Below are 54,526 nucleotides of genomic sequence, written 5' to 3'. Positions count from 1 at the left end.
GGCTCGCTGGTTTGAATGGACTGACCCGGGCGCGGATCCAGCGACTGGATCAGGCAAACCGCCTCTTTCAGAACGTCTTCTTTCAAGCGAGTGACGCGCATCAGGCTACGGAAATCGTGGTTGGCCAGGAGATCAAGATGCTCGCTGATAATCAACCTGGCTTCTTCCAGCCACGGCGTCTCTTTGGCAAATTGTGAAAGCTGGATCAGCAGGCAGTCACGGAGATCCCTGGCGGCGACGCCGACCGGATCGAAACGCTGTACGCGCTTGAGTACCGCTTCAACTTCCTCAAGACCAATTTCATCATCTTCGATACTGTCGACAATGTCCTGAATGGAAATAGTGAGGTAGCCGGTCTCGTCAACGGCATCGACGATGGAGGTGGCTATCGCGCGGTCGGTATCGGTGAATGGCGTGAGCTCGACCTGCCACATCAGATAATCCTGCAGGCTTTGGGTGGTCTCACCCTGATAGATCGGCAGTTCATCGTCCTGGTAGTCGACGCCATTACCCGACGGCGTGCCGGCGGTGTAGATTTCATCCCAGCTGGCGTCCAGCGGGAGCTCGTCCGGCATCTCTTTTTGTTCGAGCGCGTCGACGGTATCCAGAGACTCGCGGTCCTCGGCTTCTGTGGTTTCAACCTCTTCGTGAAGATCGGTTTGCTCAAGCAACGGGTTACTCTCCAGCGCCTGCTGGAGTTCTTGCTGGAGTTCTAACGTGGACAGCTGCAACAAGCGGATGGCCTGCTGCAGTTGGGGCGTCATGGCAAGCTGTTGGCTTAGCCTTAATTGCAAACCTTGCTTCATGTTCAGGGTCAATATCTCCGGCTAAAACGTCTATAACCTCTACCCTATCAGAGTCTGAAGTCTTCCCCAAGGTACACGCGTTTAACCTGCTCGTCTTCAAGGATTTGCTGCGGGGTGCCGTGGGCGATGAGATGGCCCTGGCTCACGATATAAGCTCGTTCACAGACCGCCAGCGTCTCCCTGACGTTATGGTCAGTAATGAGTACGCCCAGCCCGCTGTCGCGCAGGTGTTCGATGATGCGTTTAATATCGATAACCGAGATAGGGTCAACCCCGGCGAACGGTTCATCCAGCAGGATGAATTTCGGGTTCGCCGCCAGCGCGCGGGCGATTTCGACGCGGCGGCGTTCACCGCCGGAGAGCGCCTGGCCCAGGCTATCGCGCAGGTGTTCAATGTGGAACTCTTCCATCAGCTCTTTAGCGCGATCTTCACGCTGCTCGCTGCTGAGATCGTCGCGGATCTGTAGCACCGCCATCAGATTATCGTAGACGCTCAGGCGGCGGAAAATAGAGGCTTCCTGCGGCAGGTAACCGATGCCGCGCCGCGCGCGGGCATGTAGCGGCAGCAGGCTGATATCTTCATCGTCAATGATGATGTTGCCGGCGTCGCGCGGCACGATGCCTACCACCATATAAAAGGTGGTGGTCTTACCGGCGCCGTTCGGGCCCAGCAGGCCGACGATTTCACCGGAGTTGACGGTCAGGCTGACGTCTTCCACCACGCGGCGGCCTTTGTAGGCTTTGGCGAGATTTTTTGCAGTTAATGTTGCCATAACGGATTACTTACCTTTCTTCTGCTGATCGCCGCTTTTGTCCTGCAACTGCGAAGGTACCAGCACCGTAGTCACGCGACCGCCTTTGTTGCTGAAGGCCTGCATTTTCTGCTCTTTCACCAGATAAGTGATTTTGTCGCCCTGAATATTGCTATCCAGCTGTTCCAGATGCGCGTTGCCGGTCAGCACCACGAAATCGTTCTGCAGTTCATAATGCATTTTCGACGCGCGGCCTTTCACCGGCTTGCCGTTGTCCTGCATCTGATAGAAGGTGGCCGGATTGCCGAAACCGTCGATCACCTCTTTGCCTTTTTCACCGCCAGGGCGGGTAACCACGACTTTGTCGGCATTGATTTTAATGGTCCCTTGGGTGACGACCACGTTGCCGGTGAAGGTCACGACGTTGCCCTGCATATCCAACGACTGCTGATCGGACTCGATGTGAATCGGCTGATCGGTATCGCCGGTTTTTGCCAGAGCCGGCAGGCTGGCGGCCAGAAGCGCGCTTGCGAGCGCAATGTTAAGGCTGAGTTTGTTTGTTCTGAATTTCATAAGAGGTTCTAACCTTTTCAATCAGCTCGGCATTTTTGCTGCGTAGGTTCCCGCGCATTTTCAGGCCGCTGGAATTAAATGTTGTTCCGTACAACGTCACCATATCGTCAGAGGTTACATCCTGGGTCACCAGGTTTACCTGCGCGTTATCGGTGGTAATTTTGCGCAGTTGAGAGTCGGGGCTCAACGCGTCGACCTCAACATGGCCGTAAAGATACAGCATACGGTCGTTGGTTAACTTGGCTTTATCCGCTCTGATTGACCAGGTCGGAACCTTATTGGTATCAAAGGTGGTCATCACCGGATTGGTGAACCACGATACTTCTTGTTCGGAAAAGTATTCGACATGCTCGGCTATCAGACGATAGCTCAGCGCGCCTTCCGGGCTGTACACCACGGTATCGGTATGCTCGCTTTTATACGTCGGATCGTTAGGATTGACCGCGACGGTCGCGGTGTCGTCCGTACTCGCCAGGTTCAGGCCGATCAGGATCAACGCGACCAGCGATAGTAAGATGATAACCCAACGTCTGGTTTTACTCATATTGATTGCCCTTTGGCCTCATCAAGCTTGCCCTGCGCCAATAGTAACAAATCGCAGACTTCGCGTACCGCGCCGCGTCCGCCGTTAATTCGCGTGACGTAATTCGCCCGCGGGAGCAACAGCGGATGCGCATCGGCGACGGCGACGCTTAAACCGACTTCCGCCATTACCGGCCAGTCGATCAGATCGTCGCCAATATAAGCGACTTCATCCGGGCGAACCGCCAGTTTGCTTAATAATTCACGAAACGCCAACAGCTTATCGGACTGACCTTGATACAGATGCGTAATGCCCAACGTCTGGCAGCGGTCTTCTACCAGTTTAGCTTTTCGCCCGGTAATAATCGCGACTTCAATACCGGAAGTCAGCGCGCAGCGGATCCCGTAGCCATCGCGGACGTTAAACGCTTTCAGCTCTTCGCCGTTGTTGCCCATATAGATAAGACCATCGGAAAGCACGCCGTCGACGTCGAGGATCAGTAAACGGATCTTCGCCGCCCGGTCGATAAATTCCTGGCTTACCGGCCCGTAGCAGGTGTCGACCTGGGCATCAGCATTATTCATTATTTTATCCTTACTTACACTACGCCAGCGCGCAGCAGATCGTGCATATGTACCACACCTAGCAGCCGGTCGCCATCGGCAACCAGCACGCAGGTGATATGGCGGGACTGCATCAGGTTGAGCGCATCTACCGCCAGCATGCCTGGACGAATGCGGATCCCGCCTGGGGTCATGACTTCAGCGATGCTGGCGTTGCGCATATCGACGCCGGTATCGAAGACGCGGCGCAGGTCGCCATCGGTGAAGATGCCGATGATATTCATCTCGTCATCGCAGATGGCCGTCATGCCCAGATTTTTGCGGGTGATTTCCAGCAGCGCGTCGCGCAGGGTAGCCTGCAGGCCGACGTGGGGGATCTCGTCGCCAGTATGCATAATATCATTGACCCGCAGCAGCAGCTTACGACCGAGTGCGCCGCCGGGGTGCGACAGGGCGAAATCTTCGGCGGTAAAGCCGCGCGCTTCGAGCAGCGCCACGGCGAGGGCGTCACCCATCACCAGCGCGGCGGTGGTGCTGGAGGTCGGCGCCAGCCCTAGCGGACAGGCCTCTTTCGGCACTTTCACACACAGATGAATATCGGCGGCGCGCGCCATGCTGCTATCCGGACGGCTGGTGACGCAGATAAGCGGCACCTGCTGGCGTTTAAGCACCGGAATCAACGCCAGGATTTCATTAGATTCACCGGAATTAGATAACGCGATGACCACATCCTGCGGCGTCACCATCCCCAAATCGCCGTGAGCGGCTTCACCGGGATGGACAAAAAAAGCCGAGGTGCCGGTACTGGCGAAGGTCGCCGCCATTTTGCGCCCGATATGCCCGGATTTGCCCATACCCATCACTACGACCTTACCGCCGCAGCGGAAAATCGTCTCACAGGCGCGGGTGAAATCTTCATTAATATACTGATCGAGCTGGGCCAGACCTTCACGTTCAATTTCCAGAACCTGACGTCCTGCCTGTTGAAAGTCAAAATCCGTTGGCAAATCTATTTGCGACATGATGTTACCCCAATTCATTCAACGAAGTACGGCGCTGAACAGAACAGCACCGCCAACCAAACCAGAAAGCCGCCGACCAGCAAGGCGCCCGCTACGCGCCCCGGCTGCCGTTTACGCCGCCAGCACAGCAGCGCGAAGATCGCGCTGACCAGCAGCATCACGCTGTAGTCGCGCGTAAAAGCTTCAGCAGGGAAGGCGCCAGGGGCGATTAACGCCGGCAGCCCGAGCACCAGCACGAGATTAAGGATATTGGCGCCAATGATATTCCCGATGGCGATATCGTCTTCCCCTTTTCGTGCGCCGGCGATAGCGGTGGCCAGTTCCGGCAGGCTGGTGCCGATAGCAATGACCGTTAAGCCCACCGTCAGTTCGCTAATGGCGAAATAGTTCGCCAACACCGTGGCGTTATCTACCACCATACGGGTGGCCATCGGCATGACGATCATCGCCACCCCAAGCCACAGCAGGGCGACGGGTAGCGAACCACCGCGCGGCAGCTCCGCCAGCTGTTCCCGGGTCAGGCTATCGCTACCCTGACGTTCCGCCAGGCGCGCTATTTTTAGGGTAAACACCAGCCACAGTATGGCCAGCGCCAGTAAAAACAGCCCGTCCAGACGCGAGAGCTGGCCATCGTAGAGCACAAATCCCGCCAGTAAACTGACCAGCAACATTAGCGGCAATTCGCGGCGCAGGATATCAGAATGCACGGTAAATGGATGGAGCAGGGCGGCAAGACCGAGAATTAATAGAATATTCGTAATATTGGATCCCAACGCCGTACCGATCGCCAGATCGGTTTGCCCGTGAAGGGAGGCGGCGGTGGAAACGATGATCTCCGGCAGGCTGGTACCGATGCTCACGACCGTCATGCCGATGATGAGCGGCGGGATCCCCATCATGCGACACAGTATTGAAGCGGCGTATACCAGACGATCGGCGCTGTAAACTACCAGCAGTAAACCAATTATTAACAGAGCCGTTGCTAAGAGCATCTAAAGTCCTTTCTTCAGGTATAATCGTCGCCTCGCTGGCCGTCCGTACGCAGCGTAACGAATTCTTAATTTTGACTTTATGTGTGGCAAAAGTAAAACAAATGCCAGCTTTCGCTAACCCGGGCAGGTAAGATTCTGTAAAAATGTTGGGTTTGTGGTGAAAGAAAGCGCCATGCTTAGCCCGAAGGTTTAGTAAGGATGATTTTATGAGCCAAACTCTGGCGAATTTAGTCGAGGTTCGCGGTATTCGTTTCTCTCGGGGCGACCGCGTCATCTTCGATGATATCTCGCTATCGGTGCCTCGCGGCAAGATTACCGCCATTATGGGGCCATCGGGGATCGGCAAGACGACCCTGCTGCGTTTGATCGGCGGCCAGATCCCGCCGGACAGCGGCGAGATCCTGTTTGACGGCGAAAACGTGCCGCAAATGACGCGCTCGCGGCTGTATACCGTGCGTAAACGCATGAGCATGCTGTTTCAGTCCGGCGCGCTATTCACCGATATGAACGTGTTTGATAACGTAGCTTACCCGTTGCGCGAACATACTCAGTTGCCGGATGCGCTACTGCACACCACCGTCATGATGAAGCTGGAGGCGGTTGGGCTACGCGGCGCGGCGAAACTGATGCCTTCGGAACTCTCCGGCGGGATGGCGCGGCGCGCGGCGTTGGCGCGGGCGATTGCCCTTGAGCCGGATCTGATCATGTTTGATGAACCTTTCGTCGGACAGGATCCCATCACCATGGGCGTATTGGTTAAACTTATCTCAGAGCTGAATAGTACCCTGGGAGTGACCTGCATTGTGGTATCGCACGACGTACCGGAAGTGCTGAGCATTGCGGATTACGCCTACATCGTGGCGGATAAGAAAATCGTTGCCCACGGCAGCGCGCAATCGCTGCGTGAAAATAGCGATCCGCGCGTGCGCCAGTTCATTGATGGCATCGCTGACGGCCCGGTGCCGTTCCGCTATCCTGCGGGCGATTACCACCATGATTTATTAGGCAAAGGGAGCTAAACGACTCATGCTATTCAATGCGTTGGCAGCGCTCGGACACCGCGGCATCAAAACCACCGCGACCTTCGGGCGCGCCGGATTAATGCTGTTTAATGCCGTGGTGGGCAAGCCGGAATTTCGCAAACATGCTCCGCTGCTGGTGCGCCAGCTGTATAACGTCGGCGTGTTATCGATGCTGATTATTATCGTCTCGGGGCTGTTCATCGGTATGGTACTGGGGCTGCAGGGCTATCTGGTATTAACGACCTATAGCGCTGAAACTAGCCTGGGTATGCTGGTGGCGCTGTCGCTGCTGCGCGAGCTGGGGCCGGTGGTAGCCGCACTGCTTTTCGCCGGGCGAGCCGGTTCGGCGTTAACCGCCGAGATTGGCCTGATGCGGGCGACCGAGCAGCTCTCCAGCATGGAAATGATGGCGGTGGATCCGCTGCGCCGGGTGATTTCGCCGCGCTTCTGGGCCGGGGTTATCTCGCTTCCGCTGTTGACGATCATATTCGTCGCCGTAGGCGTCTGGGGCGGTTCGCTGGTTGGCGTCAGCTGGAAAGGCATCGACGCGGGGTTCTTCTGGACCGCGATGCAAAATGCCGTCGACTGGCGAATGGATCTGGTTAACTGCCTGATTAAAAGTCTGGTTTTTGCCGTTACGGTAACCTGGATTGCGTTATTCAATGGTTATGACGCTATCCCCACTTCCGCTGGAATTAGCCGGGCAACGACGCGCACCGTGGTGCATTCGTCGCTGGCGGTTCTGGGGCTGGATTTTGTGCTGACTGCGCTGATGTTTGGGAATTAAGTTCATGCAAACGAAAAAAAATGAGATCTGGGTAGGTGTGTTCTTACTGGCGGCGCTGCTGGCGGCGCTGTTTGTCTGTCTGAAGGCGGCGAACGTCACCTCGTTGCGTACCGAACCGACTTATCGTCTTTATGCGACCTTCGATAACATCGGTGGCCTGAAAGCGCGTTCACCGGTGCGCATCGGCGGTGTGGTGGTCGGTCGCGTCGCGGATATCACCCTCGATCCAAAAACCTATCTGCCGCGCGTTGCCATCGATATCGACGAAAGCTACAACCACATTCCGGATACCAGCTCGCTGGCGATTCGTACTTCTGGTTTGCTCGGGGAGCAGTACCTGGCGCTGAACGTCGGTTTTGAAGACCCGGAACTGGGCACCGCGATTCTTAAAGACGGCGGTACGATTCAGGACACCAAGTCCGCCATGGTGTTGGAAGATCTGATAGGCCAGTTCCTCTATAACAGCAAGGGCAGCGATAATCAGAATTCTGACAATGATAAGGCGGCGGCTGAGGGTCATACTGACGCTACGCCGCAGGCCGGCATGACGCATTAATTTCAGGAGAGACAAGATATGTTTAAACGCTTACTCATGGTCGCCATGCTGGTGATTGCTCCACTAACAGCCGCGCATGCCGCGGATCAAACTAACCCGTATAAGTTGATGGACGAAGCGGCGCAGAAGACCTTCGATCGTCTGAAGAACGAACAGCCGAAGATCAAAGCCAACCCGAACTATCTGCGTGATATCGTCGATCAGGAACTGCTGCCTTACGTGCAGGTGAAATATGCCGGCGCGCTGGTGCTGGGCCGTTACTACAAAGAGGCGACGCCTGCACAGCGTGAAGCCTATTTCGCCGCCTTCCGCGAGTATCTGAAACAGGCTTACGGTCAGGCGCTGGCGATGTATCACGGCCAGACTTACCAAATTGCGCCTGAGCAGCCGCTGGGCAGTGCAACCATCGTGCCGATTCGCGTGACCATCCTCGACCCGAATGGCCGTCCTCCGGTACGTCTGGACTTCCAATGGCGTAAAAATACCCAGACCGGCAACTGGCAGGCTTATGACATGATCGCCGAAGGCGTCAGCATGATCACCACCAAACAAAACGAGTGGAGCGACCTGCTGCGTACGAAAGGCGTTGATGGTCTGACCGCGCAGCTGAAAGCTATTTCTGCCCAGCCTATCACTCTGGATCAGAAGAAATAATGAGCGAACAACTGAGCTGGAACCGCGACGGTGAACGCCTGGCGTTACGCGGCGAACTGGATCAGGAATTTATACTGCCGCTGTGGAATGCACGCGCGCAGGCGACCGACGGCGTATCCACTATCGACCTCAGCGACGTTTCACGGGTCGATAGCGCCGGGGTAGCGTTGCTGGTTCATTTTGTCGCGCTGGTACGTCGGCAGGGCAAAACGGCGCAAGTGGTAGGGAAAAGCGAAAATCTGCAAACGCTGGTTAGTCTTTACAACCTTCCGGCGGACATGATCCCGTAAATTTTTCAGTAGGTTAATGCTGAAGCTATTCTGAAAGCCCCATCAATCTGTTCGATGGGGCTTTTTGCTTGTTTAAGACAGCGCCACTTTCCTCTAAGATGTTGGGCTGTTTTCACACTCAGAAAAATGTGATCCCATGGAAAATCATGAAATTCAGACCGTGCTGATGAACGCACTCTCCCTTCAGGAAGTCCACGTCTCTGGCGATGGCAGCCACTTTCAGGTTATCGCTGTGGGTGAGATGTTTGACGGCATGAGCCGGGTAAAAAAACAGCAGGCTATCTACGCGCCGCTGATGGAATATATTGCCGACAATCGCATTCATGCGCTGTCGATCAAAGCGTTTACCCCGCAAGAATGGGCACGCGATCGCAAACTTAATGGCTTTTAAGCTGTAGGGATGTTCCCTACAGCGTTGATGAATTTTTAACCGAGAACAGAATCAATGGATAAATTCCGTGTTCAGGGGCCGACTCGCCTGCAGGGCGAGGTCACCATTTCCGGCGCTAAAAACGCTGCCCTGCCAATCCTCTTTGCCGCGCTGTTAGCCGAAGAGCCGATTGAAATCCAGAACGTACCGAAGCTGAAAGATATCGATACCACCATGAAGCTGCTGAGCCAGCTGGGCGCGAAGGTCGAGCGCAATGGTTCCGTATGGATCGATGCTGGCCCGGTAAATGTTTTCTGTGCTCCGTACGATTTAGTGAAAACCATGCGCGCTTCCATCTGGGCGCTGGGGCCGCTGGTGGCGCGTTTCGGCCAGGGCCAGGTTTCTCTGCCGGGCGGCTGCGCTATCGGCGCGCGTCCGGTCGACCTGCACATTACCGGCCTGGAACAGCTGGGCGCGGAAATCAAACTGGAAGAAGGCTATGTGAAGGCGTCGGTTAACGGGCGTCTGAAAGGCGCGCATATCGTGATGGATAAGGTCAGCGTAGGCGCGACCGTGACTATCATGAGCGCGGCGACGCTGGCTGAAGGCACGACCGTGATTGAAAACGCCGCGCGCGAGCCGGAAATCGTCGATACCGCCAACTTCCTTAACGCGCTGGGCGCGAAGATTACGGGTCAGGGTTCCGACCGTATCACCATTGAGGGCGTTGCGCGTCTGGGCGGCGGCGTTTATCGCGTGCTGCCGGACCGTATCGAAACCGGTACCTTCCTGGTCGCTGCGGCGATCTCCGGCGGTAAAATTATGTGCCGTCATGCGCAGCCTGATACCCTGGATGCGGTACTGGCTAAGCTGCGTGAAGCTGGCGCGGACATTGAAGTCGGTGAAGACTGGATTAGCCTCGATATGCACGGTAACCGTCCGAAAGCGGTCAACGTGCGTACCGCGCCGCACCCGGGTTTCCCAACCGACATGCAGGCGCAGTTCACCTTGCTGAACCTGGTGGCTGAAGGAACGGGTGTTATCACCGAAACCATCTTCGAGAACCGCTTCATGCACATTCCGGAACTGATCCGTATGGGCGCGCACGCGGAAATCGAAAGTAATACCGCGATTTGCCATGGTGTCGCGAAGCTGTCCGGCGCACAGGTCATGGCGACCGACCTGCGTGCATCTGCAAGCCTGGTGCTGGCGGGTTGTATTGCGGAAGGGACGACCATCGTCGACCGTATCTATCATATCGATCGCGGCTATGAGCGCATCGAAGATAAACTGCAGGCTCTGGGCGCGAATATCGAACGCGTCAAAGGCGAGTAATTCTGCTGCGGTAGCAGCCCTCTGACGTCCGTCCGGGGGCTGTTATCGATCTCTCCCTCACGTTAGGTCTTATGTCTCTTCTGACGCATCATCTGCGTTCTGTCGATGAACTGATGGGTAATGGGGTCGTGGTAACGCGATGGCCAGATAACCCACGGATCGGTTCCCAGCGCGTTCGCAATAATCAATTCGCCTTTAGGCCACGGACGGGTTAGCGCGTTGGCAAGCGTAGAAGAGCTTAATCCGTGACGTCGCGACTCAGCTGCGAGGGACGTCCCCTTTTTGCGAAGGCCGGCAATAATATCCGCTGAATGCCAGTCGATGAACTTATCCATAAATTCTCCCGGTGATAACTGTCTGCGCGTCAATACGGACGGCCGAAATACTATACCCTGGTTCTTATATGGTTTTAACAAGTTCCCGTATTGTTCTTGTACATTCAGAATATATTAAGGTTTCTGGCGTTATTTGAAGAATATTGGATTTTATTGGAACTCTCCCGCGCGGTGAGCACGGGAGAGAGGAGGGGATTAGTGGTCGCGCTGAACGGCGATATGCGCAAGGCCGATGAGGGCATCGCGCCATGGCGTATCCGGCAGAACCTGCAGTGCGGCGATAGCTTTATCGGCTTCCTCTTCCGCACGTTTCTGCGTCCACTCCAGCGAACCGCAGGCCGCCATGGTTTCAAGTACCGCGTCAAGCAGATGACGCCCGTTACCCTGCTCGATAGCGCCGCGAATCATTGCCGCCTGATCCGGGGTACCGTGATGCATAGCGTGTAGCAGAGGCAGCGTAGGTTTGCCTTCGTTCAGGTCATCACCGACGTTTTTGCCAAGGCGCTCGCCATCGGAACTGTAATCCAGCAGATCGTCAATCAGCTGGAACGCGGTGCCGAGGTAACGGCCATAATCCTGCAGCGCCTGTTCTTCTTCCGCGCTGCAACCAGCCAGGATACCGGAACACTGCGAAGCGGCTTCAAACAGACGGGCGGTCTTACTGTAGATGACCCTCATATAATTCTCTTCCGTGATATCCGGGTCGTTGACGTTCATCAACTGCAGGACTTCGCCTTCGGCAATGACGTTTACGGCTTCCGACATCACCTCCAGCACCTTCAGCGAACCGAGACGAGTCATCATCTGGAAGGCGCGGGTGTAGATAAAGTCGCCCACCAGTACGCTGGCGGCGTTACCAAACGCGGCGTTGGCCGTCGCTTTGCCGCGGCGCATATCGGACTCGTCGACGACGTCGTCATGCAGTAGGGTCGCGGTATGAATAAATTCGATCAGTGCGGCGATGTTGACGTGCGCATTCCCCTGATAGCCGACCGCGCGAGCTGCAAGCACGGCGATCATCGGACGAATACGTTTTCCGCCTCCGCTGACGATGTAGTAGCCTAACTGATTGATAAGCTGAACATCTGAGTTGAGCTGCTCAAGGATTGCCGCATTGACACCCGCCATATCCTGCGCGGTTAACTCATTGATTTTTTCTAAATTCATCGCAAAAGCCGGGCCAAATGTCCTGTTACCGCGAATCCAGGTGGGATCACAGAAGGATTAAGATAGAATTAAAAGAAGATATGATTGTACTGAAAAATCAGCGCAGATAAACGTTAGCGTGAAAGTTGTGTTTTTTTTCTGCGTTGATCGATGATCGCTCTTGTCAAAGGGTCGCGTTTTGCGTAATATTCGCGCCCTATTGTGAATATTTATAGCGCACTCTGAATCACACGAAGAGGTGCGCGGAAGCGGAGTTTTATATGTACGCGGTTTTCCAAAGTGGTGGTAAACAACACCGAGTAAGCGAAGGTCAGACCGTTCGCCTGGAAAAGCTGGACATCGCAACTGGCGAAGCTGTTGAGTTCGCTGAAGTTCTGATGATCGCAAACGGTGAAGAAATCAAGATCGGCGTTCCTTTCGTTGAGGGCGGCGTAATCAAAGCTGAAGTTGTTGCTCACGGTCGTGGCGAGAAAGTTAAAATCGTTAAGTTTCGTCGTCGTAAACACTATCGTAAGCAAGCAGGCCACCGTCAGTGGTTCACTGATGTGAAAATCACTGGCATCAGCGCCTAAGACTTGAGGGAGTAGATTTAAATGGCACATAAAAAGGCTGGCGGCTCGACTCGTAACGGTCGCGATTCAGAAGCTAAACGTCTGGGCGTAAAACGTTTCGGCGGTGAAGCAGTTCTGGCAGGTAGCATCATCGTTCGTCAACGTGGTACTAAATTCCACGCTGGCACCAACGTTGGTTGCGGCCGTGACCACACTCTGTTCGCTTTGACTGACGGTAAAGTCAAGTTCGAAGTTAAAGGCCCGAAAAACCGTAAATTCATCAGCATCGTTGCTGAATAAGTTTTTCGCGTCCTGGTGACGGATGAAAGCCCCGCAACACGTTGCGGGGCTTTTTACATTAGAATCCCGGAAAAAATTTCTGCAGGGAAAACGGGCATCATGAAGCAGCAGGCCGGCATTGGCATTCTTTTGGCGCTAACCACCGCGATGTGTTGGGGAGCACTGCCAATTGCAATGAAGCAGGTTCTTGAAGTGATGGAGCCGCCAACGGTGGTCTTTTATCGCTTTTTGATGGCCAGTATTGGTCTTGGCGCGATCCTCGCCATCAAAGGCAAACTGCCGCCGCTGCGAATTTTTCGCAAGCCGCGCTGGTTGGTTTTATTAGCGATTGCTACCGGCGGTCTGTTCGGTAACTTCATTCTGTTCAGCTCTTCCCTGCAATATCTCAGTCCAACGGCCTCCCAGGTCATCGGCCAGCTATCGCCGGTCGGCATGATGGTGGCAAGCGTTGTGATTCTGAAAGAGCGCATGCGCGGTACCCAGGTTGTAGGGGCGCTGATGTTGCTCAGCGGGCTGGTGATGTTTTTCAACACCAGCCTGATTGAAATCTTTACCCGTCTCACGGACTACACGTGGGGGGTAATTTTTGGTGTCGCAGCGGCAACGGTGTGGGTAAGCTACGGGGTCGCGCAAAAGGTGTTATTGCGGCGCCTGGCATCACAGCAGATACTATTTTTGCTGTACACTTTATGTACTATCGCATTACTGCCACTCGCTAAACCGGGGGTAATATCCCAACTGAGCGACTGGCAACTGGCTTGCCTGATTTTTTGCGGGCTGAATACCCTGGTCGGCTACGGGGCGCTGGCGGAAGCCATGGCGCGCTGGCAGGCGGCGCAGGTCAGCGCGTTAATTACCTTAACGCCACTGTTTACGCTACTGTTTTCTGATTTATTATCAATGGCCTGGCCCGATGTTTTCGCCAGACCGATGTTAAACCTGATTGGTTATCTCGGTGCGTTTGTCGTGGTTGCGGGCGCGATGTATTCCGCCATTGGCCATCGTCTTTGGGGACGCTGGCGCAAGCGAGAAGCGGTTGTACCGCTGCCCCGCTCAGGCGAATGATTTACGGAGAGTAAAATGAAGTTTGTAGATGAAGCAACGATCCTGGTCGTAGCAGGTGACGGCGGCAATGGTTGCGTTAGCTTCCGCCGCGAAAAATATATTCCGCGAGGCGGCCCGGACGGCGGCGATGGCGGTGACGGCGGCGACGTTTGGCTGGAAGCTGACGAGAACCTCAACACCCTGATCGACTATCGATTCGAAAAATCTTTCCGCGCAGAACGCGGACAGAACGGTCAGAGCCGCGACTGCACCGGTAAACGCGGTAAAGATGTCACGGTGAAAGTGCCTGTAGGGACCCGCGTCATCGACCAGGGAACCGGCGAGACCATGGGCGATATGACCAAGCACGGTCAGCGTTTAATGGTCGCGAAAGGCGGCTGGCACGGTCTTGGCAACACGCGCTTCAAATCATCCGTTAACCGTACCCCGCGTCAGAAAACTATGGGTACGCCGGGCGATAAGCGCGATCTGCAGCTCGAACTGATGCTGCTGGCCGACGTGGGGATGCTGGGGATGCCGAATGCCGGTAAATCCACCTTCATTCGCGCGGTCTCCGCGGCGAAGCCGAAAGTGGCCGACTATCCATTTACCACTCTGGTGCCGAGCCTGGGCGTGGTGCGTATGGATAACGAGAAGAGCTTTGTGGTCGCCGATATTCCGGGGCTGATTGAAGGCGCGGCGGAAGGCGCTGGCCTTGGTATTCGCTTCCTTAAGCACCTCGAGCGCTGCCGCGTGCTGCTGCACCTCATCGACATCGAGCCTATCGACGGTTCCGATCCGGTTGAGAATGCGCGCATTATCATCGGCGAACTGGAGAAATACAGCGAGAAGCTGGCCTCTAAACCGCGCTGGTTGGTCTTCAACAAGATTGACCTGATGGACAAAGCGGAGGCTGAAGCCAAAGCGAAGGCCATCGCCGAAGCGCTGGGTTGGGAAGATAAGTTCTACCTGATCTCTGCGGCCAGCCAGCAGGGCGTTAAAGAGCTGTGCTGGGACGTGATGACCTTTATCATCGAAAACCCAATCGTGCAGGCGGAAGAAGAGCAGAAGCCGGAGAAAGTCGAGTTCATGTGGGACGACTATCACCGTCAGCAGCTTGAAGAAGCCGAACTGGAAGAAGATGACGAAGACTGGGATGACGACTGGGACGAAGACGACGAAGAAGGCGTCGAATTCATCTACAAACGTTAATCCTGAGTAAAAAGGGCCGCATCATCCAATGCGGCCCTTTTGTTTTAGTTGTTCTGGTACAAATCTTTATACAGTCGACTTTCGAAGCGCACCAATGGTATGCGGCGGTTGCGCTGGTCGCCCGGCGGCACCGCATAGCCGGAGAGGTACTGTACGAAGGCCATCTTTTGGCCGCTGGCGGTGGTAATGAAACCTGCCAGGTTATATACCCCCTGCAGCGAACCGGTCTTCGCCGAAACCTTACCGTCAACGCCCGCCTGATGAAGACCGGCACGATACTGCAGCGAACCATCGTGCCCGGCAAGCGGCAACATCGAGATAAAGTTGAGTTCATTGTCGTGCTGAGCAATGTACTGCAATACCTGCATCATCGTTGCCGGCGCGATCAGGTTGTGCCGGGACAGGCCTGAGCCATCGGCGATAATCGTGTTACCGAGGTCAATACCCGCCTGCTGGCGCAGGATTTGCCGTACCGCGTCGGAGCCGGCGCGCCAGGTTCCCGGTACGCCCATTCGCGCGTGGCCGATAGTACGGAACACCGTATCAGCAATCATGTTGTCGGATTTCTTCAACATGATGCGCAGAAGATCGTGCAACGGCGCCGATTGAGTCGTCGCCAGCACGGTACCCGGATCGTTGGCCAGCGTCTGGCGCAGAAGAGTACCGCTGTAGGTGATCCCCGCATCGGCGAGCTCGGCTTTCAGGATCGCGCCTGCATAGCCTGCGCCATCCTGAATGGCAAACGCCAGCGGCAGCGGCTCGCTGCGCTGCGGCAGGCAGCCGGTGAGGGTATAGCGGTTGAGATCGCCCGGCACAACGTCCAGCTCGCAGTACTGCGCTTCTGCGGAGCCGCGCGCCAGCGTCCGCACCTGGCTGAACATGGTGACCGGATAGTAAGACGCCACGCGGATGAAGGCCAAATCGCCCGCTTTCTGTGCGCTAAAGAGCGAGACGGAGAAACAGTTGCGATCAACGATCGCCGCCGCTGGCGGGGCGCTGAAGCACTGCGTCATATCGTTCCACGGCCAGCCGGGAGCCTTATCGTGGCTGGCGAAAACCGAGGTATCGATAAGCACATTGCCTTCAATACGCTGCACGCCGGCTTTTTTCAGCGACGCCACCATGTTGCGGATATCCTGACGCTTTAGCGTCGGATCGCCGCCGAAGCGGGCAATCAGGTCGCCTTTCAGCACACCGCCGTCAAGGGAGCCTTTGGTTTCCAGCGTCGTGGTGAAGCGGAAATCCGGCCCCAACTGCAGCAACGCGGCCAGCGCGGTGATCACCTTCTGGGTACTGGCAGGCAGCGCCATCTGCTGGCTGTGAAAGTCTATCTCCGGCGTCGGGGAGCCAACCTTCTGCGCCATAAAGGCAAGGTTCGCGCCGGCAGGAAGCTGGCTGATGTACTCGTCAATATTCGCGGCCTGAGCGCTAAGCGCTATACCGGCAGTCAATCCGATGATAAATCTGGGAAATCGCATAATCTCGCGCTAACAACCTGAAACCAAGCCGTCATACTACGGTGCATCACCCTGTAAAGTAAACGATGACCCATAGTGAACTTCAGGGTAAAATGCGTATCAAATTGAAAATTGCTGCTGACCTGGGGAGTGTTTCCCGGGTCGGTTTTCTTTTTGCTTCGGCCATGGCTAAGACGTGACCGATGGCGGAACGACTCCGTCCGTTCCATGAAGGAATGATAAAGAGGTATAACAAATGCAAGCTATTCCGATGACCTTACGTGGCGCAGAAAAACTGCGCGAAGAACTGGATTTCCTGAAGTCCGTACGTCGTCCAGAAATTATTGCTGCTATCGCTGAAGCGCGTGAGCACGGCGATCTGAAAGAGAACGCGGAATACCACGCGGCCCGCGAACAGCAGGGCTTCTGCGAAGGTCGTATCAAGGATATCGAAGCAAAACTGTCGAACGCGCAGGTTATCGATATCACTAAGATGCCGAATAATGGCCGCGTGATTTTTGGCGCCACGGTCAGCGTGCTGAACCTGGATAACGACGAAGAGCAGACTTACCGCATCGTGGGCGATGATGAAGCTGATTTTAAACAGAATCTCATCTCTGTGAATTCACCGATCGCCCGCGGCCTGATCGGCAAAGAGCAGGATGACGTCGTCACTATCCGTACCCCGGGTGGTGAAGTGGAATACGAAATTATCAAGGTTGAATACCTGTAAGGCGTATTTCCCGCTACGATGTTTATAGATTGTAAAGAAAGGAAAAAGGCCGCATAGCGGCCTTTTATCAACGTCAGGAGCATGGCATTTTGCTCGCCTGGCCACAGAAATCCCTCGTTTTACACAATGTTGTGTCGGGATTCAGGATATTCTTAGCGTGGCAGCGAGATTTTACGCTCTGGCGTTGGGCGGTACAGAACCAGCGTTTTACCGATGACCTGTACGTTACAGGCGCCGGTTTCACGCACGATGGCTTCCACGATCAAGGCTTTAGTTTCGCGATCTTCTGAGGCGATCTTCACCTTGATGAGCTCATGGTGCCCTAACGCTTGTTCGATCTCGGCCAGTACCCCTTCGGTCAAACCATTATTGCCAAGCATAACTACCGGCTTGAGCGGATGTGCCAGACCTTTCAGGTGCTGTTTTTGTTTAGTACTCAGATTCATCGTATTTTTTTGCTTACGTTGGGATTGAAAACGGGTCATTCTACCGCCATCTCCCATATATCGCCAAACTACCGCGTCGATTTTTACGCAGTAAAGTACGATGAACCCGAATGGGAATGTTAAATGACAGGTAAAAAGCGTTCTGCCAGCTCAAGCCGCTGGCTTCAGGAACACTTTAGCGATAAATATGTTCAACAGGCACAGAAAAAGGGGTTACGTTCCCGTGCCTGGTTTAAACTTGATGAAATACAGCAAAGTGACAAGATTTTTAAGCCGGGAATGACGATAGTCGATCTCGGCGCTGCTCCCGGTGGCTGGTCGCAGTACGCGGTTACGCAGATCGGAAACAGCGGCCGCATCATCGCTTGCGATCTTTTACCAATGGATCCAATCGTCGGTGTGGACTTCCTTCAGGGCGATTTTCGTGATGAATTAGTCCTGAAAGCGTTACTTGAGCGAGTAGGCGACAGTAAAGTACAAGTTGTCATGTCCGATATGGCGCCGAATATGTGCGGAACACCGGCGGTGGATATTCCCCGGGCCATGTATCTGGTAGAACTGGCGCTTGAAATGTCTCGTGATGTATTAGCGCCAGGTGGTAGTTTTGTAGTGAAGGTGTTCCAGGGCGAAGGCTTCGATGAGTATCTTAGAGAAATTCGCTCCCTGTTTACGAAGGTCAAAGTTCGTAAGCCGGACTCTTCCCGCGCTCGTTCGCGTGAAGTGTATATTGTAGCGACCGGGCGTAAACCATAACCGGTAGATTTCAAACGAAAGTTTGAAAGACGCTGGATATAGAGTATCCTGACGCTGTTTTTAACACAGTTGTAATAAGAGGTTAATCCCTTGAGTGACATGGCGAAAAACCTAATACTCTGGCTGGTCATTGCCGTTGTGCTGATGTCAGTATTCCAGAGCTTTGGGCCCAGCGAGTCGAATGGCCGCAAGGTGGATTATTCTACCTTCCTGCAAGAGGTCAATCAGGACCAGGTTCGCGAAGCGCGTATCAACGGACGTGAGATCAACGTTACCAAGAAAGATAGTAACCGTTACACGACTTACATTCCGGTTAACGATCCGAAGCTGCTCGACAACCTGTTGACTAAAAACGTCAAAGTGGTTGGCGAACCGCCGGAAGAACCGAGCCTGCTGGCTTCCATCTTCATTTCCTGGTTCCCGATGCTGCTACTGATCGGCGTCTGGATATTCTTTATGCGTCAGATGCAGGGCGGCGGCGGAAAGGGCGCGATGTCCTTCGGCAAGAGCAAGGCCCGAATGCTGACCGAAGACCAGATCAAAACCACCTTTGCTGACGTTGCCGGTTGCGACGAAGCGAAAGAGGAAGTGGGCGAGCTGGTTGAATATCTGCGCGAACCGAGCCGTTTCCAGAAGCTGGGCGGTAAAATCCCGAAAGGCGTCCTGATGGTCGGCCCTCCGGGTACCGGTAAAACGCTGCTGGCGAAAGCTATCGCCGGCGAAGCAAAAGTGCCGTTCTTTACTATTTCCGGTTCTGACTTCGTAGAAATGTTCGTCGGTGTCGGCGCGTCTCGTGTACGCGACATGTTCGAACAAGCTAAGAAAGCAGCGCCTTGCATCATCTTCATCGATGAAATCGACGCCGTCGGTCGCCAGCGTGGCGCCGGTCTTGGCGGTGGTCACGATGAGCGTGAGCAGACCCTGAACCAGATGCTGGTTGAGATGGATGGTTTCGAAGGTAACGAAGGTATCATCGTTATCGCCGCGACTAACCGTCCGGACGTTCTGGACCCGGCATTGCTGCGTCCAGGCCGCTTCGACCGTCAGGTTGTCGTTGGTCTGCCGGATGTTCGTGGTCGTGAGCAGATCCTGAAAGTTCATATGCGTCGCGTACCGCTGGCGCCGGATATCGATGCGGCAATCATTGCCCGTGGTACTCCTGGCTTCTCCGGTGCTGACCTCGCGAACCTGGTGAACGAAGCTGCCCTGTTTGCTGCCCGTGGTAACAAACGCGTCGTCTCGATGGTTGAGTTCGAAAAAGCGAAAGACAAAATCATGATGGGTGCGGAACGCCGCTCCATGGTGATGACGGAAGCGCAGAAAGAATCGACCGCGTACCACGAAGCGGGCCACGCGATTATCGGTCGTCTGGTTCCGGAACACGATCCGGTACACAAAGTGACGATTATCCCGCGCGGCCGTGCGCTGGGTGTGACCTTCTTCCTGCCGGAAGGCGATGCTATCAGCGCCAGCCGTCAGAAACTGGAAAGTCAGATCTCCACTCTGTACGGCGGTCGTCTGGCGGAAGAGATTATCTACGGTGCTGAACATGTTTCTACCGGCGCGTCCAACGATATTAAAGTTGCGACTAACCTGGCGCGTAACATGGTCACCCAGTGGGGCTTCTCCGACAAACTCGGCCCGCTGCTGTATGCCGAAGAAGAGGGCGAAGTGTTCCTCGGCCGTAGCGTCGCGAAAGCGAAGCATATGTCTGATGAAACCGCGCGTATTATCGACCAGGAAGTGAAATCGCTGATTGAGCGTAACTACGGTCGTGCTCGCCAACTGCTGAACGACAACATGGATATTCTGCACGCGATGAAAGATGCGCTCATGAAATATGAGACCATCGATGCGCCGCAGATTGACGACCTGATGGCTCGTCGTGATGTTCGTCCGCCGGCGGGTTGGGAAGAACCAGGTTCTTCTAACAACTCAGGCAACAATGGCACTCCGACGGCGCCGCGTCCGGTTGACGAGCCGCGCACGCCTAACCCGGGCAATACCATGTCGGAACAGCTGGGCGACAAATAAGTCTCCACGCTTTGCTAAAGCGCTCTGACTAATAAGGGCCGCAGCCTAATCCGCTGCGGCCCTTTTGTTTTTATGCGTCCGTTTGCAGCGGTTGGCTATGAGATCCTCTTTCGGAACATAGCTATGACGATGGCGTGCTATCGTCCATCGCGTAAAATGTTTTCGGGATGGTGGCGGCTTCAACACGCGCGGATGCGCCGTCTGTCTGATAATATTCATTTTTTGAATATTTAAACGCCGGGGCTTCATTAACCTGTTGAGGAATTGAATGATGTCACCGCCAGAATCTCTAAGATGGTGCGGGCCGAGCCCTGTCCGTACTACAACTGTACAAAACCATAGCGGAAAGAAAACATGCAATTACACGCCCAGGGGTCAACGCTCGATCTCTCCCATCCGCATGTGATGGGGATCCTTAACGTCACGCCAGATTCCTTCTCCGATGGCGGCAGTCATAATTCGTTGATAGAGGCGGTTAAGCACGCCAATCTGATGATTAACGCTGGGGCGACTATTATTGATATCGGCGGTGAATCAACCCGTCCTGGGGCGGCGGATGTCAGCGTCGAGGAAGAGCTGGCGCGGGTGATCCCGGTGGTAGAAGCGATTGCACAGCGTTTTGAAGTTTGGATCTCGGTTGATACCTCGAAAGCCGAGGTAATCCGCGAATCCGCGCGCGCTGGCGCGCATATCATTAACGATATTCGCTCATTAACCGAGCCCGGCGCCCTGCAGGCCGCCGCGCAAACCGGGCTACCGGTGTGCCTGATGCATATGCAGGGGCAGCCGAAAACGATGCAGGAAGCGCCGAAGTACGAAGATGTTTTTGCCGAGGTTGACCGTTTTTTTGCTGAACACATTGTGCGCTGCGAACAGGCGGGGATCGCAAAAGAAAAATTGTTGCTCGACCCGGGATTCGGATTCGGTAAAAATCTTTCCCATAACTATGAACTGCTTGCCCGACTTGGGGAGTTCCATCATTTTGGCCTCCCGCTGCTGGTGGGGATGTCGCGTAAGTCGATGGTGGGTCAGCTGTTGAACGTGGGGCCGTCGGAACGGCTGAGCGGCAGCTTGTCCTGCGCAGTCATTGCTGCAATGCAGGGCGCGCAGATAATTCGCGTCCATGATGTCAAAGAAACGGTAGAAGCGCTGCGCGTGGTGGAAGCCACCCTGGCCGCTAAGGAAAATAAACGTTATGAGTAACCGCAAATATTTTGGCACCGATGGTATTCGTGGCCGCGTTGGCGACGCACCTATTACGCCTGAGTTCGTGCTGAAGCTGGGTTGGGCGGCAGGTAAAGTGCTGGCGCGCCATGGCTCACGTAAAATTATTATCGGTAAAGACACGCGAATTTCTGGCTATATGCTGGAATCCGCGCTGGAAGCTGGCCTGGCGGCTGCGGGCTTGTCCGCTTCGTTTACCGGCCCTATGCCGACGCCGGCAATCGCCTATCTGACCCGCGCCTTCCGCGCTGAAGCGGGAATCGTCATCTCTGCCTCTCATAACCCTTTCTATGACAACGGTATTAAATTCTTCTCTATCGAAGGCACTAAGCTTCCGGATGACGTCGAAGAAGCGATTGAAGCAGAGATGGAAAAAGAGCTGACCTGCGTTGATTCCGCTGAGCTTGGGAAAGCCAGCCGTATCGTCGACGCCGCCGGCCGCTATATTGAGTTTTGCAAAGGCACCTTCCCGAATGAGCTGAGCCTCGGCTCGCTGAAGGTGGTGGTGGATTGCGCCCACGGCGCGACTTACCACATTGCGCCAAATGTATTCCGCGAATTGGGCGCGCAGGTTATCGCGATGGGCTGTGAACCTGATGGGCTGAACATTAACGAAGAGGTCGGCGCAACCGACGTACGCGCGCTGCAGGCTCGCGTGCTGGCGGAAAAAGCCGATCTGGGTATTGCCTATGACGGTGATGGCGATCGCGTCATTATGGTTGACCATGAAGGCAACAAAGTCGATGGCGATCAGATCCTCTATATTATCGCCCGTGAAGGCCTGCGCCAGGGCCAGCTGCGCGGCGGCGCAGTCGGCACGCTGATGAGCAACATGGGGCTTGAGCTGGCGCTGAAGCAGCTTGGCATTCCGTTTACCCGCGCGAAAGTGGGTGACCGTTACGTGCTGGAAAAACTTCAGGAAAAAGGCTGGCGTATCGGCGCGGAAAACTCCGGTCACGTGATTCTGCTCGACAAAACCACCACCGGCGATGGCATTGTCGCCAGCCTGCAGGTGGTGGCGGCGATGGTGCGTAATCATATGAGCCTGCACGATCTGTGCAGCGGTATGAAAATGTTCCCGCAGATTCTGGTCAACGTACGCTTTACCGAAGGCAGCGGCAACCCGCTGGAACATGACAGCGTAAAAGCGGTCACTGCCGAAGTAGAAGCTGCGCTGGGGAATCGTGGGCGCGTGCTGCTGCGTAAATCCGGTACTGAACCGCTGATCCGCGTGATGGTTGAAGGCGAGCATGAAGCGCAGGTGAAGGAATTTGCCCACCGTATCGCCGATGCGGTTAAAAGCGTATAACTATCGCAGCTAAGTGATTAAAAAGGCGGCTCTTGCTGCCTTTTTAAGCATGTGAAAACGCTTTTTGCTGTTTTTTTCCGCAGTTGATACAATACGCCAAAATTGCCCTTGCGAAGGTTATTCGCTTTGGTTAGTATTCACACCCGCTTCAGTGGGAAATATTAAAACGTCCCGCTTTATTGGTGAAGCACTTGGTATGCGGCGAATCCGCAAGGAACAGGTTGATTATGTACGAAGCTCTTTTAGTAATTTTCCTTATTGTAGCGATTGCCCTTGTTGGCCTGATCATGCTGCAGCAAGGTAAAGGCGCTGACATGGGAGCCTCCTTCGGAGCAGGCGCTTCCGGCACGTTGTTTGGTTCTAGCGGTTCTGGTAACTTCATGACCCGTATGACCGGCATTCTGGCCGCGCTGTTCTTCATCATCAGTCTGGCGCTGGGTAATATCAACAGCAACAAGACCAATAAAGGAAGCGAGTGGGATAATCTGAGTGCGCCGAAGTCTGAGCAGACTCAGCCAACCGCACCGGCTCAGCCGGCCAGCGATATCCCGCACTAAGTATTCTGTACCGAGGTGGTGGAATTGGTAGACACGCTACCTTGAGGTGGTAGTGCCCTAACGGGCTTGTGGGTTCGAGTCCCATCCTCGGTACCAATATTCCAGAGAAAAGACGCTGAAAAGCGTCTTTTTTTGTTTTTGTTCCCTCTATGCGTTGTTTATTTATAAACAACACTCCGCTGGTTTTGATCCCCGAGAAATCGCTAAAGTCGCCCTCATCAATTTTGACGAGGTTCAGTGACGCCATGCGTACTTTAAAAGTAGTTATCATTGCCGGTGTATTGGGCCTGGCCGGATGCAGCAGTCATTCGTCGCCAGAAACAGTAGACACGTTGAATACCCTGCAGGTGCCGGTTATAAATAATTCCGCGGCCGCGCCGGAATCATCAACGGTCGTTAACTATTTTCAGGATAACAGCCTGCTTATCAGCAAGTTAAGCCAGTCGCTCAAAAGCAACTATTTACAGGATGTAGATAAACGGGATGTCTTTGATAAAGATAGCGAGGCGTATCAGGTTTACGGGGCGTTAACCAAACTTGAACAAATGGCTTCGATGAACGACGTCTACCGTAAAGAGAACAATATTGCGGGCTTGCAGGAAATTAATAAACTGCTGAAAACCATACCATCTCTTGCATAAAAAGAGGGATTGCCGGCAGGCAATCCCGTTTGCCGCGCTTAGAAACGGAAATTGAAACCCGCATAGGCGCCATCCGCCAGAACGTTATCGCGGTGGTCATGTTTACCCGCCATATCGATATAGCGATAGCCCGCTTCGATGCTCATGGATTTGATGATATTGACGCGTAAGCCGGCATTGGCTTCGAGATATTCATCAACGCCGCTGGACATGGAATCCGGGGAATAATAAGCCTCACCGAACAAGGTAAAGAAATCGCCAAGCGGTAGTTGAGCACCGCCGCCGAGGGCAATCGCATAGCCTTCATCGCCATCGTTCGGATTCAGATATACCGCTTTACCGCCAGCCGTCAGCAGGAACGGACCGAGATCAAAGTTATAGCCCATGCCCAATCCCACCGTATCGCCATCGTTATCGCTATGCGCCCAGTTACCGTTAAAGGTCATTCCGGGAGCCTGCGGGTTAAAGCTGGCTGATAAGTTGGTGAATTCTGAACCGGCTTCACCGTGAAGATTAACGGAAGCGAAGGCGGCGCTGCTGGCGCTCAGGGCCGCGATAAGCAGGATGGATTTCAATCTGAACATGCTCATTATTCATATTCCTTCGGGTAAAAAAATGCCCGATACGAGCGCTCGGGCAAAATTAACGGGTTTCTGGTTTAATAGTTATGTGCAGAATAGAAGCATTTATCGCCCGCCGTTACCGTTTATATGTTTAATTTTAAACAATGGCCGAGGGCGATAAGTTGCTGGTCAAGCGGGGACTAAAACTTCTCAGGCAGGGAGGTGATACTCTGTAAATAACCACCGCGGGCAAACTCGATATAGCCGCCCTTTTTCAACGCTGATAACACATTCAGAATACTGCTGCGCGACAAGTGTGTGCGGTCCTGAATATATTCCAGCATGGATACCCGCGAGCGGGTCTCTTCAGGAAGCAGTAACATTTCCATTAAATGATTACGAATGACCGAATAAGTCCGCTGTTGTAATACTAAATCGTCGCGATACACCAAATAAGAGGTGTGGTAAGCCAGCAGCCGGGTGACCTCTTCCCACATGTTATGCTCACTGAAGAGTTGCATGGCTTTATCGCTGTCAATCCGCAGGATCTCCGTATCGACTTCCGCACGAAGGCCATGGCTACGGCTGGGCTGCAGCATTTCGGCTACGCCAAACAGGTGCGGCTCATAGACGGTGACCATAAGTAATCTGTCCGATGAGCGAAAAATGGAGAGCTCACCTTTCTTAAACAGATAGAGCTGGATTTTGCCTTTATATTCCCAGCTAAGCCTTTTCCTTGCGACCATATTTATTGGCGTGGCATGCGGTTCCAGCAACGACATCAGACGATTGATCGCGTCTTGCGGCCGAACGGGAGGTTTAATATTCATTGCGATCCTCTCGGTATAAGAGTACAGGTATTCGATAAATTATAGATGGTGATTATTAAAAATAGTGATGTCATAAACTATAACGATAAAGCAGAGTTGTTATTTAGGATTTATTGCGGAAATAAAAAAGCCGGCGGGTTAGCGCCGGCTGGAGAGTTTGGCTTCGCGGTTTATTTATCGCGATTTTCCAGGTTTTCAACCTGTGGCAGACCGGTGGCGGAAGACGCGCTGAGTAGCCCGGATTGGGCATAGCCGAATAGCTTCTCACGGGTATCGGTAATGTCCAGGTTGCGCATGGTCAGCTGGCCGATACGATCTTCAGCGGTAAACATGGAATCGCCTTTTTCCATAGTCAGACGCTCTGCTTTATAGGTCAGGTTGTCTGAAACGGTATTCAGGATTGAGTAGTCGTTGCCGCGACGCAGTTCCAGAGTCACTTCGCCGGTGATCTGACTGGCGACCCAACGCTGCAGCGAATCGCGCAGCATCAGCGCCTGGGAATCGAACCAGCGACCCTGATAGAGCAGGCGACCCAACTGGCGGCCATGAGCATGATATTGCTCAATGGTATCTTCGTTGTGGATACCAGTCAGCAGTCGCTCGTAGGCGATATGCAGCAGTGCCATCCCCGGAGCTTCATAGATGCCACGGCTTTTCGCTTCGATGATGCGGTTTTCAATCTGATCGCTCATGCCCAGACCGTGGCGACCGCCGATGCGGTTAGCTTCCAGCATCAGTTCGACGTCATCGCTGAACGTTTTGCCATTCAGCGCAACCGGATGACCCTGTTCAAAACGCACGGTCACTTCTTCAGCGGCGATTTTTACGCTTTCATCCCAGAACTTCACGCCCATAATCGGGTTGACGATTTTCACGCTGGAATTAAGGAATTCGAGATCTTTTGCTTCGTGCGTCGCGCCCAGCATGTTGGAATCGGTGGAATAGGCTTTCTCGACAGACATTTTGTAGTCGAAGCCGCAGGCTATCATAAACTCGGACATTTCATGACGGCCGCCCAGTTCATCAATGAAATCGCTATCCAGCCACGGCTTGTAGATCTGAAGTTCCGCATTGGTCAGCAGGCCGTAGCGATAAAAACGCTCGATATCGTTGCCTTTATAGGTGCTACCGTCGCCCCAGATGTTGACGCCATCTTCTTTCATTGCGGCAACCAGCATGGTGCCGGTCACGGCTCGGCCCAGCGGCGTGGTGTTGAAATAGGTTAAGCCGCCGGTGGTGTTATGGAATGCGCCGCACTGAATCGCCGCGATGCCTTCCGCCACCAGTTGTTTGCGGCAATCAATCAGACGAGCGCCTTCAGCGCCATACTCTTTCGCACGACGCGGAATGGCCTCGTAGTCGTCTTCGTCAGGCTGGCCCAGGTTCGCGGTATATGCATAAGGAACCGCGCCTTTTTTACGCATCCACAGCAGGGCGGCGCTGGTATCCAGCCCACCGGAGAAAGCAATACCAATACGTTGACCAACCGGGAGATGCTTAAGAATCGTCGTCATAAAATAAAACCCTGCTAGATAGACTGTGGTGAGTTCGACTCAACAACAAATTTGCATTTTTATGCACTAATTGTGAGTTTTCATTTAATCATCTTTTGCTGGCGACAGGAAGAGCCTGATGGTGATTTTGCTAAAAAAGCCTGAAATGCCAGCATAAACGGCAAGCGGGTGGTGTAAAATGGATGTTGACAAAATATATGATTTATCGATACAATTCACCACGATTTTATGTCCCGTCCTCGGTACCAAATCCCAGCAGTATTTGCGTCTTTTACTCAGAAAGAGTAAAATATGCCACGTTTCAGGCGCGGGGTGGAGCAGCCTGGTAGCTCGTCGGGCTCATAACCCGAAGGTCGTCGGTTCAAATCCGGCCCCCGCAACCACTTTCCCATTAAGTACTTTTTCAAATATACTGTGAGGACTAGGTCCTTCGTAGCCGGATTTGAAAGAATTCTTCTGGAAGGTGTTCCAGATCGCAATTGCGGTCTCAGGGTTCAGTTATCTAAAGCCCCGATTTATCGGGGTTTTTTGTTATCTGACTTCAGAATAACTGGGCTATACGCCCTTTTTTTATGTCTTGGGGGTGGGTTTGTCCACATTAGAGCAAAAATTAACAGAGATGCTCACTGCGCCAGTTGAAGCGCTTGGCTTTGAGCTGGTCGGCATCGAATTTATTCGCGGTCGCACATCCACACTGCGCATCTATATTGATAGTGAAGATGGCATCAATGTTGATGATTGTGCTGATGTGAGCCACCAGGTCAGTGCTGTCATGGATGTCGAAGATCCAATCACCGTCGCTTACAACCTGGAAGTCTCTTCGCCTGGTCTCGACCGTCCGATGTTTACTGCTGAACACTATCAACGTTTCACCGGTGAAGAAGTTTCGCTGGTGCTGCGTATGGCGGTACAGAACCGTCGTAAATGGCAGGGCATTATCAAAGCGGTAGACGGTGAGATGATCACGGTAACCGTCGAAGGCAAAGATGAAGTGTTCGCGCTGAGTAACATCCAGAAGGCGAACCTGGTTCCCCACTTTTAACAGTCTGGATTGAGGTGAAAGGCCCCGATGAACAAAGAAATTTTGGCTGTTGTTGAAGCCGTTTCCAACGAAAAAGCGCTGCCGCGCGAGAAGATTTTCGAAGCGTTGGAAAGCGCTCTGGCAACGGCGACCAAGAAAAAATACGAACAAGAGATCGACGTTCGCGTAGAAATCGACCGTAAAAGCGGTGATTTCGACACCTTCCGTCGCTGGCTGGTGGTTGAAGAGGTCACTCAACCGACTCGCGAGATCACGCTGGAAGCCGCGCGTTACGAAGATGAAAGCATGAACGTCGGCGACTACGTTGAAGATCAGATTGAATCTGTCACCTTCGACCGTATCACCACGCAGACCGCTAAACAGGTTATCGTACAGAAAGTACGTGAAGCTGAGCGCGCGATGGTTGTCGATCAGTTCCGCGAGCACGAAGGTGAGATCATCACCGGCGTGGTGAAAAAAGTAAACCGCGACAACATCACTCTGGATCTGGGCAGCAACGCTGAAGCCGTGATCCTGCGTGAAGATATGCTGCCGCGTGAAAACTTCCGTCCGGGCGACCGTATTCGCGGCGTGCTGTACGCCGTTCGTCCAGAAGCGCGCGGCGCGCAGCTGTTCGTGACTCGCTCCAAACCGGAGATGCTGGTCGAACTGTTCCGCATTGAAGTGCCGGAAATTGGCGAAGAAGTGCTGGAAATCAAAGCCGCAGCCCGCGATCCGGGTTCTCGTGCGAAAATCGCCGTGAAAACCAATGACAAGCGTATCGACCCGGTTGGCGCTTGCGTAGGTATGCGCGGCGCGCGCGTTCAGGCGGTTTCTACCGAGCTTGGCGGCGAGCGCATCGATATCGTCCTGTGGGATGATAACCCGGCGCAGTTCGTGATTAACGCCATGGCGCCGGCTGACGTCGCGTCCATCGTGGTGGATGAAGATAAACACACCATGGACATCGCGGTAGAAGCAGGCAACCTGGCGCAGGCGATCGGCCGTAACGGTCAGAACGTCCGCCTGGCATCGCAGCTCAGCGGCTGGGAACTCAACGTCATGACCGTTGATGACCTGCAGGCTAAGCACCAGGCTGAAGCCCATGCCGCTATCGATACCTTCACCAAATATCTCGATATTGATGAAGATTTCGCAACCGTACTGGTTGAAGAGGGCTTCTCCTCGCTGGAAGAACTGGCCTATGTGCCGATGAAAGAACTGCTGGAAATCGACGGCCTTGATGAAGCGACCGTTGAAGCACTTCGTGAGCGTGCGAAAAACGCACTGACTACACTGGCGCTGGCTCAGGAAGAAAGCCTGGGAGACAACAAACCTGCCGACGATTTATTGAATCTGGAAGGTTTGGACCGTGCTCTGGCGTTTAAGCTGGCTGCCCGTGGTGTTTGTACGCTGGAAGATCTCGCCGAACAGGGCGTTGATGACCTGGCTGATATCGAAGGTATGACCGACGAGAAAGCTGGTGAACTCATCATGGCTGCTCGCAACATTTGTTGGTTCGGCGACGAAGCGTAATAAACTGTAGCAGGAAGGAACAGCATGACAGATGTGACTATTAAAGCGCTGGCCTCAGAAATTCAGACCTCTGTGGATCGCCTGATACAGCAATTTGCTGATGCAGGTATTCGCAAATCGGCTGATGATTCTGTGACCGCGCAAGAGAAGCAAACCTTGTTAACGCACCTGAACCGTGAACACGGCTCGGCGCCTGACAAGCTGACGTTGCAGCGTAAAACGCGCAGCACGTTGAATATTCCAGGTACCGGTGGAAAGAGTAAATCGGTACAAATCGAAGTCCGCAAGAAACGCACCTTTGTGAAACGCGATCCGCAAGAGGCTGAACGCCTGGCCGCGGAAGAGCAGGCGCAGCGTGAAGCGGAAGAGCAAGCCCGTCGTGAAGCTGAAGAAGCAGCTAAGCGCGAGGCGCAATTAAAAGCTGAACGTGAGGCCGCAGAACAAGCTAAACGTGAAGTCGCTGAAAAAGCGAAACGTGAAGCCGCGGAAAAAGACAAAGTGAGCAATCAACATACCGACGAAATGACCAAGACCGCCCAGGCTGAAAAGACCCGCCGTGAGAACGAAGCAGCGGAGCTGAAGCGCAAATCGGAAGAAGAAGCACGCCGCAAACTTGAAGAAGAAGCGCGCCGTGTAGCGGAAGAAGCACGCCGTATGGCTGAAGAAAATGAAAAAAACTGGAGTGAAACTCCGGAAACCCCAGAAGAAACGACCGACTATCACGTAACCACGTCTCAGCATGCGCGTCAGGCTGAAGATGATAACGATCGTGAAGTTGAAGGCGGTCGCGGCCGTGGCCGTAACAGCAAAGCTGCTCGCCCGGCGAAGAAAGGCAACAAACACGCTGAATCGAAAGCTGACCGTGAAGAAGCCCGTGCGGCCGTTCGCGGCGGTAAAGGCGGCAAACATCGCAAAGGTTCTTCTCTGCAGCAGGGCTTCCAGAAGCCGGCTCAGGCAGTTAACCGCGATGTTGTGATCGGCGAAACCATCACCGTTGGCGAGCTGGCCAACAAAATGGCGGTCAAAGGTTCTCAGGTCATCAAAGCGATGATGAAACTGGGCGCGATGGCGACCATCAACCAGGTCATCGACCAGGAAACCGCTCAGCTGGTTGCCGAAGAGATGGGCCACAAAGTTATCCTGCGTCGTGAAAACGAGCTGGAAGAAGCAGTAATGAGCGACCGTGACACCGGCGCTGCGGCTGAACCGCGCGCACCGGTAGTGACCATCATGGGTCACGTTGACCACGGTAAAACCTCTCTGCTGGACTACATTCGTTCTACTAAGGTTGCCTCCGGCGAAGCGGGTGGTATTACCCAGCACATCGGCGCATACCACGTAGAAACTGACAACGGCATGATCACCTTCCTGGACACCCCGGGCCACGCCGCGTTTACCTCCATGCGTGCTCGTGGCGCGCAGGCGACGGATATCGTGGTTCTGGTGGTGGCGGCAGACGACGGCGTGATGCCGCAGACTGTGGAAGCTATCCAGCACGCCAAAGCGGCGCAGGTGCCGGTAGTGGTTGCAGTGAACAAGATCGATAAGCCGGAAGCGGATATGGATCGCGTGAAGAACGAACTCTCCCAGTACGGCGTGATGCCGGAAGAGTGGGGCGGCGAAGCGCAGTTCATCCCAGTATCGGCGAAAGTTGGTACCGGTATCGACGACCTGCTGAACGCTATCCTGCTGCAGGCTGAAGTTCTCGAACTGAAAGCGGTACGTAACGGTATGGCGAGCGGTGCGGTTATCGAATCCTTCCTGGATAAAGGTCGTGGTCCGGTAGCTACCGTTCTGGTTCGCGAAGGTACTCTGCACAAGGGCGATATCGTACTGTGTGGCTTTGAATATGGCCGCGTACGTGCGATGCGTGACGAACTGGGTCGCGAAGTGCTGGAAGCGGGTCCGTCCATTCCGGTGGAAATCCTCGGTCTGTCTGGCGTTCCGGCTGCGGGTGATGAAGTTACCGTCGTTCGTGACGAGAAAAAAGCGCGTGAAGTTGCGCTGTATCGTCAGGGCAAATTCCGTGAAGTTAAACTGGCTCGCCAGCAGAAATCTAAACTGGAAAACATGTTCGCTAACATGACCGAAGGCGAAGTTCACGAAGTGAACATCGTGCTGAAAGCGGACGTGCAGGGTTCTGTCGAAGCGATTTCCGATTCCTTGCTGAAACTGTCTACCGACGAAGTGAAAGTGAAGATCATCGGTTCCGGCGTAGGTGGTATCACCGAAACCGACGCGACCCTGGCTGCCGCTTCCAACGCGATTCTGGTTGGCTTCAACGTTCGTGCCGATGCTTCCGCACGTAAAGTTATCGAGTCAGAAAGCCTGGATCTGCGTTACTACTCCGTCATCTATAACCTGATCGACGAAGTGAAAGCGGCGATGAGCGGCATGCTGTCTCCGGAACTGAAACAGCAGATCATTGGTCTGGCTGAAGTGCGTGATGTCTTCAAATCGCCGAAATTCGGCGCCATCGCGGGCTGTATGGTTACCGAAGGTACGATTAAACGTCACAACCCAATCCGCGTACTGCGCGACAACGTGGTTATCTATGAAGGCGAGCTGGAATCCCTGCGCCGCTTCAAAGATGACGTTAACGAAGTCCGTAACGGCATGGAATGTGGTATCGGCGTGAAGAACTACAACGACGTTCGCGTTGGCGATATGATCGAAGTGTTCGAAATCATCGAAATCCAGCGTAGCATCGATTAATCGTCAGATAGCTAAGCGTAGGCCGGGTAAGCGAAGCGCCACCCGGCAATAATTTTAAAAAGGGGCTTTTGGCCCCTTTTTTGTCTTTATTCTGGAGAATTTATTATGGCGAAAGAATTTGGTCGCCCGCAGCGCGTGGCCCAGGAGATGCAAAAAGAAATTGCCATCATCCTGCAGCGTGAAATCAAAGACCCGCGTCTGGGCATGATGACCACCGTTTCCGGCGTGGAAATGTCCCGTGACCTGGCCTATGCCAAAGTGTATGTCACCTTCCTCAACGACAAAGATGAAGCCGCGGTGAAAGCGGGCATCAAAGCGCTGCAGGAAGCCTCTGGCTTTATCCGCTCTCTGCTGGGCAAAGCGATGCGCCTGCGCATCGTGCCGGAACTGACTTTCTTCTACGACAACTCGCTGGTCGAAGGGATGCGCATGTCCAACCTGGTTACCAGCGTGGTGAAACACGACGATGAGCGTCGTGTGAACCCGGACGACAGCAAGGAGGACTAATGAGTCGTCCTCGTCGTCGCGGCCGCGACGTGCACGGCGTATTGCTGCTGGATAAGCCTCAGGGCGCCTCCAGCAACGATGTGCTGCAGAAAGTAAAACGTATTTATAATGCCAACCGCGCTGGCCATACCGGCGCGCTGGATCCGCTGGCGACCGGTATGCTGCCGGTCTGCCTTGGCGAAGCGACTAAGTTTTCCCAGTATCTGCTGGATTCTGATAAGCGTTATCGCGTGATCGCCAAACTTGGTCAGCGTACGGATACCTCCGACGCCGATGGCCAGGTGGTGGAGGAACGCCCGCTAACCTTTAACGAAGAACAGCTGGCGGCGGCGCTGGATAGCTTCCGCGGCGAGACTCAGCAGGTGCCGTCGATGTACTCGGCGCTGAAATATCAGGGTAAAAAGCTGTACGAATACGCTCGTCAGGGCATTGAGGTTCCGCGTGAAGCCCGGCCGATTACGGTCTATGAGCTGCTGTTTATTCGCCATGAAGGCGATGAACTGGAGCTTGAGATCCACTGTTCGAAAGGTACCTACATCCGTACGATTATCGATGATTTGGGCGAGAAGCTTGGCTGCGGCGCGCACGTGATTTTCCTGCGTCGCCTGGCGGTGAGCAAATACCCGGTCGAGCGGATGGTGACCCTGGAGCAACTGCAGGCGCTGGTCGAACAGGCGGCGGCAGAGGATATTCCCGCCGCTCAACTGCTTGACCCGCTGCTGATGCCGATGGATAGCCCCGCGTCGGATTACCCGCTGGTTCATATTCCGGAAACTTCCGCGGTCTACTTTAAAAACGGCAACCCGGTTCGTCAGTCAGGCGCGCCGCTGAACGGGCTGGTGCGAGTGATGGAAAGCGAGTCCGGTAGGTTCCTCGGTATGGGCGAAATCGACGATGAAGGCCGCGTCGCGCCTCGTCGTCTGGTGGTGGAATACCCACAGTAAGCGCTTTTGTTGCGATAAAAGCCTGCTACGAGTAGAATATCGCCGCTTAACGTCCGCTAAAGTGTTTTAACATTTTCGGGCGTTGCATCAGGGGTTGCTGAATTAGAGATCGGCACCCTTTCTTTACTTATAATTTTGGAGTTTGAAAATGTCTCTAAGCGTTGAAGCTAAAGCACAAATCGTTTCTGAGTTCGGTCGTGGCGCAAACGACAGCGGTTCTACTGAAGTTCAGGTTGCACTGCTGACTGCACAGATCAACCACCTGCAGGGTCACTTTGCAGAGCACAAAAAAGATCACCACAGCCGTCGTGGTCTGCTGCGCATGGTTTCTCAGCGTCGTAAACTGCTCGACTACCTGAAACGTAAAGATGTTGCACGTTACTCTTCGCTGATCGAGCGTCTGGGTCTGCGTCGCTAATTCTGCGAGTTTCAGAAAAAGGGGCCTCACGGCCCCTTTTTTCGACCAGGCGGCAGCAATTCATTAAAAACTCATGTATTGTTGCTATTAATGATCTTCATGCAGAGGTTCGCGCGGCTAATGAGAGGCTTCATCCGCAGGGGCGGGTAAAGGTTGTCATTAGTCGCGAGGATGCAGAGGATCGGGTCATCAGGCGCGATATCGTAGATATGGCGTCATTTTTAGATAAAAGGATAGAATTTTGCTTAATCCGATCGTTCGTAAATTCCAGTACGGCCAGCACACCGTAACCCTGGAAACCGGTATGATGGCGCGCCAGGCAACGGCCGCTGTGATGGTTAGCATGGATGACACCGCGGTATTCGTTACCGTTGTGGGTCAGAAAAAAGCGAAACCGGGCCAGGACTTCTTCCCGCTGACTGTTAACTACCAGGAGCGTACTTACGCTGCCGGTAAAATCCCGGGTGGCTTCTTCCGTCGTGAAGGCCGTCCAAGCGAAGGCGAAACCCTGATCGCGCGTCTGATTGACCGCCCGGTTCGTCCGCTGTTCCCGGAAGGCTTCGTTAACGAAGTTCAGGTTATCGCGACCGTTGTTTCCGTTAACCCGCAGGTTAACCCGGATATCGTCGCGATGATCGGCGCATCCGCCGCGCTGTCGCTGTCCGGTATTCCGTTCAATGGCCCAATCGGCGCCGCTCGCGTGGGTTACATCAACGACCAGTACGTACTGAACCCAACCCAGGAAGAGCTGAAATCCAGCAAACTGGATCTGGTGGTTGCCGGTACCGAAGCGGCCGTACTGATGGTTGAATCCGAAGCTGAACTGCTGAGCGAAGACCAGATGCTGGGCGCGGTGGTCTTTGGCCACGAGCAGCAGCAGGTTGTTATTCAGAACATCAACGACCTGGTGAAAGAAGCCGGTAAACCGCGTTGGGACTGGCAGCCGGAAGTGGTTGACGCCGCCCTGAACGCGCGCGTTGCTGCGCTGGCTGAATCCCGCCTGAGCGATGCTTACCGTATCACCGACAAACAAGAGCGTTACGCTCAGGTTGACGTGATCAAATCTGAAACCATCGCGACGCTGGTTGCCGAAGATGAAACCCTGGACGCCAACGAACTGGGTGAAATCCTGCACGCTATCGAGAAAAACGTCGTCCGTAGCCGCGTACTGGCAGGCGAGCCGCGTATCGATGGCCGCGAAAAAGACATGATCCGTGGTCTGGACGTTCGTACCGGCGTATTGCCGCGTACTCACGGTTCCGCACTGTTTACCCGTGGCGAAACTCAGGCGCTGGTTACCGCGACTCTGGGTACCGCACGCGACGCGCAGAACATCGACGAACTGATGGGCGAGCGCACGGACTCCTTCCTGTTCCACTACAACTTCCCTCCGTACTCCGTAGGTGAAACTGGCATGGTTGGTTCTCCGAAGCGTCGTGAAATCGGTCACGGTCGTCTGGCTAAGCGCGGCGTTCTGGCCGTAATGCCGACAATCGACGAATTCCCGTACACCGTTCGCGTGGTATCTGAAATCACCGAATCCAACGGTTCTTCTTCCATGGCTTCCGTCTGTGGCGCATCTCTGGCGCTGATGGACGCTGGCGTGCCGGTGAAAGCCGCCGTTGCGGGTATCGCAATGGGTCTGGTGAAAGAAGGCGATAACTTCGTCGTACTGTCCGACATTCTGGGTGACGAAGACCACCTTGGCGATATGGACTTCAAAGTTGCGGGTTCTCGCGACGGTATCTCTGCGCTGCAGATGGATATTAAAATTGAAGGTATCACCAAAGAAATCATGCAGGTTGCTCTGAACCAGGCTAAAGGTGCGCGTCTGCACATCCTGGGCGTGATGGAACAGGCGATTAACGCGCCGCGCGGCGATATCTCCGAATTCGCACCGCGTATCCACACCATCAAGATCAACCCGGACAAGATCAAAGACGTTATCGGTAAAGGCGGTTCTGTTATCCGTGCCCTGACCGAAGAAACCGGCACCACCATCGAAATCGAAGATGACGGTACCGTGAAGATCGCAGCGACCGACGGTGACAAAGCTCAGCACGCTATCCGCCGTATCGAAGAGATCACCGCTGAGATCGAAGTTGGCCGTATCTACAATGGTAAAGTGACCCGTATCGTTGACTTTGGCGCATTCGTTGCCATCGGCGGCGGTAAAGAAGGTCTGGTTCACATCTCTCAGATCGCTGACAAGCGCGTTGAGAAAGTGACTGATTACCTGCAGATGGGTCAGGAAGTACCGGTTAAGGTTCTGGAAGTTGACCGTCAGGGCCGCGTACGTCTGAGCATTAAAGAAGCAACTGAGCAGGCTCAGCCAGCTAACGCGCCGGAAGCTCCGGCCGCAGAGCAGGGCGAGTAAGGTTGCCGATTGCCCTCCGCTTCGGCGGAGGGTCTATTCCGGGCAGGATGCCTTTTTGCAGCCGGGGAACTGGACGTTCATCCAATCGTTGTCTTCGGGAGTGGGAAATGAAGCCTTTTCTGCGCTGGTGTTTCGTGGCGACAGCTCTCACGCTGGCAGGATGCAGCAACTCTGCCTGGCGTAAGGACGCCGTCCTCGCGGTACCATTGCAACCGACTTTGCAGCAAGAAGTGATTCTGGCGCGCATGGAACAAATTCTTGCCAGTCGGGCTTTAACCGATGACGAACGCGCACAGCTTTTATATGAGCGCGGAGTGTTGTATGATAGTCTCGGTCTGAGGGCATTAGCGCGAAATGATTTTTCACAAGCGCTGGCAATCCGACCCGATATGCCTGAAGTATTCAATTACTTAGGCATTTATTTAACGCAGGCAGGCAATTTTGATGCTGCCTATGAAGCGTTTGATTCTGTACTTGAGCTTGATCCAACTTACAACTACGCGCACTTAAACCGCGGCATCGCTCTGTATTACGGTGGCCGTGCTAAGTTAGCGCAAGATGATCTGCTGGCGTTTTATCAAGACGATCCCAATGATCCTTTCCGCAGTCTGTGGTTATACCTCGCCGAGCGTAAGCTTGATGAGAAGCAGGCGCTTGAAGCACTGAAACAGCGCTTCAACAAGTCGGACAAAGAGCAATGGGGATGGAACATTGTCGAGTTCTACCTTGGCGACATTAGCGAAAAAGAGCTGATGACCCGTCTGAAGGCAGACGCAACGGATAACACCTCGCTCGCTGAGCATCTCAGTGAAACCAACTTCTATTTAGGTAAGTACTACCTAAGTCTGGGGGACAAGGACAGCGCTACGGCACTGTTCAAACTGGCGGTCGCTAACAACGTTCATAACTACGTTGAGCACCGATACGCATTGTTGGAATTATCGCTCTTGGGCCAGGAGCAAGATGACCTGGCAGAATCGGACCAGCAATAGCTGACGAACACACATCAGCCCTTTTTTTGATTGCCATCACCTTCGCGGGTGAGGGCGTTGTTGTTCGTTAATACACCTACTTTGAGCCGGTTCACACTTTTCAATGAAAATTACTCTAAATTTTCACGATGAGTTATGTAGACTGGCCGCCATTAATTTTGAGGCACACGTACTACATGGCTGAATTCGAAACCACTTTTGCAGATCTGGGCCTGAAGGCTCCTATCCTTGAAGCGCTTAACGATCTGGGTTACGAAAAACCATCTCCGATCCAGGCTGAGTGCATTCCGCATCTGCTGGACGGCCGCGACGTTCTGGGTATGGCCCAGACCGGTAGTGGTAAGACCGCAGCGTTCTCTTTACCGCTGCTGAACAACATCGATCCTGAGCTGAGAGCACCGCAGATTCTGGTGCTGGCGCCGACCCGCGAACTGGCGGTACAGGTTGCTGAAGCAATGACGGAATTCTCTAAACATATGCGCGGCGTAAACGTGGTTGCCCTGTACGGCGGCCAGCGTTATGACGTGCAGCTGCGCGCCCTGCGTCAGGGGCCGCAGATCGTTGTCGGTACCCCGGGTCGTCTGCTGGACCACCTGAAGCGCGGTACGCTGGATCTCTCTAAACTGAGCGGTCTGGTACTGGACGAAGCAGATGAAATGCTGCGCATGGGCTTTATCGAAGACGTAGAAACTATCATGGCGCAGATCCCGGAAGGTCATCAGACCGCTCTGTTCTCCGCCACGATGCCGGAAGCGATTCGTCGCATTACCCGCCGCTTCATGAAAGAGCCGCAGGAAGTGCGCATTCAGTCCAGCGTCACCACGCGCCCGGACATCAGCCAGAGCTACTGGACTGCTTACGGCATGCGTAAAAACGAAGCGCTGGTGCGTTTCCTGGAAGCGGAAGACTTTGATGCGGCGATTATCTTCGTGCGTACCAAAAACGCGACCCTGGAAGTGGCAGAAGCGCTGGAGCGTAGCGGCTATAACAGCGCCGCGCTGAACGGCGATATGAACCAGGCGCTGCGTGAGCAGACTCTGGAGCGCCTGAAAGACGGTCGTCTGGATATCTTGATCGCCACCGACGTTGCGGCCCGTGGCCTGGACGTTGAGCGTATCAGCCTGGTTGTTAACTATGACATCCCGATGGATTCCGAATCTTACGTTCACCGTATCGGCCGTACCGGTCGTGCGGGTCGTGCGGGTCGCGCGCTGCTGTTCGTTGAGAACCGTGAGCGTCGCCTGCTGCGTAACATCGAACGTACGATGAAGCTGACGATCCCTGAAGTAGAACTGCCGAACGCAGAACTGCTGGGCAAACGTCGTCTGGAGAAATTCGCCGCTAAAGTTCAGCAGCAGCTGGAAAGCAGCGATCTGGACCAGTACCGTGCGCTGCTGGCGAAAATCCAGCCGACCGCGGAAGGCGAAGAGCTGGACGTGGAAACGCTGGCCGCTGCGCTGCTGAAAATGGCCCAGGGCGAACGTTCTCTGATCGTTCCGCCGGATGCGCCGATGCGTCCGCGTCGTGAATTCCGCGATCGTGATGACCGTTTCGAACGTCGTGGCGACCGTAATGACCGCGGCCCGCGTGGCGATCGTGAAGATCGTCCGAAGCGTGAGCGTCGTGACGTGGGTGAAATGGAACTGTACCGCATTGAAGTGGGCCGTGATGACGGCGTTGAAGTTCGTCATATCGTTGGCGCGATCGCTAACGAAGGCGACATCAGCAGCCGCTACATCGGCAACATTAAGCTGTTCGGTTCTCACTCCACCATCGAATTGCCGAAAGGTATGCCGGGCGAAGTGCTGCAGCACTTTACTCGTACCCGCATCCTGAACAAGCCGATGAACATGCAGCTGCTGGGCGATGCGCAGCCGCGCACCGAACGTCGTGGCGGCGGCGAGCGTCGTGAAGGCGGTCGTGGCTTCGGCGGCGAGCGTCGTGAAGGCGGTCGTAGCTTCGGTGGCGAACGTCGTGAAGGCGGTCGTGGTGAAGGTCGTCGTTTCAGCGGCGAACGTCGTGAAGGCGGCCGCGCGCCGCGTCGTGACGATGCTTCCGCGCCGCGCCGTGATGATTCCGCGGGTCGTCGTCGTTTCGGTGGCGATGCGTAATAAGCGCAATCCCTTAGCGTAAAGTAAATAATACAGCCCCGATCGTCATGATTGGGGCTTTTTTTATTTCTTTTGTACTCGTGTACTGGTACAGTGCGTCATGCTCAACGTGAGCGAAGTATTTTCGACTGGAGATTTCGGCAAATGGCGACACTAACCACTACGGCCACCCGACCGTCTTTATTTGGCGGCGTGGTGATTATCGGCGGCACAATTATTGGCGCGGGCATGTTCTCGCTGCCGGTGGTCATGTCCGGCGCGTGGTTTTTCTGGTCGCTGGCGGCGCTGGTTTTTACCTGGTTCTGCATGCTGCACTCCGGTTTGATGATTCTGGAAGCCAACCTTAACTACCGGATTGGCTCCAGCTTCGACACCATTACCAAAGACCTGCTCGGCAAAGGCTGGAACCTGGTGAACGGCGTGTCGATCGCCTTTGTGCTGTATATCCTGACCTACGCCTATATTTCTGCGAGCGGTTCGATCCTGCACCACACCTTCAGTGAAATGTCGCTGAACGTACCGGCGCGCGCTGCGGGCTTCGGCTTTGCGCTGCTGGTGGCCTTTATCGTCTGGATGAGCACGAAAGCGGTGAGCCGCATGACGGCTATCGTACTGGGCGCTAAGGTGATTACCTTCTTCCTGACCTTCGGCAGCCTGTTGGGGCACGTTGAGCCGACGACGCTGTTTAACGTCGTGGAGAAGAATGCCTCCTATGCGCCATACCTGCTGATGACGCTGCCGTTCTGCCTGGCCTCGTTTGGCTATCACGGTAACGTGCCGAGCCTGATGAAATATTATGGTAAGGATCCGCGCACCATTACCCGCTGTCTGATTTACGGTACGCTACTGGCGCTGGGTCTGTATGTGGTCTGGCTGCTGGTGACGATGGGGAATATCCCTCGTCCGCAGTTTATCGGTATCGCCCAGAAGGGCGGCAACATTGATGTGCTGGTGCAGGCGCTGAGCGGCGTGCTGAATAGCCGCGGTCTGGATCTGCTGCTGGTGGTGTTCTCCAACTTTGCCGTCGCCAGTTCCTTCCTCGGCGTGACGCTGGGGCTGTTCGATTATCTCGCTGATCTGTTTGGCTTTGACGATAGCGCGATGGGACGCTTTAAAACCGCGCTGTTGACCTTTATCCCGCCGATGATCGGTGGGCTGGTGAAACCAGATGGTTTCCTTTACGCCATCGGCTATGCCGGCCTGGCGGCTACGGTATGGGCGGCGATTGTGCCGGCGCTGCTGGCTCGCGCTTCGCGTAAACGCTTCGGCAGCCCACAGTTCCGTGTTTGGGGCGGAAAACCGATGATTGCGCTGATCCTGCTGTTCGGGCTCGGCAACGCGGTGGTGCATTTCCTGTCGAGCTTTAATCTGTTGCCGGTTTATCAATAACCGCATTGCCCGGTGGCGTGACGCGCACCGGGCTTACCACGTCGCTAACCTAACAATTCCTCTTTCACCTGCATCGCTAAATCAAACGAATGCAGGCGTGCCTGGTGGTCGAAGATCTGGCCGTTGACCATGATTTCGTCCGCTTCCGTTTCGCGAAGAATCGACGCTAACCCATGGCGAACTTTGGTCTTATCGCCAACCAGCGACATGCTCAATGCCTGCTGTACACCATACTGCTCGGACGCTGACCACAGTTGATGCATATTTTCCACCGGCGGCGGCAACTGCCCGGTTTCACCGCGGCGCAGTTTAACGAAGGCCTGCTGCATCGAGGTAAAGAGGAACTCCGCATCGCGATTACTATCGGCGGCGATAATATTGATACATACCATCGCGTACGGTTTTTCGAGCCGCGCCGAAGGTTTGAAGTTGCTGCGGTACAGATGCAGCGCCTGGAATAGCATGTCCGGCGCGAAGTGAGAGGCGAAGGCAAACGGCAGACCAAGCTGCGCCGCCAGCTGCGCGCTGTACAGGCTTGAGCCCAGCAGCCACACCGGAATTCGTTCGCCATAGCCGGGAACCGGGCGCACCTGCGGATTAGCCTCGCGGGCGTCAAACCAGTCCACCAACTCCGCCACATCGCGCGGGAAATTATCGACATCGCCGCTCATATGGCGACGCAGCGCGCGCATGGTCGGCTGATCGCTGCCCGGCGCGCGGCCAAGGCCGAGATCGATACGTCCGGGATACAGCGTATTCAGGGTGCCGAACTGTTCGGCGATCACCAGCGGCGAATGGTTTGGCAACATTACGCCTCCGGATCCCAGATGCAGGGTGGTGGTATTGGCGGCAAGATAGCCAATCAACACCGAGGTCGCCGCGCTGGCAATACCCACCATATTATGATGCTCCGCCAGCCAGTAACGGTGGTAGCCGCGGGATTCCGCCAGTTGGGCGAGAGCGAGAGAATGGGAAAAGGCTTCTTTAGCAGAAGATCCCTGCGGGATCGGCGCCAGATCGAGCACCGAGAACGGAATGGTTTTATCAGTCATAACAGCTCACTTTGTCGACGGTGAATCTTTTAATAGTGCATTAAAAATTAATAACCGTTGTTAACAAAGTGAGCTTTTACACTTCACCTTACGCCTGCAGCTCCAGCCCGGCCAGCCGTTTCCAGTAGCCATTGCAATCGCTGTTAGCGGTGAGATCCAGCGGCGCAGCGCCATTTTCATTGGCGCGGAAGGCGTCGAGCATGGCGAAGGTCTCGCTACCCATCGGCGACAGGCGCACCATATCCACCAGACCGTGCATCGAGGTTAACTCGTTGCCAAGGTTATAGACGTAGCCGCTCATCGTCTGAATGCCGTTAAGCACAAACACCTGCTGGTTCTCCTGCGACAGCATGCTGCGCCCGGTTGGGTACTTGATGCAGCAGGTTTCGCATTCGTCTTTTGGCCGGTCTTCCGAGCGGGCGGTAAAGCAGCGCGCGGAATAGGCCAGCGGCAGATGGCCGTAGCTCAGCACTTCGACTTCAAACTGGTTGCGAATACCCAGCTCTTCGCACTGGGTCAGTAAATTAGCCAGCCAGTCGCGGGAAAGCTCCACCGGCATGCACCAGCGCGTCATACCCTGCTTCAGCAGCAGGCGCAGGGTGACGGCGTTGTAGCAGTTCAGCGCATGACCCGCGACGAAGGGCAACTTGCGTTCGGCACAGAGATTGACCACGCCGAGGTCGCTGGCTTCAATCAGGAATTCGCCGTTCTCGACATAGCGCTTCAGCTCGCCCAGTTCGGATGAGGCCTGCACCAGCGCGAGGGTGGAGAGCACCACCTGCTTGCCGCTGCCGGCCAGCGCTTTCGCCATTTCGATCCAATCGCCGACTTTAGTGGCGCGGCGTTTGCTGCATACCGCTTCGCCCAGATAAATGGTGTCAGCGCTACAGTTTGCCGCCTGCTGGTAAAAATCTGCCAGCGTCTCTTTTGGCCAGTAGTACAGCACCGGCCCTAATGAATATTTCATGTTTCTCACTGCCATTTTCGGTGATAGGCGCCAAGGGTGGTTTGCGTTCCTTCGGACATCGAACCAAGGGTTTCCATCCATGCAGATTGCGGCACGAAGTTCTGCGGATCGGCTTTACAGCGATCGATCGCCTGACGCCAGACTTTCGCTACCTGGGTGACGTATGCCGGGCTGCGCTGGCGGCCTTCAATTTTTACCGAAGCGATATTGGCGGCCATCAGTTCTGGCAACAGTTCCAGGGTGTTGAGGCTGGTGGGTTCTTCCAGCGCGTGGTAGCGCTCGCCGTCGACCAGGTAGCGGCCTTTGCACAGCGTCGGATAACCGGCATTCTCGCCATCCTGATAACGATCGATCAGCACTTCGTTAAGGCGTGACTCCAGCCCCTGCGGCGTTTGCTGCCAGCGGACGAAGCGCGCGGGCGAACAGGCGCCGACGGTATTTGGCGATTCGCCGGTGAGATACGACGAGAGATAGCAGCGGCCTTCCGCCATGATGCATAAGCTACCGAAGGCGAAGACTTCCAGTGGAACCGGCGTGGCGCGCGCTAACTGTTTCACCTGGTGAATGGATAACACCCGCGGTAGTACGACGCGGGCAACGTCAAAGTTACGGTGATAAAAACGTACCGCCTCTTCGTTAGTGGCGGACGCCTGTACTGAAACGTGACGTTCAATGTGCGGATAGCGTTCCGCAGCGTACTCCAGCATGGCGATATCGGCGAGGATGAGCGCGTCGGCGCCCAATTGCGCGGCCATATCCACAGCACGCTGCCAACGGGCATAACCGTCGGGATGGGCGAAGGTGTTAATCGCGATATGTAGCTTGCGGCGATGCTGGTGCACAAAGCTGACGGCTTCCTGTAATTTCTTTTCGGTGAAATTAAGGCCGGCAAAGTGGCGGGCATTGGTGTCATCTTTCAGCCCGATATAGACGGCATCGGCGCCGTTTTCGATGGCCGCCTTAAGTGCCGGGAGGTTACCGGCGGGGCAGAGCAGCTCCATAATTTTTCCTGAAAAACGCGGCCGGTCAGGGACGCAAAATGGTTAACGAGCTGGGATTTTAGTTAACCTTCTGGTGACAATTTTTGATTTGAGGCAGTTAAAAGCGTATTGGTGGGCTCAATAGCTGGCGGCCATCATCGCGATTTTGTTGATTTACGCCGCTATGTCGTTTATTTGATATGGCACAATAGCGAAACTATTGCATGCATGGAGTGAAGCTTGTGTTGGATGAACTGCGTTCCCGGCTGGTCCGTTTTGGCCCGTCTTTAATGAGCGTGCCGGTTAAGCTGGCGCCTTTTGCCCTCAAGCGCCAGGTGCTGGAACAAGTATTGAGCTGGCAATTTCGCCAGGCGCTGGCGGATGGAGAACTGGAGTTTCTCGAAGGTCGCTGGTTAAGTATTAATGTGCGCGATATTGGCCTGCTGTGGTATACCTCGGTAGTCGACGGTCGTCTGGTGGTTAGCCAGCAGGCTGACGCCGACGTCAGCTTTAGCGCCGATGCCAGCGATCTGCTGATGATTGCCGCGCGTAAACAGGATCCGGATACGCTATTCTTCCAGCGTCGTCTGGTGATTGAAGGTGATACCGAGCTGGGTCTATACGTGAAGAACCTGATGGATGCCATCGAGCTGGAGCAGATGCCGAAAGCACTGCGCGTCATGCTGCTGCAGATGGCGGATTTTGTCGAAGCAGGCCTGAAGAGCCCGCAGAAACCTGAACAGACATCGGTAGGTGAGGCATGCTGATTCGAGTGGAAATTGGGATTGATGCGCCGGGTATCGACGCGCTGCTGCGCCGTACGTTCGGCAGCGACGCGGAAGCGAAGCTGGTGCACGATCTGCGTGAAGATGGTTTGATCACGCTGGGCTTAGTCGCCACTGACGATGAAGGCCAGGTGGTGGGCTACGTTGCCTTTAGCCCGGTCACCGTCGAAGGCGAAGAGCTACAGTGGGTAGGTCTGGCGCCATTGGCGGTAGATGAAAGCTATCGCGGCCAGGGTATCGGCCGACAGCTGGTCTACGAAGGGCTGGATTCATTAAATGAGTTTGGCTACGCCGCGGTGGTCACGCTGGGCGAACCGGCGCTGTATGGCCGTTTGGGCTTTGAACCCGCCGCCGCGTTCGATTTACGCTGCCGTTGGCCGGACACCGCTGAAGCCTTCCAGGTGCACCGTCTGGCGGATGACGCGCTGCAGGGCGTACACGGTCTGGTCGAGTACAGCGATCATTTCAATCGCTTCTGAGCCCCTCCAGCAGGGTCTCGAACGAACCATCCCCGGCAACGAGGCGCTCTTTCTGGCGCTTCGTTAGCTGCTTGATGCGATACTCCAGCCGCAGAGCGAGTGAGTGGTCACCAACTTTCTGACTAAACGCCAGCGCCAGTTCGCCTTTGCCGCGCAGCGCTTTCGCTCCTTTGCCTTCCTGATGCTGAAGAAAGCGGCGCGGAACATCGGTGGTAATGCCGGTATACAGGCGGTTATCAGCGGTTCGAATAAGATAGAGAAACCAGCACACGGTAATAACGTCAGTCTGTTAGGGTGTGTGCACCATAGCATAATGGAGAATAAAGATGGATACGCTTGCCGCGATTAGCCGCTGGCTGGGTAAACAGCACGTCATCACCTGGTGCGTCGCGCGTGATGACGAGCTGTGGTGCGCCAATGCGTTTTACGTTTACGACCCGGATAACGTCGCCTTTTATCTGCTGAGCGACGAAAAAACCCGCCACGGCCAGATGACCGGCGAACACGCGAAGGTTGCCGGGACGGTTAACGGCCAGCCAAAGACCGTTGCCTTGATCCGCGGCGTGCAGTTTAAGGGTGAGATCCGCCGCCTTCACGGTGACGAAGAGGCTGAAATGCGCAAGCGCTACGTCAAGCGCTTCCCGGTCGCCCGCATGCTGTCGGCGCCGGTGTGGGAGATCCGTCCCGACGAGCTTAAATTTACCGACAACACGCTGGGTTTTGGCAAAAAGCTATATTGGCTGCGCGACTCAAGCCCCGAGCAGGCGTAGCGCCTCGCGATTGAACGCCGGCAGATCGTCTGGGGTTCGGCTGGTGACTAACTGATCGTTATCAAGCACCACTTCCTGATCGTAAAACTCACCGCCGGCGTTTTTTACGTCGACCACGATAGGTTTAACCGCCGTGAGTTTACGCCCGCGAATGACATCTGCGCTGATGAGTAGCTGCGGGCCGTGGCAGATGGCAAAGACCGGCTTACCGCTATTCACGAAGTCGCGAGTAAAAGTGACGAAGCGCTCATCACCCCGCAACTGGTCCGGTGAATAGCCGCCAGGCAGCAACAACGCGTCAAACTGCGCCGGCGTCACGTCATCTATTGCTTTGTCGATCGCCACTTCAGCCTCGCCTTGTTTCCCTTTTACCGTTTTTCCTGCCTGTTTCTCAATCGTCACGACCTGATGCCCGGCAAGTTTAAAGGCCTCGGCAGGTGAGGTGAATTCAGAATCTTCGAAGTCGTCGGTGATTAGTACGGCAATCTTTTTACTCATTCTTCCTCCGATCTTTTGGCAGTGAATGAGGCATTTCCATGATGATGGTGGATACTTACCTCGTAAGCTATTAAGCCTGGAACATGTGGGGCAAAGTGCAAGGCAGACAATTCTGCAAAGGAGATTCGATGAGTCAGGTATTACTAACCGGCGCGACTGGTTTGGTTGGTGGGCACTTACTTCGCCTGCTACAGAATGAGCCGGGCATTAGCGCGATTACTGCGCCAACGCGCCGTCCCCTTGCTGTGGCGGAGGGGGTATTCAATCCACACGATCCGCAGTTGACCGATGCACTGGCGCAGGTGGTTGATCCTGTCGATATCGTTTTCTGCTGCCTGGGCACCACGCGCCGGGAAGCGGGGAGTAAAGAAGCGTTTGTGCATGCTGACTATACGCTGGTGGTAGATACGGCGCTGGTCGGGAAGCGTCTCGGAGCGCAACATATGCTGGTGGTCAGCGCGATGGGCGCTAATGCGCATTCGCCCTTCTTCTATAACCGCGTGAAAGGAGAAATGGAAGAGGCGCTGATGGCGCAGGACTGGCCGCGGCTGACCATTGCCCGTCCTTCGATGTTGCTGGGGGATCGGGAGCATAAACGCGCCAATGAAACGCTCTTTGCACCGCTATTTCGTTTTCTGCCTGGAGACTGGAAAGCTATTCAGGCCCGCGATGTAGCGACTGCCCTGCTCGCGGAGGCGCTGGCGCCGAGCCATGAAGGCGTCCAAATCCTGACCTCGTCTCAGCTACGGGAGCGCGCTGCCCGGCAGGCGGATTAACCATTTTCAAATTTGGACGGCAGGCGTAGTATTCACCTCCTTATTTGTTATCACTTCTCCCTGGGGAATGCTATGGCTGGTCAGTCTTCATCTCAGGCGGCATCACCATTTCAATGGTGGAAACCCGCGCTGTTCTTTCTCGTCGTTATCGTTGGTCTGTGGTACGTCAAATGGCAGCCGTATTACGGTAAAGCCTTTACGGCCGCCGAAACCCACAGTATCGGTAAATCTATTCTCGCGCAGGCTGATGTAAACCCGTTGCAGGCGGCATGGGATTACGCGATGGTTTATTTCCTCGCGGTCTGGAAAGCGGCGGTGCTCGGCGTGCTGCTTGGTTCGCTTATTCAGGTGTTGATCCCGCGCGACTGGCTGCAGAGGACGCTTGGGCAATCTCGTTTTCAGGGCACGTTGCTGGGAGCGATTTTTTCGCTGCCGGGGATGATGTGTACCTGCTGCGCCGCGCCGGTCGCCGCCGGTATGCGTAAACAGCAGGTGTCGATGGGCGGAGCGCTGGCGTTCTGGATGGGCAACCCGCTGCTGAACCCGGCAACGCTGGTCTTTATGGGTTTCGTGCTCGGCTGGCAGTTTGCTCTGATCCGGCTGGTGGCCGGGCTGGCGACGGTGCTGGTGGTGGCGACGCTGGTGCAAAAATGGGTAAAAGAGGCGGCGACGCAGCCGGTAGCGGCAGAAGACGTTAGCCAACTGCAGCGCGATGAGGGCAGTTTTATCAGCCGCTGGCTACGCGCGCTGTGGTCGCTGTTCTGGAGTACGATCCCGGTTTACATCCTCGCGGTGCTGGTACTGGGCGCGGCGCGGGTCTGGCTGTTCCCGCACGCCGAGGGCGCGGTCGATAACACGCTGTTCTGGGTGATCGCAATGGCGATAGCCGGTTGCCTGTTCGTTATCCCGACGGCGGCGGAAATCCCGATTGTGCAGACGATGCTGCTGGCTGGAATGGGCACCGCGCCGGCGCTGGCGCTGCTGATTACGTTGCCGGCGGTGAGCGTGCCGTCGCTGATTATGTTGCGTAAGGCGTTTCCGGCTAAAGCGCTGTGGCTAACCGGTGGGCTGGTGGCGTTATGCGGGGCGATCGTCGGCGCGCTGGCGCTGGTGTAATTTATCCGGAGCGGGGCTGTGGCCCCGGCGCCGGATTTTGTACCGGGTGGCGGCTACGCCTTACCCGGCCTACGGTTCGTGCGGCCTGTCGTTAATTTATACTGCCGGTGCTGGTGGCCTCAAAATCCCCCCGGTGGCGCTGCCGCTTACCGGGGCTACAGCGCTTTGCGATTTGGTAGCCCGGAGAAGGCGCAACGCGCCGCGTCCGGGAAAACCCCTTAAAAAAGTTGCCAACCGATAACAGTATCTACGGTCCGTGCGACCTGTCTTTAATGTCTTCACCACGCTGGCTGAAACTGCCGGTGTTGGTGGCCTCAAAATCGCTGAGACGTTCCCGGAAGGCCGGGGCAGCCCGCATGGATGCGGGCTGAGGGCCGTGATTTGCAGGGACGCTGCCTCGGCCCGACCCGAAGCCTGCCGGGATAAGTCGAAGGTACCACGAAGTGGCGATTTTGGCGGCCAGAGCCCGGGAGTACAGAGGGCGGCGGCGACTGGCCGCCCTCTGTGCGCTCCCTGCGCCACGGAAAACATATTGCATATAACTCAACCAGGAGCGCAATGTTCTCTGAAGCGACACGCGATAAACGCTTTTCTCAAGAGAAAAGTTGCCAACCGATAACAGTATCTACAACGGATACAGGGCGTTTATTTAATATAGGTAAACGCGGTGGTGACGCGGCTCACGCCGCTAACCCGGCTGGCGATATCCGCCGCCGCTCGGCCTTCGCGGTCGGTGACCAGGCCCATCAGGAACACTTCGCTATTTTCGGTCGTCACTTTCACATTCGAAGACTTCACCTGATCGCTGCCCAGCAGTTGGGAACGAACTTTGGTGGTGATCCAGGTATCCGACGACGCGGTGCCTAAGCCAATCGGCTGGCCTTGACGCACTTCATTGAAGACTTCGGTAGTCCCTTCAACCCCCATCGCGATTTGTTTGGCGCGTGAGGAGAGATCGGCGGTCGGCGACTGGCCGGTCAGCAGGACCTTGCCCTGATAAGCGGTGACGTTAATACGCGCTTCTTTCTTAATCTGTTCATCTTTCCCTAAGGCGCTGTTAACGCGTAGCTCCAGGGTGCTGTCATCAACCTGCGTACCGACCGTACGTGGGTCCGTTGCCGCTTTGGTGCCGACGGCTGCCGTACCGACTACCGCTGCGGCGACGCAGCCCTGTAGCAGTAGCGCAGAAAGCAGGATGGCGAGGGGCGAGAGAGCCTTCATGTGTTCTCCTTATTCGTCCTGGTGTGGAAAAAGCGTGTTATCAATCAAATCGCACAGACAATTGACGGTGAGCATGTGCATTTCCTGGATCCGCGCGCTGCGGTGTGAAGGAATGCGGATTTCAACGTCCTGCTGACCTAACAGGCCAGCCAGCTCGCCGCCGTCGTAACCGGTTAACGCCACGATAGTCATATCGCGGGTGACCGCCGCTTCCACGGCTTTCACGATATCCCGGCTATTGCCGCGCGTAGAAATCGCCAGCAGTACGTCGCCGGCGTGTCCCAGCGCGCGCACCTGTTTAGCATAGATTTCATCATGCAGGCGATCGTTGGCGATTGCGGTTAAGACCACATTATCGGTATTTAGTGCAATGGCGGGTAAACCAGGGCGCTCTGTTTCGAAACGATTGATCATGCTGGCAGCAAAATGCTGTGCGTTGGCGGCGGAGGTGCCATTACCACAACAGAGGATTTTGTTGCCGTTAAGCAGCGACTGAACGAGCGTCATAGCCGCGCGCGAGATGGCGTCCGGGAGCGCTTCCGCGGCGGCGATTTGGGTTTGAATGCTTTCGGTAAAGCAGGCTTTAATTCTGTCGAGCACGGGATCCCTTAAATCTGATAATACGCTATTCGCCAAAGGCGTTTTTCAGCCATTGGATGTCGTTGCCGGTGAAGGCTACCACATCGAAACGGCAATCCACAGTATCAAAACTCCCATTCTGTCGGGAGAGCCACAGGCGAGCGGCCTTGAGAAGGCGTTGTTGCTTTTGCGGCGTGACGCTGGCGGCGGCATCGCCGTAGCTGGCGCTGCGCCGGTAGCGCACTTCGACGAACACGATAACCGCGCCGTCGCGCATAATAAGGTCGATCTCGCCGCCGCGCTCGCGGGCGTTGGCGGCGATAAAACGCAGTCCATGCCGTTCTAACCACCGACGCGCCTGGCTTTCCCAGGCGTCGCCGGTCTGTTTACTTAGTTGGCTGCGACGATTTGCCCCTGTTGGTACTTGAGCCATGATAACTTCCTGTTAATCACGCAGTCCGGCGTAGCCGTCAGATCGCCCGTATTGCCGTTCAGCTCGTAACCTGGGCTCTGGCGCATTTGCGCGAAATGATTCGCCAGCGACCAGGCATCGGCGCCCATTGCGTACAGCCGCGCCAGCGAGTAGTCGTTACGCACGGCAGAGAGCGCCTGCTGCATCAGCGCCGGGTTACTGCCCGCCAGCATCGGGATTTCGCTATATTGCAGGCCTTCCATCTCCAGACGGAAATCCGGGCCGGAGGTGCCCTGGGCGCTACGGGAACTGGCGTACAGGGTGACGTTGCTCTGGCTGCCGTTGCGCATCGCGATCAGCGGCTTGATATAACCAATTTGTTCCGGGGTGGCGACGATATAGGCGGCATCGATGCTGCCGCCGCTGCTGACCGGAACGTCGCCTGGGTTGCCGAGCGAGCTATCTACAGATGAGGGCAGCGTCGATACCGGGCTGCCGGTCAGCGAGATGCCGCCGCCGTTGACGCCGGATTTCAGCTCCGCCGTCGATCCCAGACGCTGCTGCAGCACCGTACCGCCGCCCAGCTTCACCCACTCGTCGGCGAAAGCGCTGACCACGCGGTCGCCAAGCGCGCCGCGCGGCACCAGCAGTAGCGGCGTTTGTTTGCCCTGATCATGAATATGACGCGCTGCGTCGCGGGCTTCATCTTCCGGGGAGAGCGCGAAGTAGCACAGGTTCGGGCGGTTCTCGACTTTCCCCGGCTGGTTAAGTGCCAGCACGTTTAGCGAGGTGTTGCTTTTCATCACCTCTTCGACGTTTTCTTTCAACAGCGGGCCAACCACGATGGTGGCGCCGTCCTGCTGTACCTGCGCCAGAAGCTGGCTCATCGGCTGGCTGGTGGTATCGTAAATTTTCAGCTCAGCAGCAGGATTGGTGGTCGCTACCTCGGGCTGCGGCTGCACGGCTGGCGCGTTCACCGGTTGTGCTGCCGGTTGTGCTGCCGGCGTTGCGGCAACCGGGGCGGGTAGCGGAGCGGCTGCTGGTTTTGCGGCAGGCGCGGCCTGCGTTTCCGCTGGCGCCTGCACCGGATCGGCCTGGCTGCCGGTGGCGGTGAGATCGCCGACTTCCGCCTGCGAAGGGCTCACCACATCATTATTGCCGGCAACATTCGCCGCCTGGGCGACCTGCGCCGGCACTGCGCTGCCCTGGACCGCTGGGGCGCCATTCTTCGCCGCTTCAAAACCCTGCTGGATAGTGCGGCCGAAAATCGCCGCCTGGCCGTTCAGAGGCAGCAGCAGGGCGATTTTATTGGTCGAGGCCGGTTTATAGTTTTGCATATTCACCAGCGCAGTGGGCAGCATCTGCGCCCCCGGGTTCTGCGGATAACGGATTTGCCAGTCTTTGACGCCCGCTTTCAGCATTGCCGGATCGTTACGGTTGTCGAACCACATCCGCTGCAGATCCAACCAGCCCTGCAGCACGTTTTCGTCGGCATTAATCACCAGTGCGTTGGCCTGCTGCGGAGTCATCGCCGTCAGCGCTTTCCACGTGGCGTCGATATTTTGTTGTTTTTGCTTCGCCTGGCTTAGTAGGGGCTGCTGGGCAATCAGCGCGCGCAGCAGGGACAGAGAGGGCTGCCCCTGGCTGGCGTCAATTTGCGCCTGCCAGTAGCGCGGCTGCTGATTTTTTTCAAAACTGAGAGGATCGAGTTTGCTCAGCAATGCCTTCGCGCCCTGGTAATCGCCTTGCGCCAGTTTGACTTCCACCGCCAGCAGCGACTGTTCGCGGGCCTGCGTGCTGTTCAGGTTCGACGGCAGTTGGTTGTACAGGTCGATAGCCTGCTGCTTCTTACCTTCCTGCAGCAGTGCACGAATGGCGAGTAATTGCCAGTTGGTCTTGCTATCATTCGTGCTTTGCTGCATCTGCTGTAGGTAGAAACTGGAGTTGGCCTGCGACGTACCCTGCATAAACGCCGTGCTTTGATCCTGCGTGTGGGTGCCGCAGCCAGCAAAAAGAAGAGTCGCCAGCAATACGGGCAGACAGCGCGCGGGCTTAGAACGAAGAAATGTTGACGGTACCATATGTATCCAGTGATATTTTTTTGGCTCAATGCTCAATATTAAATCGGCAATACGGACGAGACAATGAAACAACACGAATCAGCGGATAATTCTCAGGGGCAACTGTATATTGTGCCCACTCCGATAGGGAATCTGTCTGATATCACGCAGCGCGCACTGGAAGTGTTGCAAGCTGTTGATTTAATTGCTGCTGAGGATACCCGTCATACCGGTTTGCTGCTGCAGCATTTTGCGATTAACGCCCGTTTATTTGCCCTTCACGACCATAACGAGCAGCAAAAGGCCGAAACACTTTTAGCGAAATTAAAAGAGGGGCAGAACATCGCGCTGGTGTCCGATGCCGGCACGCCGCTGATTAACGATCCCGGCTACCATCTGGTGCGCACCTGCCGTGAAGCCAATATCCGCGTCGTGCCGCTGCCGGGTCCTTGTGCAGCGATTGCCGCTCTGAGCGCCGCCGGTTTGCCGTCCGATCGTTTCTGCTATGAAGGTTTCCTGCCGGCGAAATCGAAAGGCCGCCGCGATACCCTGAAGGCGCTGGAAGAAGAACCGCGCACTCTCATCTTCTATGAGTCAACGCACCGCCTGGTGGAGAGCCTGGAAGATATCTGCGCGGTTCTGGGCGAATCCCGCTACGTGGTGTTGGCGCGCGAGCTGACCAAAACCTGGGAGTCTATCCACGGCGCGCCGATTAGCGAGTTGGTGGCATGGGTGAAGGAAGACGAAAATCGCCGCAAAGGCGAGATGGTGCTGATCGTCGAAGGTTTTAAGGCCCAGGAAGAGGCGCTGCCGGCAGCCGCGCTGCGGACTCTGGCGCTGCTGCAGGCGGAACTGCCGCTGAAGAAAGCCGCCGCGCTGGCCGCGGAAATCCACGGCGTGAAAAAGAATGCGCTGTATAAATACGCGCTGGAGCAGCAGGGATAATCACTGCGCCCGGGGGTAACCGGGCGCGGCTGGCTATTTTATCGGCGTCGCTTCGAAAACCAGCGTTTGCAAGGGTTGTAGCGTAACAATAGCCGCTTGCTGATAGTCAGCAGGGAATGTCGCGTTACTGCCGTAAACGCTTTTTAACGTAAAGCGCGACGTCTCTCCCTGCGGTATCTCGAAGGCTTTAGCGAGATCGAGATAAAATTGCTGTGGTTTATCTGATGGGTTACGCAGGCCTAAAATCGCCTTATCTTTATTCCATGAGGCCCAGCCGTAAACTTCCAGTGCGGTAGGATCGCCGCCGACCCAATGGGTATCCACCAGCACGTCGGCATTTGCTCTCGACCATTTTGCTGCCTGCGCCAGGGTGTCCCACTTCACTTTGTTAAGTAGCGACGGCGTGATGTACAGCTCCTGTAATTGCGTACCTGTCGCGAAATAGCTCCAGACCTGATCGGCAAAATCGCTATCGGTTTGCGGTTTTTCCAGCCCGTAATAGGCATTTTCAGCACTGACAATACCATGATACATCAGTGAGTTAAGCGGGAAGAGCGGCCCTTTACGCACAATCGAACGATAAGTCTCGGCATCCCGATAGGTTATCCATTGCTGCACCGGCGTCCCCGGCCCGTAAAGATTGATATCGTCGCCCTGGCGCCATATCGCGTCGGCATAAAAAAGCCAGGAAGGACTGGCATTGGTCCCGGTGGTTAAATTAATAAATTGGTCGGGATTGGCGCTGCGCATGTTATGCAGTAAGGCAATCGATGCATCAAAATCGGAAGCAAACTGGCTACCCGGAATATGTGAATTCGCGTTGCCCATACCATCAAGCTTAAAAGAGGTAATATGTTCGTCTTTAATCAGCTTAATAATCTGTTGATTGAAGTTATTGAAATAGTGTCGCCCGGATAGGGCGAATTTGCCATCAACCGTTTCAAAACCATACTCTTTGGCG

General features: G+C 55.2%; 59 protein-coding genes and 2 tRNA genes (2 of these 61 running past the window's edge). 37 read left to right on the top strand and 24 right to left on the bottom strand.

Features of this window, described 5'->3' with window-relative positions; all coding sequences use genetic code 11:
- The 7 genes in view from rpoN to ABLU78_RS17185 are tightly spaced (at most 47 nt apart) and all read right to left on the bottom strand, a layout consistent with a single transcriptional unit that may run on beyond the window.
- Nucleotides 1–806 carry the 5' portion of an RNA polymerase factor sigma-54 gene (gene rpoN / locus ABLU78_RS17215; protein ID WP_032715896.1) on the bottom strand. Its footprint begins 628 nt before the window's first position, so 806 of the gene's 1,434 nt are visible here — the first part of the coding sequence; the start codon lies at nucleotides 804–806; its stop codon lies off the left edge, out of view.
- A gap of 47 nt (nucleotides 807–853) precedes the next feature.
- Nucleotides 854–1,579 (bottom strand): LPS export ABC transporter ATP-binding protein, encoded by a 726-nt coding sequence (gene lptB, locus ABLU78_RS17210; RefSeq protein WP_004206203.1) that lies wholly within the window; start codon nucleotides 1,577–1,579, stop codon nucleotides 854–856.
- 6 nt (nucleotides 1,580–1,585) lie between these two features.
- A complete protein-coding gene (gene lptA / locus ABLU78_RS17205; protein ID WP_015369494.1) occupies nucleotides 1,586–2,131 on the bottom strand; it encodes a lipopolysaccharide ABC transporter substrate-binding protein LptA in 546 nt (181 codons plus the stop codon).
- The gene (lptC, locus tag ABLU78_RS17200; RefSeq protein ID WP_015369495.1) at nucleotides 2,100–2,675 is read right to left on the bottom strand and encodes an LPS export ABC transporter periplasmic protein LptC; all 576 of its coding nucleotides are present in this window, start codon (nucleotides 2,673–2,675) and stop codon (nucleotides 2,100–2,102) included. The genes lptA and lptC overlap by 32 nt, the downstream gene beginning before the upstream one ends.
- The gene (gene kdsC, locus ABLU78_RS17195) at nucleotides 2,672–3,238 is read right to left on the bottom strand and encodes a 3-deoxy-manno-octulosonate-8-phosphatase KdsC (RefSeq protein ID WP_015369496.1); all 567 of its coding nucleotides are present in this window, start codon (nucleotides 3,236–3,238) and stop codon (nucleotides 2,672–2,674) included. Before kdsC ends, lptC begins: the two co-directional genes overlap by 4 nt.
- Nucleotides 3,239–3,252: 14 nt before the next feature.
- A complete protein-coding gene (gene kdsD, locus ABLU78_RS17190) occupies nucleotides 3,253–4,239 on the bottom strand; it encodes an arabinose-5-phosphate isomerase KdsD (RefSeq protein WP_015369497.1) in 987 nt (328 codons plus the stop codon).
- A 14-nt stretch (nucleotides 4,240–4,253) separates the two neighbouring features.
- Nucleotides 4,254–5,231, bottom strand: a complete 978-nt coding sequence (locus ABLU78_RS17185; protein ID WP_042897934.1) for a calcium/sodium antiporter — start codon at nucleotides 5,229–5,231, stop codon at nucleotides 4,254–4,256.
- A 206-nt stretch (nucleotides 5,232–5,437) separates the two neighbouring features.
- On the opposite strand from ABLU78_RS17185, the gene mlaF reads away from it, so the two are divergent.
- The 7 genes from mlaF to murA all read left to right on the top strand — a co-directional run bounded on the left by mlaF (nucleotide 5,438) and on the right by murA (nucleotide 10,245).
- Nucleotides 5,438–6,250: a phospholipid ABC transporter ATP-binding protein MlaF gene (mlaF, locus tag ABLU78_RS17180; RefSeq protein WP_015369499.1), complete on the top strand. Its 813-nt coding sequence runs from the start codon at nucleotides 5,438–5,440 to the stop codon at nucleotides 6,248–6,250.
- Nucleotides 6,251–6,257: 7 nt separating this feature from the next.
- The gene (mlaE, locus tag ABLU78_RS17175; RefSeq protein WP_015369500.1) at nucleotides 6,258–7,040 is read left to right on the top strand and encodes a lipid asymmetry maintenance ABC transporter permease subunit MlaE; all 783 of its coding nucleotides are present in this window, start codon (nucleotides 6,258–6,260) and stop codon (nucleotides 7,038–7,040) included.
- A 4-nt stretch (nucleotides 7,041–7,044) separates the two neighbouring features.
- Nucleotides 7,045–7,596, top strand: a complete 552-nt coding sequence (gene mlaD / locus ABLU78_RS17170) for an outer membrane lipid asymmetry maintenance protein MlaD (protein ID WP_015369501.1) — start codon at nucleotides 7,045–7,047, stop codon at nucleotides 7,594–7,596.
- Between the two features lie 18 nt (nucleotides 7,597–7,614).
- Entirely contained in the window at nucleotides 7,615–8,250 is a 636-nt protein-coding gene (gene mlaC / locus ABLU78_RS17165) for a phospholipid-binding protein MlaC (protein ID WP_015369502.1), read from the top strand.
- The gene (gene mlaB, locus ABLU78_RS17160; RefSeq protein WP_015369503.1) at nucleotides 8,250–8,540 is read left to right on the top strand and encodes a lipid asymmetry maintenance protein MlaB; all 291 of its coding nucleotides are present in this window, start codon (nucleotides 8,250–8,252) and stop codon (nucleotides 8,538–8,540) included. The genes mlaC and mlaB overlap by 1 nt, the downstream gene beginning before the upstream one ends.
- Before the next feature lie 136 nt (nucleotides 8,541–8,676).
- Nucleotides 8,677–8,931 (top strand): BolA family iron metabolism protein IbaG, encoded by a 255-nt coding sequence (gene ibaG / locus ABLU78_RS17155; protein WP_015369504.1) that lies wholly within the window; start codon nucleotides 8,677–8,679, stop codon nucleotides 8,929–8,931.
- A 54-nt stretch (nucleotides 8,932–8,985) separates the two neighbouring features.
- The gene (gene murA / locus ABLU78_RS17150) at nucleotides 8,986–10,245 is read left to right on the top strand and encodes a UDP-N-acetylglucosamine 1-carboxyvinyltransferase (RefSeq protein WP_015369505.1); all 1,260 of its coding nucleotides are present in this window, start codon (nucleotides 8,986–8,988) and stop codon (nucleotides 10,243–10,245) included.
- A gap of 62 nt (nucleotides 10,246–10,307) precedes the next feature.
- Here murA and sfsB read toward each other — a convergent pair whose 3' ends face one another.
- The gene (sfsB, locus tag ABLU78_RS17145; RefSeq protein WP_015703605.1) at nucleotides 10,308–10,580 is read right to left on the bottom strand and encodes a DNA-binding transcriptional regulator SfsB; all 273 of its coding nucleotides are present in this window, start codon (nucleotides 10,578–10,580) and stop codon (nucleotides 10,308–10,310) included.
- A 195-nt stretch (nucleotides 10,581–10,775) separates the two neighbouring features.
- Nucleotides 10,776–11,747, bottom strand: coding sequence for an octaprenyl diphosphate synthase (gene ispB / locus ABLU78_RS17140; protein WP_015369507.1), 972 nt, complete (start codon nucleotides 11,745–11,747; stop codon nucleotides 10,776–10,778).
- 260 nt (nucleotides 11,748–12,007) lie between these two features.
- On the opposite strand from ispB, the gene rplU reads away from it, so the two are divergent.
- The 4 genes from rplU to cgtA all read left to right on the top strand — a co-directional run bounded on the left by rplU (nucleotide 12,008) and on the right by cgtA (nucleotide 14,854).
- Nucleotides 12,008–12,319 carry a 50S ribosomal protein L21 gene (gene rplU, locus ABLU78_RS17135; protein WP_015703604.1) on the top strand — a complete coding sequence of 104 codons (312 nt, stop codon included), beginning with the start codon at nucleotides 12,008–12,010 and terminating at the stop codon, nucleotides 12,317–12,319.
- A 21-nt stretch (nucleotides 12,320–12,340) separates the two neighbouring features.
- Entirely contained in the window at nucleotides 12,341–12,598 is a 258-nt protein-coding gene (rpmA, locus tag ABLU78_RS17130; protein WP_002434222.1) for a 50S ribosomal protein L27, read from the top strand.
- A gap of 99 nt (nucleotides 12,599–12,697) precedes the next feature.
- Nucleotides 12,698–13,663 (top strand): DMT family transporter, encoded by a 966-nt coding sequence (locus ABLU78_RS17125; RefSeq protein WP_015369509.1) that lies wholly within the window; start codon nucleotides 12,698–12,700, stop codon nucleotides 13,661–13,663.
- Between the two features lie 15 nt (nucleotides 13,664–13,678).
- Entirely contained in the window at nucleotides 13,679–14,854 is a 1,176-nt protein-coding gene (gene cgtA / locus ABLU78_RS17120) for an Obg family GTPase CgtA (RefSeq protein ID WP_015369510.1), read from the top strand.
- A gap of 44 nt (nucleotides 14,855–14,898) precedes the next feature.
- On the opposite strand, the gene dacB is transcribed toward cgtA, so the two are convergent.
- Nucleotides 14,899–16,332, bottom strand: a complete 1,434-nt coding sequence (dacB, locus tag ABLU78_RS17115; RefSeq protein ID WP_047055017.1) for a serine-type D-Ala-D-Ala carboxypeptidase — start codon at nucleotides 16,330–16,332, stop codon at nucleotides 14,899–14,901.
- 235 nt (nucleotides 16,333–16,567) lie between these two features.
- On the opposite strand from dacB, the gene greA reads away from it, so the two are divergent.
- Nucleotides 16,568–17,044: a transcription elongation factor GreA gene (gene greA / locus ABLU78_RS17110; RefSeq protein ID WP_015369513.1), complete on the top strand. Its 477-nt coding sequence runs from the start codon at nucleotides 16,568–16,570 to the stop codon at nucleotides 17,042–17,044.
- Between the two features lie 152 nt (nucleotides 17,045–17,196).
- On the opposite strand, the gene yhbY is transcribed toward greA, so the two are convergent.
- Nucleotides 17,197–17,490 carry a ribosome assembly RNA-binding protein YhbY gene (gene yhbY / locus ABLU78_RS17105; protein WP_002918374.1) on the bottom strand — a complete coding sequence of 98 codons (294 nt, stop codon included), beginning with the start codon at nucleotides 17,488–17,490 and terminating at the stop codon, nucleotides 17,197–17,199.
- A gap of 123 nt (nucleotides 17,491–17,613) precedes the next feature.
- On the opposite strand from yhbY, the gene rlmE reads away from it, so the two are divergent.
- The 7 genes from rlmE to ABLU78_RS17070 all read left to right on the top strand — a co-directional run bounded on the left by rlmE (nucleotide 17,614) and on the right by ABLU78_RS17070 (nucleotide 24,008).
- Complete coding sequence (gene rlmE / locus ABLU78_RS17100; RefSeq protein WP_008806638.1) at nucleotides 17,614–18,243, top strand: 23S rRNA (uridine(2552)-2'-O)-methyltransferase RlmE; 630 nt, start codon at nucleotides 17,614–17,616, stop codon at nucleotides 18,241–18,243.
- A 99-nt stretch (nucleotides 18,244–18,342) separates the two neighbouring features.
- A complete protein-coding gene (gene ftsH / locus ABLU78_RS17095) occupies nucleotides 18,343–20,277 on the top strand; it encodes an ATP-dependent zinc metalloprotease FtsH (RefSeq protein ID WP_015369514.1) in 1,935 nt (644 codons plus the stop codon).
- A 354-nt stretch (nucleotides 20,278–20,631) separates the two neighbouring features.
- The gene (gene folP / locus ABLU78_RS17090) at nucleotides 20,632–21,480 is read left to right on the top strand and encodes a dihydropteroate synthase (protein WP_032709247.1); all 849 of its coding nucleotides are present in this window, start codon (nucleotides 20,632–20,634) and stop codon (nucleotides 21,478–21,480) included.
- Nucleotides 21,473–22,810 carry a phosphoglucosamine mutase gene (gene glmM / locus ABLU78_RS17085; protein ID WP_015369516.1) on the top strand — a complete coding sequence of 446 codons (1,338 nt, stop codon included), beginning with the start codon at nucleotides 21,473–21,475 and terminating at the stop codon, nucleotides 22,808–22,810. Before folP ends, glmM begins: the two co-directional genes overlap by 8 nt.
- Before the next feature lie 227 nt (nucleotides 22,811–23,037).
- Nucleotides 23,038–23,367: a preprotein translocase subunit SecG gene (gene secG / locus ABLU78_RS17080; protein WP_015369517.1), complete on the top strand. Its 330-nt coding sequence runs from the start codon at nucleotides 23,038–23,040 to the stop codon at nucleotides 23,365–23,367.
- A gap of 9 nt (nucleotides 23,368–23,376) precedes the next feature.
- Nucleotides 23,377–23,463 (top strand) — tRNA-Leu (locus ABLU78_RS17075).
- 149 nt (nucleotides 23,464–23,612) lie between these two features.
- Nucleotides 23,613–24,008, top strand: a complete 396-nt coding sequence (locus tag ABLU78_RS17070; RefSeq protein ID WP_015369518.1) for a hypothetical protein — start codon at nucleotides 23,613–23,615, stop codon at nucleotides 24,006–24,008.
- Between the two features lie 38 nt (nucleotides 24,009–24,046).
- Here ABLU78_RS17070 and ABLU78_RS17065 read toward each other — a convergent pair whose 3' ends face one another.
- From ABLU78_RS17065 to argG, 3 genes are all read right to left on the bottom strand, one after another.
- Nucleotides 24,047–24,598 (bottom strand): YfaZ family outer membrane protein, encoded by a 552-nt coding sequence (locus ABLU78_RS17065; protein ID WP_015369519.1) that lies wholly within the window; start codon nucleotides 24,596–24,598, stop codon nucleotides 24,047–24,049.
- Between the two features lie 173 nt (nucleotides 24,599–24,771).
- Nucleotides 24,772–25,401, bottom strand: a complete 630-nt coding sequence (locus tag ABLU78_RS17060; protein ID WP_015369520.1) for a winged helix-turn-helix transcriptional regulator — start codon at nucleotides 25,399–25,401, stop codon at nucleotides 24,772–24,774.
- A gap of 170 nt (nucleotides 25,402–25,571) precedes the next feature.
- Nucleotides 25,572–26,915, bottom strand: a complete 1,344-nt coding sequence (argG, locus tag ABLU78_RS17055; RefSeq protein ID WP_015369521.1) for an argininosuccinate synthase — start codon at nucleotides 26,913–26,915, stop codon at nucleotides 25,572–25,574.
- A gap of 306 nt (nucleotides 26,916–27,221) precedes the next feature.
- Between argG and ABLU78_RS17050 the strand changes: the two genes are divergently transcribed.
- The 12 genes from ABLU78_RS17050 (at nucleotide 27,222) to mtr (ending at nucleotide 40,925) form a co-directional block, all read left to right on the top strand.
- Nucleotides 27,222–27,298 (top strand) — tRNA-Met (locus ABLU78_RS17050).
- A 206-nt stretch (nucleotides 27,299–27,504) separates the two neighbouring features.
- On the top strand, nucleotides 27,505–27,957 hold the full coding sequence (gene rimP, locus ABLU78_RS17045; protein WP_015703598.1) for a ribosome maturation factor RimP: 453 nt from the start codon (nucleotides 27,505–27,507) through the stop codon (nucleotides 27,955–27,957).
- Nucleotides 27,958–27,984: 27 nt separating this feature from the next.
- Nucleotides 27,985–29,472 (top strand): transcription termination factor NusA, encoded by a 1,488-nt coding sequence (gene nusA / locus ABLU78_RS17040; protein WP_015369524.1) that lies wholly within the window; start codon nucleotides 27,985–27,987, stop codon nucleotides 29,470–29,472.
- Nucleotides 29,473–29,496: 24 nt separating this feature from the next.
- Nucleotides 29,497–32,187: a translation initiation factor IF-2 gene (gene infB, locus ABLU78_RS17035; protein WP_015369525.1), complete on the top strand. Its 2,691-nt coding sequence runs from the start codon at nucleotides 29,497–29,499 to the stop codon at nucleotides 32,185–32,187.
- Between the two features lie 105 nt (nucleotides 32,188–32,292).
- The gene (rbfA, locus tag ABLU78_RS17030) at nucleotides 32,293–32,694 is read left to right on the top strand and encodes a 30S ribosome-binding factor RbfA (protein WP_002918248.1); all 402 of its coding nucleotides are present in this window, start codon (nucleotides 32,293–32,295) and stop codon (nucleotides 32,692–32,694) included.
- Nucleotides 32,694–33,638 (top strand): tRNA pseudouridine(55) synthase TruB, encoded by a 945-nt coding sequence (gene truB / locus ABLU78_RS17025; protein ID WP_015703596.1) that lies wholly within the window; start codon nucleotides 32,694–32,696, stop codon nucleotides 33,636–33,638. Before rbfA ends, truB begins: the two co-directional genes overlap by 1 nt.
- 148 nt (nucleotides 33,639–33,786) lie before the next feature.
- Nucleotides 33,787–34,056, top strand: a complete 270-nt coding sequence (rpsO, locus tag ABLU78_RS17020; protein WP_015369527.1) for a 30S ribosomal protein S15 — start codon at nucleotides 33,787–33,789, stop codon at nucleotides 34,054–34,056.
- A gap of 241 nt (nucleotides 34,057–34,297) precedes the next feature.
- Nucleotides 34,298–36,433 carry a polyribonucleotide nucleotidyltransferase gene (gene pnp, locus ABLU78_RS17015; protein WP_015369529.1) on the top strand — a complete coding sequence of 712 codons (2,136 nt, stop codon included), beginning with the start codon at nucleotides 34,298–34,300 and terminating at the stop codon, nucleotides 36,431–36,433.
- 107 nt (nucleotides 36,434–36,540) lie between these two features.
- On the top strand, nucleotides 36,541–37,425 hold the full coding sequence (gene nlpI, locus ABLU78_RS17010; RefSeq protein ID WP_020077841.1) for a lipoprotein NlpI: 885 nt from the start codon (nucleotides 36,541–36,543) through the stop codon (nucleotides 37,423–37,425).
- 103 nt (nucleotides 37,426–37,528) lie between these two features.
- Complete coding sequence (yrbN, locus tag ABLU78_RS17005; RefSeq protein WP_086538083.1) at nucleotides 37,529–37,609, top strand: protein YrbN; 81 nt, start codon at nucleotides 37,529–37,531, stop codon at nucleotides 37,607–37,609.
- A complete protein-coding gene (locus ABLU78_RS17000) occupies nucleotides 37,602–39,536 on the top strand; it encodes a DEAD/DEAH family ATP-dependent RNA helicase (RefSeq protein ID WP_015369531.1) in 1,935 nt (644 codons plus the stop codon). Before yrbN ends, ABLU78_RS17000 begins: the two co-directional genes overlap by 8 nt.
- Before the next feature lie 144 nt (nucleotides 39,537–39,680).
- A complete protein-coding gene (mtr, locus tag ABLU78_RS16995) occupies nucleotides 39,681–40,925 on the top strand; it encodes a tryptophan permease (protein WP_015369532.1) in 1,245 nt (414 codons plus the stop codon).
- Nucleotides 40,926–40,969: 44 nt separating this feature from the next.
- Here mtr and ABLU78_RS16990 read toward each other — a convergent pair whose 3' ends face one another.
- From ABLU78_RS16990 to ABLU78_RS16980, 3 genes are all read right to left on the bottom strand, one after another.
- Nucleotides 40,970–41,977 carry an LLM class flavin-dependent oxidoreductase gene (locus ABLU78_RS16990; protein ID WP_015369533.1) on the bottom strand — a complete coding sequence of 336 codons (1,008 nt, stop codon included), beginning with the start codon at nucleotides 41,975–41,977 and terminating at the stop codon, nucleotides 40,970–40,972.
- 88 nt (nucleotides 41,978–42,065) lie between these two features.
- On the bottom strand, nucleotides 42,066–42,944 hold the full coding sequence (locus tag ABLU78_RS16985) for a U32 family peptidase (protein WP_048229796.1): 879 nt from the start codon (nucleotides 42,942–42,944) through the stop codon (nucleotides 42,066–42,068).
- Nucleotides 42,945–42,949: 5 nt separating this feature from the next.
- On the bottom strand, nucleotides 42,950–43,945 hold the full coding sequence (locus tag ABLU78_RS16980) for a peptidase U32 family protein (protein WP_045377933.1): 996 nt from the start codon (nucleotides 43,943–43,945) through the stop codon (nucleotides 42,950–42,952).
- Between the two features lie 221 nt (nucleotides 43,946–44,166).
- On the opposite strand from ABLU78_RS16980, the gene ABLU78_RS16975 reads away from it, so the two are divergent.
- Nucleotides 44,167–44,691, top strand: coding sequence for an SCP2 domain-containing protein (locus tag ABLU78_RS16975; protein ID WP_015369536.1), 525 nt, complete (start codon nucleotides 44,167–44,169; stop codon nucleotides 44,689–44,691).
- Nucleotides 44,685–45,188, top strand: a complete 504-nt coding sequence (locus tag ABLU78_RS16970) for an N-acetyltransferase (protein ID WP_015703593.1) — start codon at nucleotides 44,685–44,687, stop codon at nucleotides 45,186–45,188. Before ABLU78_RS16975 ends, ABLU78_RS16970 begins: the two co-directional genes overlap by 7 nt.
- Here ABLU78_RS16970 and ABLU78_RS16965 read toward each other — a convergent pair.
- The gene (locus ABLU78_RS16965; RefSeq protein ID WP_026612209.1) at nucleotides 45,175–45,465 is read right to left on the bottom strand and encodes a GIY-YIG nuclease family protein; all 291 of its coding nucleotides are present in this window, start codon (nucleotides 45,463–45,465) and stop codon (nucleotides 45,175–45,177) included. The two genes, ABLU78_RS16970 and ABLU78_RS16965, sit on opposite strands and share 14 nt — an antisense overlap.
- 49 nt (nucleotides 45,466–45,514) lie before the next feature.
- Here ABLU78_RS16965 and ABLU78_RS16960 point away from each other — a divergent pair, with 49 nt between their 5' ends.
- A complete protein-coding gene (locus ABLU78_RS16960) occupies nucleotides 45,515–45,958 on the top strand; it encodes a YhbP family protein (RefSeq protein ID WP_015369539.1) in 444 nt (147 codons plus the stop codon).
- Here ABLU78_RS16960 and ABLU78_RS16955 read toward each other — a convergent pair.
- Entirely contained in the window at nucleotides 45,938–46,456 is a 519-nt protein-coding gene (locus ABLU78_RS16955; protein ID WP_015703592.1) for a type 1 glutamine amidotransferase domain-containing protein, read from the bottom strand. The genes ABLU78_RS16960 and ABLU78_RS16955 overlap by 21 nt on opposite strands.
- A gap of 128 nt (nucleotides 46,457–46,584) precedes the next feature.
- On the opposite strand from ABLU78_RS16955, the gene ABLU78_RS16950 reads away from it, so the two are divergent.
- Both ABLU78_RS16950 and ABLU78_RS16945 read left to right on the top strand, forming a co-directional pair.
- A complete protein-coding gene (locus ABLU78_RS16950) occupies nucleotides 46,585–47,232 on the top strand; it encodes an NAD(P)H-binding protein (protein WP_048229550.1) in 648 nt (215 codons plus the stop codon).
- Between the two features lie 72 nt (nucleotides 47,233–47,304).
- The gene (locus tag ABLU78_RS16945) at nucleotides 47,305–48,348 is read left to right on the top strand and encodes a permease (RefSeq protein WP_048229546.1); all 1,044 of its coding nucleotides are present in this window, start codon (nucleotides 47,305–47,307) and stop codon (nucleotides 48,346–48,348) included.
- 645 nt (nucleotides 48,349–48,993) lie between these two features.
- Here the strand turns inward: ABLU78_RS16945 and dolP are convergent.
- Genes dolP through ABLU78_RS16925 form a run of 4 tightly spaced genes read right to left on the bottom strand, consistent with a single transcriptional unit; the run spans nucleotide 48,994 to nucleotide 52,641 of the window.
- Complete coding sequence (dolP, locus tag ABLU78_RS16940) at nucleotides 48,994–49,569, bottom strand: division/outer membrane stress-associated lipid-binding lipoprotein (protein WP_015369543.1); 576 nt, start codon at nucleotides 49,567–49,569, stop codon at nucleotides 48,994–48,996.
- Between the two features lie 9 nt (nucleotides 49,570–49,578).
- Nucleotides 49,579–50,169: a DnaA initiator-associating protein DiaA gene (gene diaA, locus ABLU78_RS16935; RefSeq protein WP_015369544.1), complete on the bottom strand. Its 591-nt coding sequence runs from the start codon at nucleotides 50,167–50,169 to the stop codon at nucleotides 49,579–49,581.
- Nucleotides 50,170–50,194: 25 nt separating this feature from the next.
- Nucleotides 50,195–50,581 carry a YraN family protein gene (locus ABLU78_RS16930; protein WP_015369545.1) on the bottom strand — a complete coding sequence of 129 codons (387 nt, stop codon included), beginning with the start codon at nucleotides 50,579–50,581 and terminating at the stop codon, nucleotides 50,195–50,197.
- The gene (locus ABLU78_RS16925) at nucleotides 50,539–52,641 is read right to left on the bottom strand and encodes a penicillin-binding protein activator (RefSeq protein ID WP_042897918.1); all 2,103 of its coding nucleotides are present in this window, start codon (nucleotides 52,639–52,641) and stop codon (nucleotides 50,539–50,541) included. The genes ABLU78_RS16930 and ABLU78_RS16925 overlap by 43 nt, the downstream gene beginning before the upstream one ends.
- A gap of 63 nt (nucleotides 52,642–52,704) precedes the next feature.
- On the opposite strand from ABLU78_RS16925, the gene rsmI reads away from it, so the two are divergent.
- The gene (rsmI, locus tag ABLU78_RS16920; RefSeq protein ID WP_042897916.1) at nucleotides 52,705–53,565 is read left to right on the top strand and encodes a 16S rRNA (cytidine(1402)-2'-O)-methyltransferase; all 861 of its coding nucleotides are present in this window, start codon (nucleotides 52,705–52,707) and stop codon (nucleotides 53,563–53,565) included.
- 33 nt (nucleotides 53,566–53,598) lie between these two features.
- On the opposite strand, the gene ABLU78_RS16915 is transcribed toward rsmI, so the two are convergent.
- Nucleotides 53,599–54,526 carry the end of an enterotoxin gene (locus ABLU78_RS16915; protein WP_032712578.1) on the bottom strand. Its footprint extends 962 nt past the window's final position, so 928 of the gene's 1,890 nt are visible here — the last part of the coding sequence; the start codon falls outside the window, past its right edge; its stop codon occupies nucleotides 53,599–53,601.

It is taken from the genome of Klebsiella sp. JN_Kp122, from assembly GCF_040062085.1.
Taxonomy (GTDB): Bacteria; Pseudomonadota; Gammaproteobacteria; order Enterobacterales; family Enterobacteriaceae; genus Klebsiella; species Klebsiella aerogenes.
The sequence above is the reverse complement of the archived record's forward strand: the minus strand, read 5'-3'. Positions and strand labels throughout refer to the sequence as shown.

What these genes read in the sequence shown, in the direction of transcription:
- ABLU78_RS16990 (WP_015369533.1), bottom strand. Translation starts at nt 41,977, where the DNA reads ATGACTGATAAAACCATTCCGTTCTCGGTGCTCGATCTGGCGCCGATC.
- kdsD (WP_015369497.1), bottom strand. Translation starts at nt 4,239, where the DNA reads ATGTCGCAAATAGATTTGCCAACGGATTTTGACTTTCAACAGGCAGGA.
- kdsC (WP_015369496.1), bottom strand. Translation starts at nt 3,238, where the DNA reads ATGAATAATGCTGATGCCCAGGTCGACACCTGCTACGGGCCGGTAAGC.
- ABLU78_RS17060 (WP_015369520.1), bottom strand. Translation starts at nt 25,401, where the DNA reads ATGAATATTAAACCTCCCGTTCGGCCGCAAGACGCGATCAATCGTCTG.
- ABLU78_RS16950 (WP_048229550.1), top strand. Translation starts at nt 46,585, where the DNA reads ATGAGTCAGGTATTACTAACCGGCGCGACTGGTTTGGTTGGTGGGCAC.
- ABLU78_RS16930 (WP_015369545.1), bottom strand. Translation starts at nt 50,581, where the DNA reads ATGGCTCAAGTACCAACAGGGGCAAATCGTCGCAGCCAACTAAGTAAA.
- mlaC (WP_015369502.1), top strand. Translation starts at nt 7,615, where the DNA reads ATGTTTAAACGCTTACTCATGGTCGCCATGCTGGTGATTGCTCCACTA.
- sfsB (WP_015703605.1), bottom strand. Translation starts at nt 10,580, where the DNA reads ATGGATAAGTTCATCGACTGGCATTCAGCGGATATTATTGCCGGCCTT.
- lptA (WP_015369494.1), bottom strand. Translation starts at nt 2,131, where the DNA reads ATGAAATTCAGAACAAACAAACTCAGCCTTAACATTGCGCTCGCAAGC.
- secG (WP_015369517.1), top strand. Translation starts at nt 23,038, where the DNA reads ATGTACGAAGCTCTTTTAGTAATTTTCCTTATTGTAGCGATTGCCCTT.
- ABLU78_RS16960 (WP_015369539.1), top strand. Translation starts at nt 45,515, where the DNA reads ATGGATACGCTTGCCGCGATTAGCCGCTGGCTGGGTAAACAGCACGTC.
- ABLU78_RS17070 (WP_015369518.1), top strand. Translation starts at nt 23,613, where the DNA reads ATGCGTACTTTAAAAGTAGTTATCATTGCCGGTGTATTGGGCCTGGCC.
- yrbN (WP_086538083.1), top strand. Translation starts at nt 37,529, where the DNA reads ATGAAAATTACTCTAAATTTTCACGATGAGTTATGTAGACTGGCCGCC.
- ABLU78_RS17065 (WP_015369519.1), bottom strand. Translation starts at nt 24,598, where the DNA reads ATGAGCATGTTCAGATTGAAATCCATCCTGCTTATCGCGGCCCTGAGC.
- glmM (WP_015369516.1), top strand. Translation starts at nt 21,473, where the DNA reads ATGAGTAACCGCAAATATTTTGGCACCGATGGTATTCGTGGCCGCGTT.
- rbfA (WP_002918248.1), top strand. Translation starts at nt 32,293, where the DNA reads ATGGCGAAAGAATTTGGTCGCCCGCAGCGCGTGGCCCAGGAGATGCAA.
- ABLU78_RS16985 (WP_048229796.1), bottom strand. Translation starts at nt 42,944, where the DNA reads ATGAAATATTCATTAGGGCCGGTGCTGTACTACTGGCCAAAAGAGACG.
- ABLU78_RS16970 (WP_015703593.1), top strand. Translation starts at nt 44,685, where the DNA reads ATGCTGATTCGAGTGGAAATTGGGATTGATGCGCCGGGTATCGACGCG.
- rpsO (WP_015369527.1), top strand. Translation starts at nt 33,787, where the DNA reads ATGTCTCTAAGCGTTGAAGCTAAAGCACAAATCGTTTCTGAGTTCGGT.
- lptC (WP_015369495.1), bottom strand. Translation starts at nt 2,675, where the DNA reads ATGAGTAAAACCAGACGTTGGGTTATCATCTTACTATCGCTGGTCGCG.
- rplU (WP_015703604.1), top strand. Translation starts at nt 12,008, where the DNA reads ATGTACGCGGTTTTCCAAAGTGGTGGTAAACAACACCGAGTAAGCGAA.
- argG (WP_015369521.1), bottom strand. Translation starts at nt 26,915, where the DNA reads ATGACGACGATTCTTAAGCATCTCCCGGTTGGTCAACGTATTGGTATT.
- ABLU78_RS17125 (WP_015369509.1), top strand. Translation starts at nt 12,698, where the DNA reads ATGAAGCAGCAGGCCGGCATTGGCATTCTTTTGGCGCTAACCACCGCG.
- nusA (WP_015369524.1), top strand. Translation starts at nt 27,985, where the DNA reads ATGAACAAAGAAATTTTGGCTGTTGTTGAAGCCGTTTCCAACGAAAAA.
- mlaF (WP_015369499.1), top strand. Translation starts at nt 5,438, where the DNA reads ATGAGCCAAACTCTGGCGAATTTAGTCGAGGTTCGCGGTATTCGTTTC.
- ftsH (WP_015369514.1), top strand. Translation starts at nt 18,343, where the DNA reads ATGGCGAAAAACCTAATACTCTGGCTGGTCATTGCCGTTGTGCTGATG.
- ABLU78_RS16955 (WP_015703592.1), bottom strand. Translation starts at nt 46,456, where the DNA reads ATGAGTAAAAAGATTGCCGTACTAATCACCGACGACTTCGAAGATTCT.
- infB (WP_015369525.1), top strand. Translation starts at nt 29,497, where the DNA reads ATGACAGATGTGACTATTAAAGCGCTGGCCTCAGAAATTCAGACCTCT.
- dolP (WP_015369543.1), bottom strand. Translation starts at nt 49,569, where the DNA reads ATGAAGGCTCTCTCGCCCCTCGCCATCCTGCTTTCTGCGCTACTGCTA.
- ibaG (WP_015369504.1), top strand. Translation starts at nt 8,677, where the DNA reads ATGGAAAATCATGAAATTCAGACCGTGCTGATGAACGCACTCTCCCTT.
- ABLU78_RS16980 (WP_045377933.1), bottom strand. Translation starts at nt 43,945, where the DNA reads ATGGAGCTGCTCTGCCCCGCCGGTAACCTCCCGGCACTTAAGGCGGCC.
- rsmI (WP_042897916.1), top strand. Translation starts at nt 52,705, where the DNA reads ATGAAACAACACGAATCAGCGGATAATTCTCAGGGGCAACTGTATATT.
- cgtA (WP_015369510.1), top strand. Translation starts at nt 13,679, where the DNA reads ATGAAGTTTGTAGATGAAGCAACGATCCTGGTCGTAGCAGGTGACGGC.
- ABLU78_RS16945 (WP_048229546.1), top strand. Translation starts at nt 47,305, where the DNA reads ATGGCTGGTCAGTCTTCATCTCAGGCGGCATCACCATTTCAATGGTGG.
- dacB (WP_047055017.1), bottom strand. Translation starts at nt 16,332, where the DNA reads ATGCGATTTCCCAGATTTATCATCGGATTGACTGCCGGTATAGCGCTT.
- ABLU78_RS17000 (WP_015369531.1), top strand. Translation starts at nt 37,602, where the DNA reads ATGGCTGAATTCGAAACCACTTTTGCAGATCTGGGCCTGAAGGCTCCT.
- mlaB (WP_015369503.1), top strand. Translation starts at nt 8,250, where the DNA reads ATGAGCGAACAACTGAGCTGGAACCGCGACGGTGAACGCCTGGCGTTA.
- folP (WP_032709247.1), top strand. Translation starts at nt 20,632, where the DNA reads ATGCAATTACACGCCCAGGGGTCAACGCTCGATCTCTCCCATCCGCAT.
- rpmA (WP_002434222.1), top strand. Translation starts at nt 12,341, where the DNA reads ATGGCACATAAAAAGGCTGGCGGCTCGACTCGTAACGGTCGCGATTCA.
- ABLU78_RS17185 (WP_042897934.1), bottom strand. Translation starts at nt 5,231, where the DNA reads ATGCTCTTAGCAACGGCTCTGTTAATAATTGGTTTACTGCTGGTAGTT.
- mtr (WP_015369532.1), top strand. Translation starts at nt 39,681, where the DNA reads ATGGCGACACTAACCACTACGGCCACCCGACCGTCTTTATTTGGCGGC.
- mlaE (WP_015369500.1), top strand. Translation starts at nt 6,258, where the DNA reads ATGCTATTCAATGCGTTGGCAGCGCTCGGACACCGCGGCATCAAAACC.
- truB (WP_015703596.1), top strand. Translation starts at nt 32,694, where the DNA reads ATGAGTCGTCCTCGTCGTCGCGGCCGCGACGTGCACGGCGTATTGCTG.
- rlmE (WP_008806638.1), top strand. Translation starts at nt 17,614, where the DNA reads ATGACAGGTAAAAAGCGTTCTGCCAGCTCAAGCCGCTGGCTTCAGGAA.
- ispB (WP_015369507.1), bottom strand. Translation starts at nt 11,747, where the DNA reads ATGAATTTAGAAAAAATCAATGAGTTAACCGCGCAGGATATGGCGGGT.
- lptB (WP_004206203.1), bottom strand. Translation starts at nt 1,579, where the DNA reads ATGGCAACATTAACTGCAAAAAATCTCGCCAAAGCCTACAAAGGCCGC.
- nlpI (WP_020077841.1), top strand. Translation starts at nt 36,541, where the DNA reads ATGAAGCCTTTTCTGCGCTGGTGTTTCGTGGCGACAGCTCTCACGCTG.
- yhbY (WP_002918374.1), bottom strand. Translation starts at nt 17,490, where the DNA reads ATGAATCTGAGTACTAAACAAAAACAGCACCTGAAAGGTCTGGCACAT.
- greA (WP_015369513.1), top strand. Translation starts at nt 16,568, where the DNA reads ATGCAAGCTATTCCGATGACCTTACGTGGCGCAGAAAAACTGCGCGAA.
- ABLU78_RS16925 (WP_042897918.1), bottom strand. Translation starts at nt 52,641, where the DNA reads ATGGTACCGTCAACATTTCTTCGTTCTAAGCCCGCGCGCTGTCTGCCC.
- mlaD (WP_015369501.1), top strand. Translation starts at nt 7,045, where the DNA reads ATGCAAACGAAAAAAAATGAGATCTGGGTAGGTGTGTTCTTACTGGCG.
- murA (WP_015369505.1), top strand. Translation starts at nt 8,986, where the DNA reads ATGGATAAATTCCGTGTTCAGGGGCCGACTCGCCTGCAGGGCGAGGTC.